Annotated in this window: 47 protein-coding genes and 2 pseudogenes; 12 read left to right on the plus strand and 37 right to left on the minus strand. The window is 66.2% G+C overall.

Annotated features, from left to right (window positions below; genetic code table 11):
* Positions 1–413 precede the first annotated feature (413 nt).
* Positions 414–659: a hypothetical protein gene (locus tag QMK34_RS20750; protein WP_326415808.1), complete on the minus strand. Its 246-nt coding sequence runs from the start codon at positions 657–659 to the stop codon at positions 414–416.
* A 129-nt stretch (positions 660–788) separates the two neighbouring features.
* Positions 789–1094 carry a tyrosine-type recombinase/integrase gene (locus QMK34_RS20755; protein WP_326415810.1) on the minus strand — a complete coding sequence of 102 codons (306 nt, stop codon included), beginning with the start codon at positions 1092–1094 and terminating at the stop codon, positions 789–791.
* A 226-nt stretch (positions 1095–1320) separates the two neighbouring features.
* On the opposite strand from QMK34_RS20755, the gene QMK34_RS20760 reads away from it, so the two are divergent.
* Both QMK34_RS20760 and QMK34_RS20765 read left to right on the plus strand, forming a co-directional pair.
* Positions 1321–1650 carry a transposase family protein gene (locus QMK34_RS20760; RefSeq protein WP_326415811.1) on the plus strand — a complete coding sequence of 110 codons (330 nt, stop codon included), beginning with the start codon at positions 1321–1323 and terminating at the stop codon, positions 1648–1650.
* A 15-nt stretch (positions 1651–1665) separates the two neighbouring features.
* Entirely contained in the window at positions 1666–2073 is a 408-nt protein-coding gene (locus tag QMK34_RS20765) for a transposase family protein (protein WP_326415883.1), read from the plus strand.
* A 64-nt stretch (positions 2074–2137) separates the two neighbouring features.
* On the opposite strand, the gene QMK34_RS20770 is transcribed toward QMK34_RS20765, so the two are convergent.
* Positions 2138–2608 (minus strand): GNAT family N-acetyltransferase, encoded by a 471-nt coding sequence (locus tag QMK34_RS20770; RefSeq protein ID WP_326415812.1) that lies wholly within the window; start codon positions 2606–2608, stop codon positions 2138–2140.
* A gap of 541 nt (positions 2609–3149) precedes the next feature.
* Here QMK34_RS20770 and QMK34_RS20775 point away from each other — a divergent pair.
* Positions 3150–4769, plus strand: a complete 1620-nt coding sequence (locus QMK34_RS20775; RefSeq protein ID WP_326415813.1) for an ABC-F family ATP-binding cassette domain-containing protein — start codon at positions 3150–3152, stop codon at positions 4767–4769.
* A 110-nt stretch (positions 4770–4879) separates the two neighbouring features.
* On the opposite strand, the gene QMK34_RS20780 is transcribed toward QMK34_RS20775, so the two are convergent.
* From QMK34_RS20780 to QMK34_RS20790, 3 genes are all read right to left on the minus strand, one after another.
* The gene (locus QMK34_RS20780) at positions 4880–5065 is read right to left on the minus strand and encodes a hypothetical protein (protein WP_326415814.1); all 186 of its coding nucleotides are present in this window, start codon (positions 5063–5065) and stop codon (positions 4880–4882) included.
* A gap of 165 nt (positions 5066–5230) precedes the next feature.
* Positions 5231–5365, minus strand: a complete 135-nt coding sequence (locus tag QMK34_RS20785; protein ID WP_326415815.1) for a hypothetical protein — start codon at positions 5363–5365, stop codon at positions 5231–5233.
* Positions 5366–5441: 76 nt separating this feature from the next.
* Positions 5442–5663, minus strand: coding sequence for a hypothetical protein (locus QMK34_RS20790; protein ID WP_326415816.1), 222 nt, complete (start codon positions 5661–5663; stop codon positions 5442–5444).
* Positions 5664–5785: 122 nt separating this feature from the next.
* Between QMK34_RS20790 and QMK34_RS20795 the strand changes: the two genes are divergently transcribed.
* Entirely contained in the window at positions 5786–6598 is an 813-nt protein-coding gene (locus tag QMK34_RS20795) for a hypothetical protein (RefSeq protein ID WP_326415817.1), read from the plus strand.
* A gap of 86 nt (positions 6599–6684) precedes the next feature.
* A complete protein-coding gene (locus QMK34_RS20800) occupies positions 6685–7023 on the plus strand; it encodes a DUF6247 family protein (RefSeq protein WP_326415818.1) in 339 nt (112 codons plus the stop codon).
* Here QMK34_RS20800 and QMK34_RS20805 read toward each other — a convergent pair.
* The 5 genes from QMK34_RS20805 to QMK34_RS20825 form a co-directional block, all read right to left on the minus strand.
* A complete protein-coding gene (locus QMK34_RS20805) occupies positions 7020–7289 on the minus strand; it encodes a hypothetical protein (RefSeq protein ID WP_326415819.1) in 270 nt (89 codons plus the stop codon). The genes QMK34_RS20800 and QMK34_RS20805 overlap by 4 nt on opposite strands.
* A gap of 1277 nt (positions 7290–8566) precedes the next feature.
* Entirely contained in the window at positions 8567–8938 is a 372-nt protein-coding gene (locus QMK34_RS20810; RefSeq protein WP_326415820.1) for a hypothetical protein, read from the minus strand.
* Positions 8939–9118: 180 nt separating this feature from the next.
* Positions 9119–10276, minus strand: a complete 1158-nt coding sequence (locus QMK34_RS20815; protein WP_326415821.1) for a methyltransferase domain-containing protein — start codon at positions 10274–10276, stop codon at positions 9119–9121.
* Positions 10277–10280: 4 nt separating this feature from the next.
* Positions 10281–11255, minus strand: a complete 975-nt coding sequence (locus tag QMK34_RS20820; protein ID WP_326415822.1) for a hypothetical protein — start codon at positions 11253–11255, stop codon at positions 10281–10283.
* Positions 11248–11517: a hypothetical protein gene (locus QMK34_RS20825; RefSeq protein WP_326415823.1), complete on the minus strand. Its 270-nt coding sequence runs from the start codon at positions 11515–11517 to the stop codon at positions 11248–11250. The genes QMK34_RS20820 and QMK34_RS20825 overlap by 8 nt, the downstream gene beginning before the upstream one ends.
* Positions 11518–11860: 343 nt before the next feature.
* Here QMK34_RS20825 and QMK34_RS20830 point away from each other — a divergent pair, with 343 nt between their 5' ends.
* Positions 11861–12667, plus strand: a complete 807-nt coding sequence (locus QMK34_RS20830) for a methyltransferase domain-containing protein (RefSeq protein ID WP_326415824.1) — start codon at positions 11861–11863, stop codon at positions 12665–12667.
* Positions 12668–12750: 83 nt separating this feature from the next.
* Here the strand turns inward: QMK34_RS20830 and QMK34_RS20835 are convergent, their stop codons facing one another.
* From QMK34_RS20835 to QMK34_RS20920, 19 genes and pseudogenes are all read right to left on the minus strand, one after another.
* Positions 12751–14544, minus strand: coding sequence for an IS481 family transposase (locus QMK34_RS20835; protein WP_326415826.1), 1794 nt, complete (start codon positions 14542–14544; stop codon positions 12751–12753).
* A 496-nt stretch (positions 14545–15040) separates the two neighbouring features.
* Positions 15041–16120: a nucleoside hydrolase gene (locus QMK34_RS20840; RefSeq protein ID WP_326415827.1), complete on the minus strand. Its 1080-nt coding sequence runs from the start codon at positions 16118–16120 to the stop codon at positions 15041–15043.
* A 301-nt stretch (positions 16121–16421) separates the two neighbouring features.
* Positions 16422–16559, minus strand: a pseudogene (locus tag QMK34_RS47885) (transposase); the annotation flags it as partial.
* Between the two features lie 44 nt (positions 16560–16603).
* Positions 16604–17947, minus strand: coding sequence for a methylaspartate mutase (locus QMK34_RS20845; protein WP_326415828.1), 1344 nt, complete (start codon positions 17945–17947; stop codon positions 16604–16606).
* A complete protein-coding gene (locus tag QMK34_RS20850) occupies positions 17944–18360 on the minus strand; it encodes a cobalamin B12-binding domain-containing protein (RefSeq protein WP_326415829.1) in 417 nt (138 codons plus the stop codon). Before QMK34_RS20850 ends, QMK34_RS20845 begins: the two co-directional genes overlap by 4 nt.
* 134 nt (positions 18361–18494) lie before the next feature.
* The gene (gene panD / locus QMK34_RS20855; protein ID WP_326415884.1) at positions 18495–18974 is read right to left on the minus strand and encodes an aspartate 1-decarboxylase; all 480 of its coding nucleotides are present in this window, start codon (positions 18972–18974) and stop codon (positions 18495–18497) included.
* Positions 18975–19005: 31 nt separating this feature from the next.
* A complete protein-coding gene (locus QMK34_RS20860) occupies positions 19006–20361 on the minus strand; it encodes a DUF6002 family protein (protein WP_326415830.1) in 1356 nt (451 codons plus the stop codon).
* A gap of 91 nt (positions 20362–20452) precedes the next feature.
* Entirely contained in the window at positions 20453–21349 is an 897-nt protein-coding gene (locus QMK34_RS20865; RefSeq protein ID WP_326415831.1) for an LLM class flavin-dependent oxidoreductase, read from the minus strand.
* A 100-nt stretch (positions 21350–21449) separates the two neighbouring features.
* A complete protein-coding gene (locus QMK34_RS20870; protein WP_326415832.1) occupies positions 21450–21668 on the minus strand; it encodes an MbtH family protein in 219 nt (72 codons plus the stop codon).
* Between the two features lie 41 nt (positions 21669–21709).
* The gene (locus QMK34_RS20875) at positions 21710–22984 is read right to left on the minus strand and encodes an MFS transporter (RefSeq protein WP_326415833.1); all 1275 of its coding nucleotides are present in this window, start codon (positions 22982–22984) and stop codon (positions 21710–21712) included.
* 18 nt (positions 22985–23002) lie between these two features.
* On the minus strand, positions 23003–30067 hold the full coding sequence (locus QMK34_RS20880; protein ID WP_326415835.1) for a non-ribosomal peptide synthetase: 7065 nt from the start codon (positions 30065–30067) through the stop codon (positions 23003–23005).
* Between the two features lie 37 nt (positions 30068–30104).
* Positions 30105–36566, minus strand: a complete 6462-nt coding sequence (locus QMK34_RS20885; RefSeq protein ID WP_326415836.1) for a non-ribosomal peptide synthetase — start codon at positions 36564–36566, stop codon at positions 30105–30107.
* A 27-nt stretch (positions 36567–36593) separates the two neighbouring features.
* The gene (locus QMK34_RS20890) at positions 36594–40214 is read right to left on the minus strand and encodes a non-ribosomal peptide synthetase (RefSeq protein WP_326415837.1); all 3621 of its coding nucleotides are present in this window, start codon (positions 40212–40214) and stop codon (positions 36594–36596) included.
* Positions 40211–41242, minus strand: a complete 1032-nt coding sequence (locus QMK34_RS20895; RefSeq protein ID WP_326415838.1) for a TauD/TfdA family dioxygenase — start codon at positions 41240–41242, stop codon at positions 40211–40213. Before QMK34_RS20895 ends, QMK34_RS20890 begins: the two co-directional genes overlap by 4 nt.
* A gap of 22 nt (positions 41243–41264) precedes the next feature.
* Complete coding sequence (locus QMK34_RS20900; protein WP_326415840.1) at positions 41265–42314, minus strand: amino acid--tRNA ligase-related protein; 1050 nt, start codon at positions 42312–42314, stop codon at positions 41265–41267.
* 25 nt (positions 42315–42339) lie between these two features.
* Positions 42340–43734: an FAD-binding oxidoreductase gene (locus tag QMK34_RS20905; RefSeq protein WP_326415842.1), complete on the minus strand. Its 1395-nt coding sequence runs from the start codon at positions 43732–43734 to the stop codon at positions 42340–42342.
* 504 nt (positions 43735–44238) lie between these two features.
* Positions 44239–44601 carry a hypothetical protein gene (locus QMK34_RS20910; RefSeq protein WP_326415844.1) on the minus strand — a complete coding sequence of 121 codons (363 nt, stop codon included), beginning with the start codon at positions 44599–44601 and terminating at the stop codon, positions 44239–44241.
* Between the two features lie 239 nt (positions 44602–44840).
* On the minus strand, positions 44841–45242 hold the full coding sequence (locus tag QMK34_RS20915) for a hypothetical protein (protein ID WP_326415845.1): 402 nt from the start codon (positions 45240–45242) through the stop codon (positions 44841–44843).
* 107 nt (positions 45243–45349) lie between these two features.
* Positions 45350–46516 carry a metal-dependent hydrolase family protein gene (locus QMK34_RS20920; protein WP_326415846.1) on the minus strand — a complete coding sequence of 389 codons (1167 nt, stop codon included), beginning with the start codon at positions 46514–46516 and terminating at the stop codon, positions 45350–45352.
* A 262-nt stretch (positions 46517–46778) separates the two neighbouring features.
* Here QMK34_RS20920 and QMK34_RS20925 point away from each other — a divergent pair, with 262 nt between their 5' ends.
* On the plus strand, positions 46779–48044 hold the full coding sequence (locus QMK34_RS20925) for a DUF6545 domain-containing protein (protein WP_326415847.1): 1266 nt from the start codon (positions 46779–46781) through the stop codon (positions 48042–48044).
* Between the two features lie 62 nt (positions 48045–48106).
* Positions 48107–48967 carry an alpha/beta hydrolase gene (locus QMK34_RS20930; RefSeq protein WP_326415885.1) on the plus strand — a complete coding sequence of 287 codons (861 nt, stop codon included), beginning with the start codon at positions 48107–48109 and terminating at the stop codon, positions 48965–48967.
* A 95-nt stretch (positions 48968–49062) separates the two neighbouring features.
* Here QMK34_RS20930 and QMK34_RS20935 read toward each other — a convergent pair whose 3' ends face one another.
* Positions 49063–49248, minus strand: a complete 186-nt coding sequence (locus QMK34_RS20935) for a hypothetical protein (RefSeq protein WP_326415848.1) — start codon at positions 49246–49248, stop codon at positions 49063–49065.
* Between the two features lie 98 nt (positions 49249–49346).
* On the opposite strand from QMK34_RS20935, the pseudogene QMK34_RS20940 reads away from it, so the two are divergent.
* A pseudogene (locus QMK34_RS20940) lies at positions 49347–51131 on the plus strand (IS481 family transposase); the annotation flags it as partial.
* A 210-nt stretch (positions 51132–51341) separates the two neighbouring features.
* Here the strand turns inward: QMK34_RS20940 and QMK34_RS20945 are convergent.
* From QMK34_RS20945 to QMK34_RS20970, 6 genes are all read right to left on the minus strand, one after another.
* Positions 51342–52493: a methyltransferase domain-containing protein gene (locus QMK34_RS20945; protein WP_326415849.1), complete on the minus strand. Its 1152-nt coding sequence runs from the start codon at positions 52491–52493 to the stop codon at positions 51342–51344.
* Positions 52490–53476 carry an MvdC/MvdD family ATP grasp protein gene (locus QMK34_RS20950; RefSeq protein ID WP_326415850.1) on the minus strand — a complete coding sequence of 329 codons (987 nt, stop codon included), beginning with the start codon at positions 53474–53476 and terminating at the stop codon, positions 52490–52492. Before QMK34_RS20950 ends, QMK34_RS20945 begins: the two co-directional genes overlap by 4 nt.
* Positions 53464–53775: a putative ATP-grasp-modified RiPP gene (tgmA, locus tag QMK34_RS20955; RefSeq protein ID WP_326415852.1), complete on the minus strand. Its 312-nt coding sequence runs from the start codon at positions 53773–53775 to the stop codon at positions 53464–53466. The genes QMK34_RS20950 and tgmA overlap by 13 nt, the downstream gene beginning before the upstream one ends.
* Positions 53776–54306: 531 nt before the next feature.
* Positions 54307–54555, minus strand: a complete 249-nt coding sequence (locus tag QMK34_RS20960; protein WP_326415853.1) for a hypothetical protein — start codon at positions 54553–54555, stop codon at positions 54307–54309.
* Between the two features lie 192 nt (positions 54556–54747).
* Positions 54748–54957, minus strand: a complete 210-nt coding sequence (locus tag QMK34_RS20965) for a DUF397 domain-containing protein (protein ID WP_326415854.1) — start codon at positions 54955–54957, stop codon at positions 54748–54750.
* Positions 54954–55808: a helix-turn-helix domain-containing protein gene (locus QMK34_RS20970; RefSeq protein WP_326415855.1), complete on the minus strand. Its 855-nt coding sequence runs from the start codon at positions 55806–55808 to the stop codon at positions 54954–54956. Before QMK34_RS20970 ends, QMK34_RS20965 begins: the two co-directional genes overlap by 4 nt.
* A 590-nt stretch (positions 55809–56398) precedes the next feature.
* On the opposite strand from QMK34_RS20970, the gene QMK34_RS20975 reads away from it, so the two are divergent.
* The 3 genes from QMK34_RS20975 to QMK34_RS20985 all read left to right on the plus strand — a co-directional run bounded on the left by QMK34_RS20975 (position 56399) and on the right by QMK34_RS20985 (position 57569).
* On the plus strand, positions 56399–56761 hold the full coding sequence (locus QMK34_RS20975; protein ID WP_326415856.1) for a hypothetical protein: 363 nt from the start codon (positions 56399–56401) through the stop codon (positions 56759–56761).
* Between the two features lie 225 nt (positions 56762–56986).
* Positions 56987–57211 carry a hypothetical protein gene (locus QMK34_RS20980; protein WP_326415857.1) on the plus strand — a complete coding sequence of 75 codons (225 nt, stop codon included), beginning with the start codon at positions 56987–56989 and terminating at the stop codon, positions 57209–57211.
* Positions 57204–57569 (plus strand): hypothetical protein, encoded by a 366-nt coding sequence (locus tag QMK34_RS20985; RefSeq protein WP_326415858.1) that lies wholly within the window; start codon positions 57204–57206, stop codon positions 57567–57569. The genes QMK34_RS20980 and QMK34_RS20985 overlap by 8 nt, the downstream gene beginning before the upstream one ends.
* The last annotated feature ends 102 nt before the right edge of the window (positions 57570–57671 follow it).

The raw sequence follows: 57671 nt of genomic DNA on the forward strand, positions 1-57671 counted from the left end.
CCGCCGCGGAGTCTGATCCGGCAGCAACGGTTCCAGCCGGGCCCACTCCTCCTCGGTTAAATCGTGTCGATCAAGCACAAAAACGGTCTATCGCATCCAAAGATCAAGATCCACGGGACACGCCCTAGTGGTCTGTCTGTGTTTTGATCTGGTTGAGGGTGTCTCGTCTTGGTCGTCGGCGTAATCCAGGAACCGCTGCAACTCGTGCCGAGTGAACGGGCGAGCCTCAGGATTGCCCTCGTAGTCGTTGAGATGAGCGATGGTGTTCCACTGGCACCGGGTGGGCACCTTGCCCGAACTCTTGCTCGCACGCGGCCCCCAGCCGTAGCGTCCGTCGCAGAGGTATTCACTGACCAGTCACAGATCCGTTTGGTAGCCCCGAATTGTCGACGGCACCAGGTGCTTCTCACCGGTCAGCGGCTGTGTCCACTCATCCACATGCGCCGGGCCCAGCCCCACGGATACTCGTTGGTGAACGCGACGAATCGGCGCACCAAACGCTCCCGCGGCACGATCGTGTCTTCCTGCAGACCTCGCGCTGTCTGCTGCGCCCGCCAGCCTTTCAGCATCGCCTCGACCATGGCGTCCTCGGGCCGCAACTGCACCACGCCGGAGACGAGCTCCAGGCGCGCAGCACCCGCGAGATCACCCCGTCCCATTCCTGCCTCCAGCCCCCGTCAATGCGACCGTTTGAGGCGAGGATCATGCATCTAACGGGATCATCTGGCAAGTCATGCAGGTCGATCGGCGTGTCGAGCCGACTTCCTGCTCACATTGCCGAGCCACGCTCAGCAGGCGACCTGCGACTTCTCGCCCGTTTGATGCAATTCCTGAGGGTTCGCGTAGCGCAAGGTCATGTCGAGACTGTGGTGACCGAGCAGCGCGGCGATGGCTTCCAAGCTCATCCCGCGGTTGATCGCTAGTGTGGCAAGGGTATGCCGCAATTGGTGCGGATGGATGTGGCTCAGGCCGGCCGCGGTCGCGGCTCGCGGGAGATCACCGGCGGAGGCACGGCCTCGGTCGCTACGGTCCCCTTCCATAATCGACAGGGACGAGGAGATGCTGTCGTCGCCAGTTGAAATCGAGACAATCACCCCGTCGAGCCTCAGGGCGTGTCGCAACTCACACCCATACCTGTTTCGACAATTCTTCGGCAATCGTGCGGCCGGTATCGATCACACGATGCGCCGCCTCGACCATGAGGCTTATTCACAGTGCATGAGATTGCGCGTCCCCGGCGTGTCGACATAAACAGCGGCCCGCTTGTTGAGAGAATTGGGTTACCACACTCAGCTCTCACGAAAAACAGACCGCCTAATCATGTATCATACCACTGGCCTTACCATCGAGCAGATCACCGACCTGTGCACACTGGTCGATATGGACACCGCGGGCACGCAGCGCAATTGGCCGCCAAGCCTGGGTCTGTTTAAGTCAGCGGTGATTGCGCTGACTTACATGCGGCGTAATCGGGTTCAGGTCAAACTGGCGGAAACGTACGAAGTATCTCAGTCCACCATCAGTCGTGCGGTCACCAGAATGACGCGGTTAATAGAAGGTGTGCTCAAGAAGTTCGTTCCGACAGCGGACGAACTGGACGATCAGACGCAGTACATCGTGGACGGAACCTTGCTGCAGTGCTGGTCATAGGCCGATCACCCGGGGCTGTACTCAGGAAAACACAAGACCACGGGAATGAACGTGCAGATCGCATGTACCCTCGACGGGCGACTCGCGTGGATCTCCGACCCCATCGAAGGACGCCGGCACGACACGTACTGCCTGAAGGAATCCGGGGTGCTTCTGACGCTGAGTCCCGAGAATTGGATGGGAGACAAGGGATACGTAGGCAATCACATGCTCACGCCGATCAAGAAACCGAAGCACCGAAAGCTCCTGGACTGGGAGAAGGAATTCAACACCCAGATCAACAAGATTCGCTACATCATCGAGCAGGTCATCGCCAACTTCAAAACTTGGAGGATCATGCACACCGACTACCGGCGACCCATTGAGACCTTCTCGGAAACCATTTCAGCGGCAATCGCCCTACACTTCTACGCAACCGCCTGAATAGCCCTCCATGTACTCGGCCGTGTACGACCGACAGAACAGGGCAGTATGATCCGCCGCTACATCAGCCGATCTTCTTGAGCATCTTCACCGAGGTCGTCTCGTAACCAAGCGACTCGTAAAGGCCGCGCGCGCCCTTGTTGAACCCGAAGACGCTGAGACCCAGAGTGTGAGCGCCATGGGCCCGGGCGTATTCCTCGCCAAGGACCATGGCCCTTCGCCCGAAGCCCTGACCACGCTTGTCGGCATCGATCACGATGTCCCAGATCCACCAGGCACCAGCGTTGCTGCTCGTATCTGGCCCGATCCAGAGATAGCCGACGCTTACCCCGGCATCATCGACCACGTCGAAGACCTCGTGCCCCGGCATCGGTGCACCGGACGGGAAGGAACGAGCTATGCTCTCGTCCGCATGCTGGCGAGCGTCCACAGACGTTTGCCCCAAAGCAACGAGGTCCTTGGCGTACTCGGCTCGACTGCGCTCAAGCCAGGCAGGGAAGCGTTGGGCGTCCAGGGGGCGGAGGGTTACAGGCACCTGCCCAGCCTCCCACACCGGAGCGGCAATACCCCTCAAGGGTCACGGCGCATCAACGCTCACGCTGGAGGAATTTCCGGCCAGCACGACGGGATGAAAACCAAACAGATGGCGCAGCCGGCTCAACTGCACCGCCGCAGCGCCGGTCGGCGAGAATGCTCAGGCTCCTCCTGTTCGACGGCGAGCGCCCGGTGGACGTCCATCCTGTCGACGCCCTGACCTGGACAGCACCAGACAAGTCCACGACCAGATCCCATCCCGAGTGAACCTTCACCTGGGCGATCACCCACTTGGATGGCACGACAACCCCAGTGCACGCGGAGACTCCGTATGCCGGTGGTACGTTCGGACAGTCATTGCTTCACCGCGCTTTGCTCCGCACACCGGCGATGTAGATGCGGCGAAAGCTAGTCGACGGTTCGGCGCCGGGGATGGGCTCGTACTGTAGCTGTCGTACCCGTTGTGACTCTGGTGTTGTGGCTACCCGCGCTGAGGGGACTGGGGTGCTGGGAACCGGCGCTTATCATGGTGGAGGCAGACAATGGGGCATCTTGAGGCTGCGCACGTTGAGTACTATCTGCCTGACGGGCGGGCGTTGCTCGGCGATCTTTCCTTCCGCGTCGGCGAGGGTGCGGTCGCGGCCTTGGTCGGGGCGAACGGAGTGGGCAAGACGACGCTGCTGCGCCTGCTATCGGGCGAACTGACCCCACACGGCGGAACGGTCACCCGTAGCGGCGGACTTGGCGTCATGCCGCAGTTTGTCGGGTCAGCCCGCGATAACAGCACCGTCCGCGACATGCTTATCGCCGTCGCCCAGCCTCGTGTGGCCGCTGCGGCGCGGGCGCTGGACACCGCCGAGCTAGCCATGATCGAGGCTGACACCGAGGCCGCTCAGATGGCCTACGCCCAGGCGCTTGCCGACTGGGGCGAGACGGGTGGCTACGAGGCGGAGACCTTGTGGGACATGTGCACCATGGCTGCAATGGGTATGCCCTACGACACCGCTAAGTGGCGTGAGGTACGGACCCTCTCCGGCGGCGAGCAGAAGCGGCTGGTGCTGGAGTCGCTGTTCCGCGGCGCCGAGGATGTTCTGTTGCTAGACGAGCCGGACAATTACCTGGACGTGCCTGGGAAGCGGTGGCTGGAGGGCAAGCTCGCCGAGACGGCCAAGACGGTGCTGTTCGTCAGTCACGACCGCGAGTTGCTCACCCAGGCCGCGCAGAAGATTGTCAGCGTCGAACCGAGCGTGGCCGGGGCGGACGCTTGGATACACGGAGGCGGCTTCGCTACCTTCCACTCTGCGCGGCAAGAACGCTTTGCTCGCTACGACGAACTACGTAGACGCTGGGACGAGAAGCACGTCCAGCTGCGCAAGCTCGTCGCCGACCTACGCCAGTACGCCGCCCGCAGCCCCGATATGGCCTCCCGCTATTCCGCGGCGCAGACACGGTTGCGCAAATTCGAGGAGGCTGGCCCACCGCCGGAGCCGCCACGGAAGCAGGAAATCACCATGCGCTTGAAAGGTGGCCGGACCGGGATGCGAGCCCTGACCTGCACCAACCTGGAGCTGACCGGTCTGATGAAGCCCTTCGACCTGGAGGTCTTCTACGGCCAGCGGGTAGCAGTCCTGGGTGCCAACGGCTCGGGCAAGTCTCACTTTCTGCGCCTGCTCGCGGGCGAGGACGTCGCCCACACCGGTAGCTGGAAGTTGGGCGCTCGGGTCGTACCTGGGCACTTCGCCCAGACCCACGCCCACCCTGAACTAATGGGCCGCACCTTACTGGACATTCTCTGGGCTGACCACGCTCGTGACCGGGGCAAGGCCATGTCGCTGTTACGCCGATACGAGATGGAACGTCAGGCTGAGCAGCCTTTCGACAAGCTTTCCGGCGGCCAGCAAGCGCGCCTTCAGATTCTTCTGCTCGAACTGGCGGGCACCACCGCTCTCCTCTTGGACGAGCCGACGGACAACCTGGATCTGGAGAGCGCCGAGGCGCTGCAAGAGGGCTTGGAGTCCTATGACGGCACTGTTCTGGCCGTCACCCATGACCGCTGGTTCACCCGCGCCTTCGCCCGGTACCTGGTCTTCGGCGCCGATGGCGTGGTCCGGGAAACCGCCAAGCCCGTCTGGGACGAGCGTCGGGTCGAGCGCACTCCTTGACCAGCCGCGGATCGCCGTGGAGCAGGAGTCCGGATCGCTTGAACAATGCGCCGGCCAAAGGCACCACCGGCAGGGTCGACGAGGCTCCGCACGCGGCACTCGCGGACTCGTCAGTCAGGCGGCGAGCAGGCTGACTCGGCCGCACCGCCCCGACGGGTGGCCCGCGAGCAGAGTGCGGCCACTGCGGCGAGCACCCCGGCCGCGGCGGTCACGAGCAGGGCGGTCTTGATCCCGGCCGCCGAAACTTGGCGACCGGCTTCCGCGGCGCACCGCGTGCTGCGCGTGCCATGCCGCACCTCCCTACACCCGGCGGTGGCCAGGACAGAGATCTGTCCGGTGTGGACGTGGGGCCACCGCTCGCCCAGCGTAAGACGGCTGGCACTCCTCTGCTGAGTCTCCACTGGCTAACGCCATGCCGGCCCTCGTCAAGGCTGGCGGGCGGCGGTGTTCCGGCAGAAGGGCTAGGTCCAGGCCGAGAGGAGCTGGAGCTGTTGGCGGACGAGCTGCTGTGCTGACAGCAACCCCCGCTGCTTCGGCTGAGCCTCGTCGCGTTCGTGGTCGCGTGGCGGCCGACCGTCGACGTAGATCGCGGCCATGATGAACGGGGTACGTGCTAAGCGGTCGTGCACCCGCCCCGGTGAACCCGCCGACCGAAAGGCGACTTCGTGACGGTCAGAAGTAGGTGACCTCGCCATCGAGATCGTTGATCACCTCGACCGGGAACGGGGTCTTCGCGAACAGCACCGCGGCCGACCCGGCGTGGGTTTCCACGAACACCCGGTGTGGCGGCAGCCGTGGTCGGTGTAGAGCACGGCCGGGATGCCGCAGATGTGCCAGCACCCGCACGCTGTGGAACCGCGCGACCTGATCCAGATCGAATACGTCGTTATACACTCCGCACACCAGTACCGCGAACACCAAGGACCAGCCTGAAGGCGACGACGCAGGGAGTCGCTTCCGGCCGGACTTACCAACGCACGTTGTGAATCCGATTAGCAACGGGTACATTGGTAATCATGTCGCCTTCCGAGCACAAAGACGTCACGTCGATCAACGATGCCGAGCGCGACCGCATCGCGCGCCAGCTGTCCAGGTACGTCCCCCGGATCACGGAGGAAGGATTTCCGGCTGCCCGGGTCACGCCCTACGAATTCGCCGGACACGTGCTCGCGGCGCTCTACCGACCGCGGGGCTCGATCCTCGCGGTTCCCGGCGTGCCCAGCGACGACGCCGTGCCAGACAAGGACGTCGTCGCGGCGCTTCGTCTGGTGCCGGACGCTCGGGAGCACCTCGACAAGATCGAACGCGAGCTCATCGAACACCTGAAAAACCAAGGCGTGACCTGGGACGCGCTCGGCGCCGAGCTCGACCGGTCCGCTAACGCCCAGCAACAGCGGTATCGCCGGGCAGGCGGCACGCGGACCTGGCCGACCCGGCGCCCCGCGGTTCCACGGCTGCTCGGCGAAACGGTGTCAGCCGACTGCCTGACCCCGAACGGTGCCGAGCGCCGTGCCGCCGCATTCGTCCCAGACCCGGATCCGGACACGCGCGAACCGCGGTGGATCCCCGGTGACCCCTTGTTGATCACGCAGGCGCGGCGTCTCCTGGCGATCTACCTCATGGCCGCGGCCGCCGTCGAGACGGACATGGCGACCGTCGATCACTGGGTGCGCAACGTCGGCCAGCTATCCACGGTCAAAAAGGCGCTACAGCAGCGGCCGGACGTCGTCCCTCGGGGCTGGCTCGCCGAGCTCGACACGATAGCCGAGCAGCCCCTGGCCACCACGCACGCCGTGCTCCGCATCCTCGAACGGGCACTTCTGTCCTGACCTTCGGGCTGGCGGCCGTGCACGGGTTCTCCATCGGTTGTCGCACGGTGGCGCGGATTGTCGGTCCGGCTCGGTACCCTGAGCGCATGGCCTCGCCCGCTGAGTCGACAGCGCGCGGCGCCCCGACAGTCCCCCCTGACGCGGACCCGGGGGCGATCCGGCGCGCGCTGTCCCCGCGACTGGCCGAAGAATTCGATGTCGAGTGGGCACACGCCCTCGACCAGGCCAAGGCCTCCATGAACCTCACCGGGATCTACCAGCTGCTGCTGAAATGGCGCGGCATCGCGGCCGCCGAGCAACGCGACCCCGGCGCACACTTCCGCCTGCTGGCCAAGGCCGAGCAGATCCTGCAGACCGGGCAGCACCCCGGCGCCGTCCCGGTGGAAGACCTGCACGCGCTCATCGGGGAGCGGCTGGGCCGCTAGGTGTACAGCATCGTCCCCGACGACAACGTACTCGCGCAGGTCGCCGCGCTTCCCATCGATGTCCTACCCGCGTTCGCCGAGCTGCTCGACGTCATCGCGCTCGTGCCCTGGAACGGCGGACCCCAGCGACCGGCGTAGGTGAACGAGCGCAACACGTTGCGGGCGTTGGTGTTCAGCGGCATCGCCGCGTCCGGATAGGCGGTGTAGTACGCCTGCGCCGAGGCGTAGGCGGTGTACCGGGGATCACCGGTTCCGGACGTCGGCATGCGCATGATCGTATGAGACAGGGCGTGCGCTGTTCGCGGTCCGGATGTGTGCGGGCCCGCGGCCGCGGCGGCTTTCCCGAACCAGCAGTGTCGTCAGTCATCAGCTCAGCCAAGCAGAGACCAGCACAGCGGCGAGCAGGGGGCGGTGAACCGCGGATAGGCGGAAATCGGCGACTTCCACGCCGTGGACAAGTACCACCGTTTAGACCGTGCGTCCGGGCCCGACCATCGCCGCATCGGCGGGCTGGTTTCACCAGCCACGACGGGGTTCCCAGCAGCCCGCCAGGTCTGCGGCGTGTCGTCGCGTGGGCTCAGCTGAGCGCGGGCGGTGGTCCGACCCAGGAATCGACGTCCCACGGCTCGAACCGGAAGAGTCGTCGGCGGTGGGGGGTGCTGCACCTGCAGACTCCCGCCGCCGACCACTCCCCCGTTGACCGCGACCGCGCCGCCCGCGCGCCGACGAGGAACCGCTCGGCTACATCGATCGCTGGCGCTTCACCGAGATGCCCGCCTCGTTCGCGGCCATCGAGCGTCCACCGCGCCACGTACTGAGCTGGGCCGGGCCTTGGCTCACCTCGCTACCCAGCCCGACACCAGTACCCCCCAGCGTTTGTGCAGTGGGCGAACGCGGAAGCAGCCGTCCATGGGCTGACTGGCGAGACGGTCCCACCCGACCCGCTCGGAAAGATAAGCACCGTGCGCTTCCGCAGATCCCTGGCCTGGCATACCGCCCGCCGTCCCAACGGCTTGGTTGCCCTGGCCATCCAGGACGGACACCTGCGCACCGCGATCTCCGGCTCGTCACCATTATCGCGCGGTCGCGGCGGAATCCACGAGCTCATTGACATCGAAACCATCCGAGCGGTCGCCGACACCGTCGCCGACGTTCATGACGACCTCCAAGCAGGTCGCGGCGTGTCAGGTCCTGCGGCCCGTCGCGCGATCAAGGCCGCCGCCACAGCGCCACGCTTCGCCAGCATGATCATGACTGCTACGACAGCCAGACGCTTTGCTGGTCAACGAGGACGCGATGATCTACGACAACCCGCATGCCCTGCTGCTCTGCCACTACAAGCGTGCTACCGCCGTCTGTCACCGCGCCGGCGTCAAGGACATCCCAAGCCTGGACCACTGCGTCCCCGGCTGCGCCAACATCGTCCGCACCGACCAGCATGCCGCCCAGCTCCGCGAACGCGCGAACGCCCTGGACAATGACGATCCTATGTCCCCCAACCGATCGGAGACCGGCTGCGCGCCAGCGCGGACCGGCTCCGCGGCTACGCCGAGACCCACGACCGGACCCGCGTCACAATTACCGAGGACGCCGGATGACGCCCGCTCTCGATGAACGTGACCGCATCCGCGCCGCTATGGACCGCATCTTGACCGGGGCACCGGAACGGTCCAATGGAGCGCGAACCGTTGTTGCCCTCGCGCTGGAGGCAGGAGTTCCGCGTAATGCACTGACCCAGCGACACACCGACCTGAAGGCGGAGTTCTACCAACGCGTCACCCAGCACGGCGGGGTGGCCGAGGTCGAGCAGCAACTGCGCACAACTATCGCCGCCTTGAAGAAGACAATCGCCGGCAAGAACGCCGAGCTGGCCCGGTTGCGGACAGACGTCCCGGCGCTCGTCCGTGTCGTCCAACAGCTCACGCTCAAAGCAACCAGCTCCGAACGCGCTCACGGACCCGGCCGCCACCGTTGTCCCCCTGGCCACCGGGCTGCGACCTCGGTGACTGCCACGCCCGGCACGAACGGATTCCTTGTCGCGCTCAGCGGCGCCCGGCACCAGCGGTTTCCAGCGCCGCAGCGTGGAGTTTCCTGCTCAGAGGCTGGTGCTCAGTGGCCAGCAGTGATCGCTGTCGGGGTCGTCGAGCCAGACGAACTGCTTGCCGGGGATGTTCAGCGCGGTCACACCGAGCCGGGTGGCGTCGGGCCGGTCGAGGGCGTCGAACGAGGCGACGGCGTGCTCGATGGTGTCCCACAGCCGGTAGGGACCGGACTGCCGGACCGCCCACGTACCCTCGGCCACAGGGGCCAGGTCGACCTCGGCGCGCGCGGGACCGCGTTCGACGGCCAGGACGCCGTGCTCGAGGCTGCCGGCCAGTCGCACGCCTGGGGCGTGCAACCAGAGGAACAGCGCCAGCTCCGGCCGATCCAGGAGCGTGGCAGGGGCGAGGGCGGTGGTGCCGTAGTGCGGCATCGCGGTGGTGGCCGTGGGTGGCTCCTGGCCGGGGCCGAATGGGCTGGTGACGTCGGCGCGCATCGGCATGAACAGCACGGGAAACGGGTCGATACGGCCGGTGACCTCGTCACCGGCGGTCTTGTCGAGCACGAGCAACGGCCCGGCGGCCCCGGCGTCGAGCGGGGCGACGATCCGGCCGCCGTCGGCGAGCTGATCGATCCACGCCGGTGGGATCGCGGTGATCGCGCAGGTGGCGATGATCCGGTCGAACACCATCTCACCCGGCCAGCCCTGGCTGCCATCGCCCGCGGCCAGGTGCGGGCTGTAGCCGGCAGCGGTGAGGTGTCCGTGGGCGGCGGCGACCAGTTCGGGGTCGAGGTCGAGGGAGTAGACGTTGTCCGCGCCGAGGCGCTGGGAGAGCAGGGCGGCGTTGTAGCCGGTGCCCGTGCCGATCTCCAGAACCCGGTGCCCGGGTTCGGCGGCCAGCCGTTCCAGCATCACTGCCATGACGGTGGGCTTGCTCGACGACGAGCTGGCGATCTCCCGTCCGGTCGGGTCGTCACCGGCGGGCCGGGTCTGAGTGGCCAGCGCCTCGTCGGTGTAGACAGCGTCCAGCCAGCCCGGATCACCGGCCTCCAGCGCCGCCGCGCCGTCGAGGATGCGCGGGACGAACAGGTGACGGGGCGTCGCGGCGAACGCGTCGCGCCAGGCCGGGTCCCGCAGGACACCTGCGGCGGCCAGCTCGTCGGCGAGGGCGGCCGCCCGAGATTCCCAGTTGGCGGTGTCCGGCAAGTCCACGGGTCTACTCCTTGGTCAGGGCGTCGGCGATCGCCGCGGCGATCGGCAAGTCGCATTCTTCGGCCAGCCAGCCCCAGGCGGCAACCGCGTTGGCTTCGAGGGCACACCACGACCCGTCCTGGCGGACGACGAAGTCGAACGCGCTGAACGCCAGCCCCGCCGCCTCCAGGTAATGGGCGATCCCCGCCCGAATATCGTCGGGGACGTCGATCACCTCGTAGGTCAGGGCGTCGTAGTCCGAACGCCAATCTATCTGCGACTTCTCGCTACCGGCATGGATCGCCACCGGAAACAGCCGGTCGCCGACCGCGGTGACCCGCACCTCGCACCGCTTCGGTTGCCACTGTTGGAACAGGTGCGCTGTCACCTCGACGCCATCCAGTGCATCGAGTTCCTCGTGGCCGAGGCGGCGGGTGTAGACGAGCGCCTCGCCACCGGACTCGTACACCACCGGCTCGGCGAGCGGCTTCACGATCAGCTCCCCGAACTCCTTCGCGAAACCCCGCACCGCGTCGGCATCGTTGGTGACCAGTGTCGGCGGGACGGCCAGCCCGGCCTGCTTCAGCACAGCCAGCTGCCGCGGCTTGTACGCGGCGTCGGCCAGCGCCGAAGGGTGCGAGAACCAGCGGACCGGCAGACTCGCCAGCACACCGCCGCGCCCGACCCTGGCCTGCGCCCGGCTGAACCGCAGCTCCGGGCCGGACAGCCCGCCCGGCATCACCGGCTCGGTCGGCTTGCCGTAGTAGACCGCGGTCACCTCGTGCAGCGGCACCTCGTTCTCAGCGGTGCGCAGGACACCCCGCCAGCCAGCGGCGTCCGGGGTCAACGCGGCGCCGACGGACATGGTGAGCGGGAAGTCACCGATGTTGACCGTGTTCCAGCGGACTCCACGGGTATCGAGCTCGCGCCCGACCGCGGCGGCCGCGTAGTCCTCTCGGATGCCCAGCAACAGGACCAGCGGATCTCGGTACTCAGTCATCTGGGGTGGTGTAGGAGTCGTCGACGAGCTTGCCGTCCTCGTTGCAGTTGCGCGCGTGGAACGTGTCGTGGGCCGTGGTGCGGTGCTTGGCCTCCGGCACCACCGTGATCCGGCGTGCCCGCACGCTGCGCAGGATGAACGGCCGGACGATGCTGGGATTCTCCTCGCTGAGCGGCCGGGTGCCGACGTTGACCGGGAACCGCCCAGCCGTCGGCATCAGCGGGTCACCGGCTTCCCCGGCTGCGATGTCGAACAGGGGCATGCTGATCTCGACCTCCTGGTTGGTTGTGCGGTGGCGGGTCCTGTCCCCTGTCAACCCTGCTGGGGCCCTAACGGCCGGGGCAAGATCCGACCGAGCGAACTTGCCGGTCGCGACGGCGCGGACGCGGCTACGGCTCGCTCTCGGCGGGCACTCCGTGGCGCTCGGCCGCAGATCCCGGTGGGTGAACCGCCCATGAAGCGTGAGGCCCCGGGAGCCTTGCAGGTTGGCGGGAGGTACTCGGCGCCGAGCTCGTGACCTGGTGTGGGTCACGGCTTGCGTGCGACCACGCCACCCTGCACCATCCCCCTGGGAGCACCAGCGACCAGCTGGCTACCGTTCCTGCATGGGAGAAACACGCCCCAGCTCGGCGTTCCAAACCGACAACATAGACCCGACCAAGACCGCTGAACTCGTCGCGATGCTCGATCTGTACGCGAAGAACACCGGAGTTCAACGTCTGCGCGAGTGGGCACACAGCGGCCTGCTCGCGGGGCCCGGCGAGCGGGCCGTTGATATCGGAGCAGGCACCGGTTCGGAGACTCACGTACTGGCGACGGCCGTTCGGCCCGGAGGTGAAGCGATCGGCGTCGAGCCCAACGACGGCCTGCGCGACGTCGCCACGCGGCGCTCTGGCGCGGCCCGATTCGTCCACGGTGATGCGCTAGCGCTGCCGTTCGATGACGGCAGCGCCGACGTCGTGTGGTGCGAACGCGTCTTCCAGTACCTCGCCGAGCCGGATCAAGCGGCGACGGAAATCGCCCGCATCCTGCGCCCGGGTGGCCGGGTCGCACTGTTGGACACTGACTGGGGCACCGCGATCCTGCATCCCGGTGAAACCGCGGTGGCGGAGGCAGTGACTCGCTCGCCCCTGGCTGCTGCGGCGAATCCGCGCGCAGGTCGGAAGCTGAGCGGCCAGCTCGCCGCGGCCGGCCTACAGATCGACGACGTCGGCTCGCAGGCAATCATTCACGACCACGCGACCTTAAACTGGCCGTTCGTGACGATGCTCGCCGAGGTCGCCGTACGCGAGGGCCGGGTCAGCAGCAGCCAGCGGGACCGGTTTCTTGCTGATCTCCGAACCGGCGCAGAAGAGCAGACGTTGCACATGTCCGTGACGACGTTCGCAGTCCTCGCTCACCAGCCACACTAACGGCTCCGGTCAGGCATTGACGTGTGTGGTCTCGCAAGATCCTTGACAGTTTGTCGTCTCAGCATGCTTGACCTCAGTTGCGCTTATCGGCGTCGTGCGTAGGGCTTCATGCGGGCAATCGGGCGGTTCGGGTCTCGTGGGTGCAGGGAGAGCTCCTGCTCGCCGTGGAGAACTCGGAAGTGGGTGTCTTCGACGACGACGGTGACGATCTTGCCTGCGTGGGTGGCGCCGACGCGGAGGCGTTGCCGGGCGACCATCACGATCCCGTCCTTGGGAACGCGTCGTTCGGCTTGCGGTGCCTGCTGCGGCGGGGCCGGTGGCAGCGGGCTGGTGGCCTGGCGTGCACCGGTAAGGGCGAGCCGTTTCTCCAGCGTGATCGGGTAGGGCAAGGTCTTGACCAGGCTGTTGTTCGCGATCACGTGCATCAGGTGACCGTCCAGCCGGACTGACACGCGCTGTCCGGCGAGGCTGGTGCCGATCGGGAACTGTTCGCTTTTGAAGTTGATGACTCCATCTCGGCCGATGACGCGGTCCACCTCGATCGCGGTGTTCTCGGGCAGCCGGGTCCGGCCTGTGCTGGTGCGCGGTAGCGCGGGTGCGGCAGGTGCGGGCCCGGCTGGCCGGCCGCCCTTCATCAGCAGGTAGCGCAGATGTTCTTCGTGCAGGCGGGAGCTGACGGTCTTGATGTGGTGCCCGTCGAGGCTGACGTGGATGCTGCGGTCGTCCGCCCAGATCATGACGGTGCGGCCCGAGTAGGCCGGGCCTAGCCAAAGTTCCTGGCCTCCGGCGATGGCGAAGTGACCGCTTGGCGGGACTCGGAACTCGGCTTCGACCGCGGCGGGCGCCCCGGTGGCCGGCGGGTCCTGGATCAGCGCTGCAGCCACGTAGAATTCGGTGTCGGTGGCGGTGGCGGCGTTCGCGGGCTCGAGCGCCATCGAAGGGACGGTGAGCGGCTTCGGTTTGCTTGGCCTGAACAGGCTTGCCGGCGTGGCCATGTCGAGCGACTGGTGCGGTCGGCTGTGGTTGTACTCGTGCACCCACGCGGAAATCGCATCCTGGGCGGCATCGAGGCTCTCGAACGACTCGACATCGTCGAGCAGTTCTTCGCGCAGAGTCTTGTGGAATCTTTCGATCTTGCCTGTGGTGGTGGGCGATCGGCGTTTGGTCAGCCGTTGGCTGATGCCGTTCTCGCGGCAGATCCGTTCGAACAACACCTCGGCCGGGTAGGGGCGGGTGAAACGCCCTGTGAACTGTTTCCCGTTGTCTGTCAGCACTTCTGAGGGGACGCCGTAGCGACGCATCGCCGCGACGAACGCTTCGACAACGGCCCTTCCGGTCGGGATCACGACGACCGCGGCGATCACAATGTAGCGGGAGTGGTCGTCGATGCCGGTGACCATCTTGCACTCGCGTCCATCGGCGAGGAACACGCCGCCGACGAGGTCCATCTGCCACAGTTGCATGGGCGCTTCTCGTTGCCACCGCTTGTATTTACGCTTGTGTTCCTGGTCTTGGGGCGCGATCAGACCGTTGCGGGACAGGACGCGGTGCACGGCCGCGCGTGAGGGAACACGCTCGACCTGGCGCCGCCCGAGCTCGTAGCGTATTCGCCGCGCGCCCCAGCGTGGGTGCTGGCGGCGCACCTCACAGATCAATGCTTCCAGCTCGGGTTCCACCCGGTGCGGTGTCCGATGGGGTCGGCGAGAACCTTCCTGGAGGCCGGCCACGCCGTGTTCGGTGTATCGGCCTCTCCACGTGTAGATCGTCTGCCGGGACACCCCGTAGCGCGCTGCCACCTCGCTCACCGGCGCCCCATCGGCAACCTCCAGCACCGCCCGGTAGCGCTGCTCGGCCTTCCACGCGTCGTTCTCGCCCACTCGTTCCCCGTCTCGTACCTGAGGAACGAACAAGATCAACTAATGGCTGGGTTGTCAACCATCCTGCGAGAACGAAACGTCAAGGATCTTGCGAGACCACACACATCAGCATCCAGCGGTAGGACTGATTGAGGTCGCTCTCGTGCCGGCGCAGGATCTCTGCGGGTGCCGACGTAGCTTGGGTCGTTGTGCATGCCTCCGGCGTTTGCCGTTGAACGACGGGGACCACCCGGCCCGCACGAACGCGCGGGCTTGGTCGAACACCATCGACCCCCCACGGTCCGGATGCCGGCAATGACGCTGTCGCCTGCCGCACACGAGCCGATGGAGCCTGCTCAGGCTGATCACGGCCCGGCCTCTCGTTCCAGTACAAGGAGTCAGTTGACCGTTCGCCCTTGATCCACGCCGTGGTTTCGATGCGGAAGCGACGAGTGCAGCAGGTGCGCTGAGAGGCAGGCTCCTATTCGCGGGCTTGTCGGTAGCCGGGACGAGCACCTCACCGACCGTTGAGCGCGTTGAGAAAGATTCGCTCAAACAACCCCTGGTCTGCGGCCAGCGCGACCAGCGTGCAGGCTCCCGACGGCGATAGTTCGGTACGACCGGACTGGACTCCTCCACGAACGACAGTGATCTGCCGGCTCTGGAAGTGGGCTATTCCCGTGTTGTTTCGCAGCGCCGAAAGTGCCGCGAGCGCGTCCCACCAGGAGTAGTAGCCGGCCGTGATGTTCTTGGTCATCGCCGGCTGGGTCATGATCCGATACACCAGCCGCGCGGTCACCGTTTGCTGATCGGCGCCCAGTTTGTCGATGAAGGAAGGCGTGATGGGAACGTCGTTGGTCGCGTCGAGCGGCACGAGGTGCGTGACTCCCGAAGGCATGGCGTGAAACACCATCTTCGCCGAGGTGGGATCAAGCCACATGTTGAATTCCTGCGAGTTGTCGAACCCGTCCAGTGCCCTCCCGAAAAGGTTGCCCCGCACCGAGATCGCGCCGCCCATCACGTACAGGCCCCGGATCCGGTCAGCCAGCCTGTTCCTGCCCGTGCGTCCAGCGTCGCGCAGGGCGGTGGCGAGGTTACTCAGCGGCCCGGTGGCCAGCACCGTGACCTTGGCCGGGGTTGCCGCGATCGTCCGGGTGATCAGCTGAGCCGCGCTCGACGAGGACGGGACCGTCGGCGGCACCGATCCGTCACCCAAGGCGGCCGTCAGTATTGTTTCGATGTGCTGAACCGTGGACGCCGGAGCCGGATGCACGATCGTGTTCGATCCGTCGGCCACCGGTACGTTCGGCAGTCCGCATTCGTTCAGCACACTGTGGGCGTGCTGGAGCGCCCTTCCCGGCTTGCCCATGCCGTTGTTGTCCACGGTGACCGCCAGCAAATCGACCAGGCCCCGCTTGTGCTCCTCACAGAGGTAGGCCAGCGTGGCCGAGTCATCGAAATCCATGTCCGAGTCGTAAACAACCGGATTCGGGTGCGCCGGCGCGGCGTTGCCCTGTCCGAACGCGGGAGCGACCGCTGATCCGGTGGTGATGAGGACTGCCACCAGCACTGTCCTGACGTTCGCAACATTCTTCATCAGACTCACCATTGTCGATATTTCGTGTACAACGAGGACAGCCCCATCGGCGGTGGAGGCCAGCTGCCGCCTACTTCCCCGATCCCGGTTGTGGTGCGGCTCCGCACCCTGTCAGTACCGCCCCCCAGGAGCAGTACTGTCTGCAACAACCGTCGCTGTCCTCCACCGCATGTCCTCTGCTCCCCTGCTGACATTGCCCACCAGACTGTGCCATCACTGGGCGTGTTTCAGCGAAAGTTGAAACAAAACATCGCCGTACTCCCCCGCGGCGGCGGCCCCGTAGCGCTTTCCGTGAAGCGACGTCCGCGGCGCGCAACCAGTTGGCCAGACACGACTCGGAGATCCCGAAATCCGTCGCGACCTGCTTCAACGTGGCCTCGTCGCGACGGACCACGGCCACGACATCGTCACGAAACTCACGGGGTAGGGGCTTGGGCACGGTGACATCCTTCCAGGCGAGGCCGCAGCCTCACAGGTGAGTTGTCAACCAAACCCTGGGCAGACCCCCCATCGCTGGCCCGGCTGCTCCAGCGCTCGTTCGTCGAAGCTTCGCGAGACGTGGCTCAATGCGTCGAGCAGACTTGCGGAGGTCAGCTCGCCGTCGTAGTTGACCTCAGCCAAACCGCGCAGAGGCATGGCCCCGATATCGCTCCAGCTCAATCGTCCAGAGGGGGCCACGTAGCTGCGGGCCCGGCCCGCATTGTCGGCATGAAGGCAGAAAGGTAGGTCCAGTAGCCCTTGCGCGAACGCCTGAACGAGCGCCTGGCCGACGTCCTGGGAAAGCCGCAGTGTAGCCGTGACTAGAGCCTTGGCCTCTGCGTACGTTTGGCTGTCGACCGGACCGTGTGTGGTGAGGGGGGCGTGTTGCCTTCGCTCGTCGTCCGCTGCCGCGCTCGCGCGCTCCAGCGCCGCAACGTTCTCGTCAATGGTGGGCAGGCGCACGGCCTCCGCAACGGTCTTCACCACGAGCCTGGCGGCTCCGGTCCGGATGGCGAGCCGAGCGGCCGCCTCGCCCAGCAACATGCTCCCTGCGGGCGTTTTCGGATACACCCCCATGTACTCATAGACCACGACGTGCCAGCCAGTGGAGCCGAGCAGTTCCCCCGCGAGCCGCCGAAGTGCCGCCACGGCCTCCTCGTCCTGCCCCGGGTGGGTCTGCTGCGCATAGCTCAGGGAGACGCTGTGCACCCCGTGCTGGCGAAAGAACAGTGCCTCGATGACGCTGAGGGCGACCAGCAGACTCGGCGGGCAGAGCTGCCCCATCATGCAGCCGCCGAACGATTCCAGATGGGGTTCGATCCCGACAGTGCGCAAGTCGGAAATGAGGGCGCAACTCTCCTCCCAGTTTCGCACCGACTCTCGCAGCGGGATCGAGCCGTACGGCAGGCAGTAAGAAACCGGGCCACCCTCGCTCGCGGCTAGACCCGCGTGCGCCAGTGCAGCGAAGATCCGCTGGGGCGCTGCGGACCCGTGCCGCACCTGGATTGGAAAGTCGGAGGCTTGTACACCATCGAGCAGGCAACGCGTCGTGTCCGCTGCGAACGTGGTGATGGGGTATCCGTTGAGCGGCGTCCCGTCGGCCAGACCGGCTCGCACGGCCGCGTGCTGGTTGGTGCGGGTGTAGCTATCCAGTGTGATCGTGCCCACGGTGGTCGCTGCCGCATACCGGGTCGCAATCAACCCAGCCCGCATTGCCGACGGATCGCTGAATCCCATTCGGGGCTGGACTACCAACTGTCCACGCGCTTGTGCCTTCTGGACGAACGAGCCGAAGCTGTCATCGGATCCGGCTCGATCGGCCAGCTCGCGGCCTGCTTGCTCGTTCACCTACGCAGTTCCCCCCGGGGCGCGGGCAGCGTGTCGAGGAAGGCACGAAAGACGGCGATGTCATCGCCATCATGGAACACGGCATCGAACCCCGCAGCCGCCAGCAGCCGCGCGCTTTCTCCGCCGTCCGGGCCGGTCACTCCGAGCTTGCCACCAATCACGGCTGGGGTTGACGTCAGTTCGGGCACGCTCCTGATCAGCGAGACTGCACGGATGCCGTCCTGAACTCCATGCCCGTTTACGCTGCTCATCACGATCAGATCCGGACGCAGCGCACGGCATCCGTCAACCAGCGCCTGATCCGGCACGCAAGAGCCGAAGTTGATCACGCGGTTTCCGAGCTCCTCCAGGAGTAGCTGTAGGTAGATCAGGTTCCAGGTGTGCGAGTCCGAGGCAGTGCTGGTGACGACCACGCGCAGACCCGGCGATATAGAGCCATCCGGGGCAGGCGCTCTCGCGGAATCCGCAGCGGCCCCGCCGGAACGCCAGGCTCGGGAGCCCGAGACCACGCCACTCGCAACGCTGGTGCCTGTTCGCTTCGAGGGATTCACCTGCGGCCGCCCTCGCACTGAGCTCGCGCAATGGGTTCGTGACCAGCCGGCTGCGGGTGCGTGTTTGCTGCCAAATTTCCCGGGCGTAGGCCATGACCGCCAGGCGCGTGAGCGAGCCGCTGGTCCGCATCGACCACCTGATTGCGTTCGTCCACAAAGATCACTCGAGGCCGGAGGTCCTTTGCCTGTTCGTCGAGTACTGCGGCGTAAGCTATGATGATGACCAGGTCGCCGCTATGCACCAAACGGGCCGCCGCGCCGTTCACGCCGATCACGCCCGAGCCGCGTGGGCCTTCGATCACGTACGTTTCCAGACGGTTTCCGTTGTTGATGTCGACTACGTGCACGAGTTCACCGGGCAGCAGGTCGGCCGCGTCCATGAGGTCGAGGTCGATGGTGAGCGAGCCGACGTAGTTCAGATCGCACTGGGTCACAGTGGCACGGTGGATCTTGGACCTCAGCATGTTCCGGAAGATCACGGTTCCCGCTTCCTCTTCGTTGTCGGGGTCATGCGGATGCCGCCGCCCAGATCAGCGTGGCGACGTCAGCGGCGGTTCGCACCCTGGTAATGTGCTCATCGCGGAGCGGTGGAACCAGGTCGTCTGTGTAGTACCCCGAAGCGTGCACGACTACGTCGGTGTGCTGGGCCACGAGACCCCGTTCCCTGGCGACCAGCACCCCGGTCAGCACCTTGACCAACGACCATTCGCGGATCCGCTCCGGGTTCGGGTCGATGGCTATACCGGCGTTCATCGCCAGGCCTCGCACCGTCTCGAATCGTTCGAGGCATTCCCGCTTCGAAACGACGACGCCACCCCCACCGTGCTGAGCGACGATCCGATTGATCTGTATAGAGGTCGCCGGCGCCTTGGTGTAAAATGTGGCGTCGATTGTTTCAGCGGGATCGTCCGTCGTGGCGGGAAATTCGGGCAGGCTTTCCTGCCGCCAATATCCCGTTGTCGGGTCGTACTCGTATTCCGGGACCTTCGTCCCCAGCAGGCTGGTGACCATGTCGGGCGTGGCCAGTTGCTGCACCAGGAACAGGCCGGCGTGCCGGGCGGGCGCGGTCAAGCCGCCCGCGCCATCGGCCAGCACTCGCACACCGAGCTGGTAACCGAGAAGGCCGTACGCGCTGGACACGGCGTGGGCGTGCAGCCGAGGTCCGGAGTCCGCGCCGATCGGCAGCAACTCGGCTTCGGCGAAGGCCCGCGCCGAGTCGGCGATGCGGTAGTTGTCCAAGTCCAGCGTGTACCAGATACGGAACCCCTTGGTATCCAGAAGGTTCTGCGACTCGGACGCTGCCACGCTCGCGCACAGCTCCTTTACGTCGGCCGGGTCGCGGACTTCTGCGACGGCCACCGGATTGGCCGAGTGCAGGCTCGTGTCGTCCGTCAGCGGGCAGGCGCGCAGTTTCGCTCGCGACTGTTCGGGGACGACCATCGCCATACGCAGTTGCTGCGGGGTTGTGAGACCGGTCGCGTAGGCGCGGGCGATCGCGTCACGAAGGGCGGTGCCCTTGTTGCCCGAAGTGGGAGTGAGGACCAGCACCCGCTCCCCTGTCCGCCGGATGTGGCTGATCGCGCGGGAAACCATCAGCAGCGAGGCCATCGTCTTGGTCGTCCGGGCACCCGGATTGCGCATCAGGTCGAGCAGGTACGTGCGCTGATCGATCTGCTCGAGCCCGATGTCGGTGACCGCAGTAAGTTCCGGGAACGTTTCGGCCGGTTCCAGCGGGATCGCGAGGTCGTCACTGCGCATGGCGAGCACAGCGCGAGCCGCGGCCCGGATGTGTTCGTGGTACCTGGCGAGCGCGTTGTGCACGACGCCGCTCGCACTGCTGGTCGGCAAACCGGGGGGCAACATTCTTAAATCGACTCCCTCAACAGGCGAAACCAGGCCTGAGCAGTCAGCCCAACGAGGACAGCAACTTGACGGGGCGACGTTGCTCAGTTCGTCATGCTGATTCTGATGCGACGGGTGGACAGTTGAATGCCTCTGAAGCGGCCAATACCGAACTCTCGAAGGCCGCCTCGGTTCCGGCGAAGACGCCTTCCGGTCGCGGGTAGTTCACGACCACGTCCGTGAAACCGAGTTCGCGGCACCGGCCGACGATGTCGACGAAACGATTCTCCGACGAATACGGCTCGGTCACTATTCGACTCACGTTCACCAGCCGGTCGACTTCGCCCGGATCACGTCCGTGGTGTTGGCAAGCGTCGATCAAACCGCGGAGTTGCTTCTCGAGTAATTGCCAGCTCTCGCGTTCCGGCTGAGTCCCGGGCGTATGTGTTCCGCCGATGGTGACCCAGGTATCAGCATACCGGGCGGCAACTGACAACGCCAGTGGACCGGCAGCGGCCACGGCGAGGGGAACACGGGGAAATTGCACGCAGCCGGGCACCATGTGCGCGTCGACGGTGGTGAAGTGCCGCCCGGTGTAGGTCGTCCTCCGGTTTCTCAACAGCAGATCGGAAAGCTCTACGAACTCGGCGAAACGGCCGGCGCGCTCGCGTCCGTACAGTTCCGCACCGCCGAGCACGAGAGTGTCCGGCCCAGGCGCGCCCGCACCGACGCCGAGAACGAACCGGCCGCCGGACAACTCGTCGATGGTCATGACGTGTTTGGCGAGGACGGCCGGGTGGCGGAAGTTCGGCGTCGACACCATGGTGCCCAGCCTCATCCGGCTAGTGCTGCCGGCGACCGCGCTCAGGGTGGCCACGGCGTCGTACCAGGGCCCGTCCCGCAGGGTCCGCCACGAGTGGTGGTCAAAGGTCCAGCCGTGATCGAGGCCCAGTTGCTCGAGACCGATCCAGATGCGTCTGGTCTCCGGCCACGGGTACTCGGGGAGCACGACGGCTCCCAGCCGCACTCGAGTCGTCATGTCCGCCCAATGGGTGCGTTGTGGGTTGCGCCGGGTTCGCGGCTGCGGCCAGCGTTGTGGTCCGTCTTCGTCAGCGGGGAGGGGCGCCCATCTTTTCGACGAGACTCCGCGGCCTCATATCCGTCCAATGGCTTTCGATGTGGTCGAGGCAGGTTTGCCGATCAGTCTCCGGGAGCTCGACGGACCAACCGCCGGGGATCTCGGCGAAGCTGGGCCACAGCGAGTACTGCTGTTCGTGGTTCACCAGTACGAGGAATCGACCATCAGGATCATCGAAAGGATTGATCATATCTCCCTTTCCGTTGACCAGCTGTCCGCAAATGCGGCGGACTATCCGGATTCGCCCGCCCGCACGACGGATTCGTCCATGGCATCGGCCAGCGCGCGGTTGTTCAGTCTAGGGTAGAAAACCAGCACGACCAGGAGGAGGAAAACCCCTCCGGCCACGTACGAGATCTGGACACCGAACGCGTGGGCGAGAACGCCAGCGAGGGCCGCGCCGATCGGACCCCCGATCATCACCACCATTCTACTCGACGAGAGCACCCTTCCCAAGAGGCGGCGGGGCACGATCTGCTGGCGGAGTGTACTGACCACGACGTTCTGCGCAGTCACCAGCGCACCGGTCGCCATCATCATGAGTGCTGCAACCCACGGATTGGCAACGAGTCCCAGCACCAGAACGGCCACACCTACGCCGGCCTTTCCCGAGAGCAATACCGTGCCGGGGCCGAATCGCTTGCTGACGGCCGAGGACGCCAGCCCGCCGACCGTTGCCCCCACTGCGGTGGCGGTCAGCAATAAGCCGAACCCGACGTCCGGAAGTCCGAGAACCTGCTTGGCCAGCAGCGCCAGCATCGCGAACTGTGCCGAGGCGACCACGTTGCTGAGGCAGGTCATCATGGCCAGTGCCTTGAGGGCGCGGTTCCCGAGCAGCCATCGGATACCCTCGGCGATTTCCGCCCGCGCGCTCTTGCGTGGAGCGTCGGACGTCGCCTCGGCCGTGGCGTCTGGGCGGATCGACCTGATCAGCACACCGCTGGCCGCGAAGGACAGGGCGTTGCCCGCGAACGGCAGGACGTGCCACACGGCGAACAACGCGGAGCCCAGCGGTGGCCCCGCGAAGTCCTCACCGTTGGTTTCGGCTGCGGCGATCCGCCCGTTCGCCGCCGACAGGTGCCGTGGATCCCGTGACACGAAGTCGGGAACGGCCGACTGGGCAGCGAGGTCGAAGAAGACCTGCCCGACGCCCAAGCCGAATGCGGTGAGCGCCAGCCACGCTAGGTTCACCGACGAAGTCAGGATCAGGACCACCAGAACGATCAGGATCCCGAACCGGCCGACGTCCGCCCACACCATCACCCGCCGGCGGTCCAGTCGATCTACCACCACACCGGCGTACAGCGAAACCAGCACCCAGGGAATCTCGACAGCCACCACGACAAGGCTCAGCGCCAGCGGGCTGCTGGTGATCTGGAGGACCAGCAGGGGCAATGCGGCCGCGTGCATGCCGGTGCCGGTGGCCGACACGAGCGTGGCACCGAAGAGCCGGTGGAAGCTACCGCCCAGTCTCACCTTGGCGTTGTCCTGTTCCTTTGCGCGCACTCTCAAGACTTCCTTTGATTAGGCGTCGGAAATGGGGTATTGCGGTGTTGGTTCCGGCTTCAGCAGCCGCGCGAACACGTCGGACACGATTTTCCCGATGCTCTGCACGGGTTCGGCGTTCATCATCTCGGCGTGCGCGCAGTCGATCGAGTAAGTCTCGACGCCGCCCTGTGCGAGTGAGGCCCAGCACGTCCGCGGCCCGTCCTCGACGCGCCGGGATTCGGCCGCCTCGACGCTGACGATCCTTCCCCGGAACTTCCGTGAGTCATGGGTGTCGAGGAGCCGAATGCAGTGCCTGGTCAGTTCCGACAGTTCAGCCACGTCGTCGTCGGACAGATCGGCCGGCGCATCGCTGGCGGCACCACGGATCGACTGCTCGATCAGCAGGAGCAGATCTTCCGGCACCTCGTCCGAAGTCTGCCCGTTCCCGCGCTCGGCGGGGGAAGCGTCGAACAGCATAAGGACCGGTACGTCCTCGCCGAGATCCTCAAGCGCCGCGGCCATCTCCTGCGCGACGATCCCGCCGAAGGACCATCCGGCCAGCAGGTACGGTCCGTGCGGCTGGATCTCCCGGATTTGCGCGAGGTAGTCCCGGGCGATTTCGCCGAGCGAGCCGGGGCGGTCCGCGCGTCCGAGGTACCCGCTCGACTGCAGCCCGTAGACTGGGTGCTTCCTGGGAACGTACGGCAGAAGACCCGAATAGCACCAGCTCAGTCCGCCGGCCGGGTGGACGAAGAACACCGGGGTGCGGTCTCCCGCTGTCCTCAGCGGCAGCACCGTGTCGAGCGAATCAGGCTGGGCAGCATCGAGCCGTACCGCCAGGTCGGCGACGGTGGGCGCTTCGAACAGTGTTCTGACCGCCACGTCGACACCCAGCTTCGAGCGGATCCGGCTCACCAGGCGAATAGCGAGCAAAGAATGCCCACCCAGTTCGAAGAACTCGTCATCGATCCCGATGCGGCTCACGTCCAGGACTTCGGCGAACAACTCGCACAGAACCTTCTCGCGCGCGTTCCGCGAACTTCGCGAAGGGCCCGAAACACCGAAATCTGGAGCGGGCAACGCCGACCGATCCAGCTTTCCGTTCGAGGTCAGCGGCAACGCGTCCAACACCACCACCGTGGCGGGCACCATATATTCGGGCAGTATCTCGCGGGCGAAACGACGCACATCGACCGGATCGGCAGCACCCACCACATACGCGATCAAGTGTTTGCTGCCGGGGCGATCTTCGCGGGCAACCACCGCAACGTGGGCGACGCCCGGACATCGCGCCAACGCCGACTCGACCTCACCCTCCTCGATCCGGAAACCCCGGATCTTCACCTGCCGATCGGCACGGCCCACATATTCCAGCTCAGAGGCTCGGTTCCACCGTACCAAATCCCCGGTCCGGTACAACCGCCCGCCGCCGAACGGATTCGCCACGAAGCGGGCTGCCGTCAATCCGCTTCGGTTCCAGTATCCCTGCGCCACCCCTAAGCCACCGAGGTACAATTCCCCCACGACGCCAACCGGAACTAGCTTGAGCAGTTCATCCAGCACGTAGAATTCCGCCGACGGCAGCGGGCCACCGATCGGGCTCACCCCGCCGGTCGTGTCGGCCGCAGTCAACTCCCGGAACGACGCGTGCACGGTACCTTCGGTGATTCCGTACATGTTGATCAACCGGGGCCCGGTCGGCCACGCCGCCACCCGTCGCGGGTCCAGAGCCTCACCACCGAACACCACGTACTCCAGACTCGGCACCGCGCCCTCCGCTGCGGCGGCGAACGCGTCGAACGCCGACGGTGTCTGGCTCAGCACCGTGACCTGCTCCGAGACCATCAGGTCACGGAACTCCCGCGGAGAACGCACGATCTCGTCCGGCACCACTACCAGCCTGCCACCGTTCATCAACGCACCCCACATCTCCCACACCGAGAAGTCGAACGCGAAGGAGTGGAACAGCGTCCAGACGTGCTGACCGCCGTCGGCGGCCGCCAGCTCGATCCGGTCACGCACTCCGTCCAGCATCGCGACGACGTTGGCGTGCGTAACCGCCACGCCCTTCGGCGTTCCCGTGGTCCCCGACGTGTAGACCAGGTAAGCCACGCTCCGCACATCCGGATACGGCAACGCCACCGTAGCCGCGGTGTCTGCGACGTCCACCAGAGCAGCGCCGTACACCGAGTCCGACGCCGCCACCCGCGCCAGCGTTTCCCCCGTTCCGACTACCGCTGAGACCTGCGCATCGGCCAGGACGAAGGCCACCCGCTCATCCGGGTACGACGGATCCACCGGCACGTACGCTGCACCAGCGCGCACCACGGCCAGGATAGCGATCACGGCGTCTACGCCGCGCGGTAGCACCAACCCCACCCGGCTACCCGCCGACACACCGCAGCCCCTCAATACCGAGGCCAGGCTTCCTGAAGCCCCAGCCAGCTCAGCGTAAGTCAACGCCACATCGCCACACGAGACGGCCGTAGCGTCGGGAGTCCGCCCGACCTGAGCGGAGAACAATTCCGGCAGGGCCGCTTCCGGCAGCACGCTCTGCGTGTCGCTCCCTGCCTCCAGCAACCGATGCCGTTCGGCCGGGCCGACGACGTCGACGTCCTGCACATGAACATCGGGGTCGGCGAGGACTGCTTCGAACACTCGTCCGAGTCGGCTCAGAAGCCCTTCGGCCGTCGGCCGGTCGAACAGCGCGGTCCGGTATTCCACCTCCACTTCGAGACCGGCGCTTGCTCCTGCTGCATCGAAACGTTCGGTCAGAGAGAACGTCAGATCGAATTTTGACTGGATCGCAGCGGAATCGGCGGTCAGGGCTTCGGTCCGCAGCCCCGCGAGCTCCCAGTCCGCGTGGGCGTTGTTCTGCAGGATCACCATGACCTGGAACAGCGGGGTGACGCCCCGGGCCCGGCTCGGGTTAAGTGCTTCGACCACTGCTTCGAACGGAACGTCCTGGTACGCGTGAGCAGCGAGGTCCGTCTCCCGAACCCGACCGACCAGCTCCGAGAAACCCGGATTTCCTGAGACATCCGTGCGCAGCACTACGGTGTTGATGAAGAATCCGACCATCTTGTCGAGAGCGTCGTCGGTTCGACCGGCGATCGGGCTCCCCAGAGGAATGTCCGTACCAGCACCGAGGCGGGACAGCAGCACCGCCACGGCAGCCTGCAACACCATGAAAAGCGTGGCGTTGTTCCTCCGGGCAATCCCAGCCAGGCCGCGGGAAACAGCCCATGGGAACTCGACCGAAACCAACGCCCCTGCGGGCTCCGCCGCCGCACCCGGATGGTCGAAGGGCAGTTCGAGCCGTGCAGGCAGGCCCGAAAGCTGCTCCCGCCAATAAACCAGCTGTCTGACTAAGACACTGTCCGGGTCATGCTCGTCGCCCAGCAGTTGGCGCTGCCACAGTGCGTAGTCGACGTACTGGACCGGAAGGACCGGGAACTTCGGCTCCGCCCCTTCCCGCCCGGCCTCGTACGCAGTGTCCAGGTCCCGCAGCAACGGGCCCATCGACCACCCGTCGCACGCGATGTGGTGCACCACCAGCACCAAGACGAACTCGTCGGAGGCCAGCTCGAAGAGACACGCTCGCAGGGGAAGCTCGGCGGAAAGATCGAACTCCCGCCACGTCATGGCCGCCAGTGCACCGCTCAGCTCGGCTTCGGTGGTTTCGACCACCGGCACATCGAGCTGTACGACTTCGGCGGGAATGACGTTCTGCCACGCTGTCCCGTCCTGCTCCGGGAAAACGGTCCGCAGGCTCTCGTGCCGGACGACGACCTCCCTAAGCGCGGCCGCGAGCGCCGGAGTGTCGACCGCGCCGGACAGCCGCACCGCGAACGGGAGGTGGTACACAGCACTTTCGTTCATCTTGCTCAAGAACCACAGCCGCTGCTGTGCGAAGGACAACGGGGGACGCTCGGGCCGCTCCGCCACCGTCAGGGGAGTCCGGACGGCTGCGCCTTCGTCCAATCGCCGCGCTAAGGCTGCGACGGTGGGCGCTTCGAACACGGTTCGGACCGCCACTTCGACGCCCAGCACCGAGCGGATCCGGCTCACCAGGCGGGTCGCCAGCAGCGAATGCCCGCCGATCTCGAAGAAGTTGTCGTCAGCACCCACGCCGCCCGCGTCCAGGACCTCGGCGAACAACCCGCACAGGATCTCCTCCCGCGCGTCGCGGGGCCGTCGGGACAGCCCGGCACTGGTGGGATCGGGAGCCGGCAACGCACGCCGATCCAGCTTTCCGTTCCGGGTCAGCGGCAGCTCGTCCAGCGTGACGACCGCGGCAGGCACCATGTGCTGCGGCAGGCTCCTGGCCACGAACCGGCGCAGCTCGACCGGGTCGGCGTCGCCCACGACGTAGGCGACCAGGCGCTTGCCGCCGGACCGGTCGTCCTGGGCGACGACTTTCGCCTGGACCACGCCCGGGTGCCGCGCGAGCGAAGCCTCGACCTCGCCCGGCTCGATCCGCATGCCCCGGATCTTCAGCTGGTCGTCGGTGCGGCCGACGAACCGCAATTGGCCATCGGCACCCCACCGGACCAGATCGCCGGTCCGGTACATCACGTCACCGGCAACGCCGAACGGGTCGGCGACGAACCGCATCGCGGTCAGGCCCGGCCGGTTCAGGTACCCTCGCCCGACGTTGGCCCCCCCGATGTACAACTCGCCGACGGCTCCGGCCGGGGCCAGGCAGAGCCGCGTGTCCAGAACGTACGCGCGCGAGTTGTCGATCGACCGGCCGATCGGCACCGAGGCGAGTGGTTCGCCGGCCGGATCCAGGAGGAACTGCGTGGCCGCATGCGTCTCTGAGGGGCCGTACTCGTTGCGCAGCTGCCGGCCGGGCCGCGACCGCCAAACGCTGTCCACCGACCGGGACAGCCTGAACTCCTCACCCGCCTGGACGATGTTCGCCAGTGCGGACAGTCCCAGGCCTGCACCGACCGCAGCTCCACAGACGGCGTCGATGACCGGAGCCGGCGCGTTGAGCTCGCTGATTTCGTGGCGGTCGAGCCACTGGGCGAACGACGTCATGTCGCGGCGGGTGTCGTTGTCCGGGATCACCAGGCAACCCCCGCGCTCCAGCGTGGAAAGGATCTCGAGGACGGACACGTCGAAGCTGATCATCGTGAACATCGCGGTGCGCAGAGCCGGGCCGGCCGGCGCCCCGGTACCGCGCCAGATCAGGAGGTTGACCAGCGCACCGCAGGTCATCACGACACCCTTGGGCGTCCCGGTGGAACCCGAGGTGTAGATCACGTAGGCCGGGTGCCCGGCAAGCCGGGGTGCCACCCGTTCCGCGTCCGCCGGGATCCTCCCGGTGCCCGACGCCGTCGCGGCCCCGTCCAGCAGCAGACGCGGGCAGGCCGTCGCGGGCAGGTCGTCCGCCGCGCCGGTCGTGGTCAGCACGATCGCGGGCGCGGCGTCGGCGAGCATGGTCGCGATCCGTTCGGCCGGATAGGCCGGATCTATCGGCAGGTACGCCGCACCGGCCTTGAGAACTGCCAGCAACGCGGCCACCAACTCCGCCGACCGGTCCGCCAGCACCGCGACGATCCGTTCCGGCCCGATCCCCCGCCGGATCAGCTCGTGCGCGATCCGGTTGGCCCGCTCGTTCAGTTCCGCGTAACTCAGCAGAACACCGTCGCCCGCCACGGCCGGCGCGTCCGGATCCCGGCGCACCTGCGCCTCGACGAGGTCCGCCACCGGCACGTCCGCGTGCGGGCGCGCCGTGTCGTTCCACTCCACCAGCAAGCGGTGCCGTTCCGCCGGATCGACCACGTCGATCGCCCGGATCCGGACGTCGGGATCCGCTGCCACCGCCGTCAGGGTCCGCGTGAGCCCGTTCGCCATAGTCGTGATCGTGCCGCGGTCGAACCGGCCGGCCCGGTACGTGATCGTGCCGAGGATCCGGCCCGACTCTCCGTCCGCGGTTCGCTCCGCGTTGAGGCAGATGTTCACGTCGAACGTTGTGGTCCTGCGCTCCAGCGGGACTTCGTGCAGCTCGATCCCGCCCATGGTGATGGTCGGCCGGTATTCTGAGCCGAACCGGAAGAAGACCTCGAACAGCGGGGTGCCGTCGTGCAGGCGGACCGGGTTGACGGCCTCGACGACCTTTTCGAACGGCACCTCCTGGTTCGCGAACGCGGACACGTCGACCTCGCGGACCTGGTTGAGCAGGCCGGCGAAGGTGAGGTCGCCCGACGTGTCGGTGCGGAGCACCAGGGTGTTCGTGAAGTAGCCGACCAGATCGTGCAGCGCCTCGTCCGACCGGCCGGAGACGACGGTGCCGAGCGACAGGTCGGTGCGCCCGCCCAGCCGGGTCACGAGTGCCGCGACGGCGGCGTGGGTGATCATGAACATCGTGGTGCCGGTGCGCGATGCCAGTTCGAGCAGATCTCGGTGCACGGCCGATCCGATCTCGAAGGCGACTTCACCGGCGGTGTTGCCCGGCGCCCGGCGATCCAGCGGCAGGCCGGCTTCACGCGGGGCGTCGGCCAGCACGGAACGCCAGTGGTCCAGCTGCTTCGCCAGGACGCTGCCCGGTTCTCCACCGTCGCCCAGCAGTTCGCGCTGCCACAACGTGTAGTCGGCGTACTGCACGGCCAGCTCCGGCCAGGACGGGACCTCACCCGCTGCGCGGGCCGCGTAGGCGGTGCCGAGGTCGCGCCAGAACACGTCCTCGGACCAGCCGTCGAAGGCGATGTGGTGTGCCACCAGGACGAGTACGCCCTCGTCACGGCGGGTCCGGACCAGCTGGGCCCGCAGCGGTAGCTCCGTCGCCAGGTCGAACGGGCGCCCCAGGACCGCACGCACGATCGGATCGGCCACCGGGGCGTCCACGGACGTCAGCAACGGGCCTAGGTCCGCGGCGGGCACCACGTGCTGGCCCGGTTCCCCGTTCACCACGGGGAAGAGGGTGCGCAGGCTTTCGTGCCGGACGACCACGTCGTGCAGAGCCGAGGCGAGCGCCGGTTCGTCGAGCGGGGCGGAGAACCGCCACACCATCGGGACGTGGTACGCGGTGTCCTTCGGGTCCAGCTGGTGGAGGAACCAGAGTCCCCGTTGGGCGAACGAAAGCGGGATCACGACCGTGCTCCTTCGGCTGCGGCGGAATTCCGGGTGGTCACAGGAGCTGCCCTTCACGAGTGCGGCGCCGCAGCACCGGCCGGGACAGGTGGGCCTCGAAGTTCACGGACGTAGTCAGTCCGGCCACGGTGGGGTGGTCGAACAGGTCGCGAACCGACACTTCGACGTTCAGCACCGCCCGGATCCGGGCCAGCAACCGGGCGGCGAGCAGTGAGTGTCCGCCGAGGTCGAAGAAGCTGTCGTCGATGCCGACCTCGGGCAGCGTCAGGATCTCCGCGTAGAGTTCACACAGCTGTCGTTCCCGGGGAGTACGCGGCGCCCGCCCGGTGCCGGTGACGACGGACGCCGGTGCGGGCAAGGCCTTCCGGTCCAGTTTCCCGTTGGGGGTCAACGGCATCGCGTCGATCTCCACGAAGGACGAAGGCACCAGGTAACGGGCCAGGTCGCGCGCGGCGGCGGCCTGGAGGACGTTCCCGTCGACCGGTGTCCGGCCGTCACCGACGATGTAGGCGACCAGGTTCTGGTCCGCCGGCCGGTCCTCACGCACGACCACGATCGCCTGCCGCACGCCGGGTACGGTTTCCAGCACGCGGGCGATCTCGGCGGGTTCGATCCGGAACCCGCGGATCTTCACCTGGTCGTCGGCCCGGCCGGCGAACTCCAGTTCCCCGTCGGCGTTCCACCGCACGAGATCACCCGTGTGGTACATCCGCGCACCGGGGTCCCCGAACGGATTAGCCACGAACCGTTCGGCAGTCAACGCAGGTCGGCGGGCGTAACCCCGCGCCACGCCCGCACCGGCCACGTACAGCTCGCCGACGCTCCCCGCCGGTACGGTCCGCAGGTACGCGTCCAGCACGTATACCTCGGTGTTGACGAGCGGCTTCCCGATGGACGCCCGACCGGTCGCAACCGGGTCGAGCGCGGCGACGGACACGTCGTCGGAGCATTCCGCGGGTCCGTAGACGTTCATCAGTGCCACGCCGGGAACGTGCTTGTACCAGCGGGTGATCAGCTCCGGCGGCAGCTCCTCGCCGTGCACCAGCAGCAACCGCAGGCCCTCCAGGCTTTCAAGACAGTCCGGTGCGTTCTCGACGAGATCGAGCACGGCGCGCAACAAGGACGGCACGATCTGCAGCACCGTGATCCGTTCCTCACGGCAACATCGCAGCAGGGCGGCCGGGTCACGCGCGGTGTCGTCGTCCATGGCGTGCACGCGTCCACCGACGGCGAGCATGGTCAGTGTCTGCCAGATGGACACGTCGAACGTCAGGGGCGCGTTGAACGCCATGACGTCGTTCTCGTCCAACTCGTACAGGTCGATCACCGCGTGCAGGTGGTTCGCCAACCCGCGGTGAGGTACCAGCACACCCTTGGGGCGTCCGGTCGAACCCGAGGTGAACACCGCGTAGGCGACGAGATTCTGATCCACCTGCCGGGAGAACACCGGCCCGGTGAGCGCGAGATCGACCACGTGGACGTCGTGCCCGGTCGCGGCCGCGATCTCCTCCGCACGGGCACGCAGATCCGACGACGCGAGCAGGACGCGCACCCGTCCGTCCGCGAGCATCCGGGCCACGCGGGACACCGGGGTGGTGTTGTCCACGGGCATGTAACCCGCTCCCGCTCCCAGCACCCCCAGGACGGCCGACACATACCAGGTGCTGCGTTGCGAGAGCACCGCCACCAGATCGTCGGGCTCGACTCCCGCGGCGGCCAGCGAACGGGCAATGCCAGCCGCGTCCCGATCCAGTTCGGCGTAGGTGAGGCCGCCGAGCGGCGAGGAGACCGCGAGGGCCTCCGGCCTCTGGGTGGCTGACAGAGCGACGGTCGCGGGCAGGTTGAGCGGTCGTTCTTCGCGACGAGGCCCGTTCCACGCCACGAGCTGCTGGTGGCGCTCGTTCTCGGTGAGGACCTCGATGCGACGCAGCGGGAGGTCCGGCTCGGCGACGACCGTCCGGCACACGGTCACCAGCCGGGTGGCCAGCGCCTCGATGGTCCGCCGGTCGAACAGGTCGGTGGCGTACTCCAGAACGAGGTTGATCCCAGCTGATTCGCCCTGGTCGTCGCGGCGGACCGAGAAATCGACGGCGAGGTCGAACTTCGCCGTACCCGTCGCGTCGGGCCGGTTGGTGATCGTCGCATCACCGAGGCGGAGCGCCTCGGTGTCCGACTCGTAGCCGTCGTCGAGCGCGATGAGGATCTGGAAAAGAGCATGGTAGGCGAGTGAACGCTCGGGGTTGAGGCGTTCGACGAGCTGCTCGAACGGCACGTCCTGATGGGCGAAGGCAGCCAGGTCGGTAGCCCGGACCCGGGCGAGCAGCTCGCGGAAGGTCGGATCGCCCGCCGTGTCGGTCCGCAGCACCAGCGTGTTGACGAAGAACCCGATGACGTCGTCGAGGGCCTCGTCGTCGCGGCCGGCCACGACCGTGCCCAACGGCAGGTCCTCACCAGCACCGATAGCGGTGAGAACCACCGCGAACGCCGCGTGCAGGACCATAAATAGCGTGGCATCCTCGGATTTCGCCAGCCGGTCGAGACCACCGTGCAAGCTCGGGTCGATCGCGAACTCGACGATCTCGCCGTCGTGGCTGGCCACCGGCGGGTACGGCCGGTCAGTGGGCATGTCCAGCCGCTGGGGCGCGCCGGCGAGGGTCTCGCGCCAGAACGCGAACTGCACGTTGCGGAGACTGTCCGGGTCCTTCTCTGACCCGAGCAACTCCTGGTGCCAGAGGCCGTAGTCGGCATACTGCACCGGAAGGGGCGACCACAGGGGAACGGTTCCGCGGACACGGGCCTCGTAGGCCCGCGACAGATCGTCGGCCAGCGGACGCATCGACCATCCATCCGCGGCGATGTGGTGCAACACCACGACCAGCGTGCCCTGATCTGCCCCGGTGGCGAGGAGTTCCGCGCGGATGGGGACGTCCTTGGTGAGGTCGAAGGTGCGGCCCACCACCTCCCGGACGGCCGGTTCCACGGCATTCGACGCTACCTCGGTTACGGTCAGCGGCGTGGCAATGTCGCTGACGGGGATGATCAGCTGCTCGGGCTCCCCGCCGGCCTCAGGGAACACGGTGCGCAGGCTTTCGTGCCGCACGACCACGTCCGTGCACGCTTCCGCGAGCGCGCGCAGGTCGAGTTGACCGGTGATGTGCCAGACGAGCGGGACGTTGTAGGTCGCTCCGGTCTGCTCGTACCGGTCGATGTACCAAAGTCTCTGCTGCGCGTAGGAAAGCGGAAGGCGGTCGGGGCGGTCAGCCGCGCGCACGGACGGCCGCGCCGTCGCCTGTTCGTCTGCCGCCATCGCGGCAGCGAGTCCGGCGACAGTCGGGTGGTTGAAGATGTCCCGAGTGGACACTTCTACCCGGATGACCGCTCGAATCCGGCTGATCAGCCTGGTGGCGAGCAAGGAGTGGCCACCGAGGTCGAAGAAGCTCTCGTCGACGCCGACGGCGGCGACCCCAAGGACCTCGGCGAACAACTCGGCCAGCCGGCCTTCCTCCGGGGTACGCGGCGAGCGGCCGTGCCTGTCTGCCGCGAACTCGGGCGCAGGCAGAGCGTGGCGATCCAGCTTTCCGTTGGGCGTAAGCGGAACCGCGTCAATCCGGACGAATGCGGACGGCACCATGTAGTTCGGCAGGGCGGCTGCCACGGTATCCCGCAGAGCAACAACGTCGACATCCGCGTCCTCGAGGACGTAGTAGGCGACCAGGCGCTTGTCGCCAGGCCGGTCCTCGCGTGCCACCACCACCGCCTGGTCGACGCCCGGGACAGCGCCGACGATCCGTTCGATCTCGGCCGGTTCGATGCGGTACCCACGAATCTTCACCTGGTTGTCGGCCCGGCCGAGAAACTCCAGTTCACCGTCGGGCGTCCATCGGACCAGATCCCCCGTCCGGTACATGCGCTCGCCGGTGGGGCCGAACGGGTTCGCCACGAACCGTTCGGACGTCAGTCCCGGCCGCGCCGCGTACCCCCGCGCCAGCCCGGGGCCCGCGACGTACAACTCGCCCGGGACTCCTTGCGACACAAGCCGCAGCCGACTGTCGAGTACGAGCGTGCGAGTGTTGGCGATCGGCTGGCCGATCGAGGCCGCGCCCCGGACAGCTCGCTCAGGGGCGATCCAGGCGATGGACACGTCGTCGCCGCATTCGGCCGGACCGTACATGTTCAGCAACGGAACATTCGGAACGTGCTGGTACCAACGGGTGATGAGCTCCGGCGGCAGTTCCTCGCCGTGCGCCATCATTAACCGCATGCTGCGCAGGTGCGCAAGATGCTCAGGCGCATCCTCCACGAGGTCGAGCACAGCACGCAACAGCGACGGCACGATCTGCAGGATGGTGATGCCTTGGTCACCGCAGCAGCGCAGCAGCGCAGCCGGGTCACGAGCGGTGTCGTCGTCCATCGCGTGCACGCGCCCGCCGGCGGTAAGCATAGTCAGGGCCTGCCAGACCGAGGTGTCGAAGGTCAGCGGCGCGTTGAACGCCAGGACATCACGTTCGTCCTGGCCGAGGAGCTCGGTCACGACGTGCAGGTGGTTCGCCAGCCCACGACGAGGTACCACGACACATTTCGGGCGTCCTGTTGAGCCGGACGTGAACACGGCGTACGACGCCGAGGCAGGGAGTCCCCGGGCCGGTAACGGACGGTTCTCGTCGCCAACGCCGACCACCGTCACCTGGTGGGAAACGACCCTGACGATCTCGTCGGCACGCTCACGGAGCGCAGGTTCGACCAGGAGGTGCCTTACCTTGCCGTCCGTGAGCATCGCCGCGGCTCGGTGCACGGGCGTGCCGGCGTCGATCGGCATGAAACCAGCGTCCGCACCGAGGACCCCCAGGATTGCCGAGATGTACCAGCCGCTGCGTTCCGAGAGGACCGCCACCAGGTCGTCCGTGCCGGCACCCGCACGGTTCAGCGCGTGTGTGACGCGGGTGCTCTCCGCGGCGAGTTCCGGGTAGCGGAGGGTCTCGTCCGCCCAGGACACAGCAACCGCCGACGGGTCCTCGCGGCCGCGCTCGCGCACCAAGGCGACAAGGTCCAGCGGCTGTTCCGCACGCGACGGTCCGGTCCACTCCACCAGCTGCCTGTGTCGTTCGGCCGGCGACAACGCGGTCAGTGCCGAGACCGGCCGCGCGGGGTTTTCCGTGGCCGCGGCCAGGACAGCGCTCAGCTTGTCCGCTAGCCGGTGGATGGTGGCCTCGTCGAACAGATCGGTGGAGTACTCCAGGACCGCCCGGATCCCCGCGGGATTCCCGGCGTCGTCCTGAGTCTCGATGAATTGCACCGCCAGGTCGAACTTGGCCGCGGCCACTGGCTGGGGCAACATCCGCACGCGCACCCCCGGCAAGCACAACTGGTCCGCCGCGGAGCCATCGTCGAGCGCGAAGAACACCTGGAACAGCGGGTGGTACGCGGGCGAGCGCTCCGGGTTGAGCGCCTCCACTACCCGGTCGAACGGTAGGTCTTGGTGCGAGTAGGCGTCTAGGGCGACGTCGCGGATCCGGTCGAGCAACGCGGTGAATGCCGGGTCGCCGGACAGGTCGGTCCGTAGCACCAGGGTGTCGACGAAGAACCCGACCAGGTCTTCCAGCTGTTCCTCGGTGCGGCCGGCGAACGCGGTGCCGAGCGGGATGTCCTCGCCGGCTCCGTACGCCGAGAGTGTCACGGCCAGCGCCGCGTGCAGGATCATGAACAAGGTGCAGCCCTCGGACCGGGCGAGTGCACATGCCCGCCGATGCAGATCCACCGGGATTGCCACATCAATGGCCTTACCGCGGTAGGTAAACGTGGCAGGGCGTGGGCGGTCCGCCGGCAGCGACAGCTGTTCGGGCGCCCCGTGCAGGGTCCGCTTCCAGAACTCGACCTGCTCGGTGGCGAGCGCGCTGGGTTTCCCGTCCTCCTCGAGCAAGGTTCGCTGCCACAGGGCGTAGTCCACGTATTGCACGGGCAGCGGATCCCATCCCGGGGCGACGCCCTGCACGCGGGCCGCGTACGCCTTGCTGAGATCGCGCGCGAATCGTTCGAGCGACCACCCGTCACACACGATCTGGTGCACGACGGCCAGAAGCGTCCGTTCGTCGGGACCGTTGACCATGAGATGCGCGCGGATCGGCGGTTCCGCGTGCAGGTTGAACTCCTGACCGACGAGGTCGTCGACCCGTCCCGGCACCGAGTCGGCCTGAACCCGTTCGGTCATCAGCAGCGATCCGAGAGAGTCCGGGTCCAGTACTCGCTGTTCCGGTTCGCCGTCGGTTTCGGGGAAAATGGTGCGCAAGCTCTCGTGACGTGCGATGACGTCCCGCAGTGCAGATTCCAGGGCGCTCTCGTCCACGGGTCCCGTCAACTGCCACAGGTACGGCACGTTGTAGGCGGAACCGACGTCGCCGTAGCACTGGAGGAACCACAGCCGCCGCTGCGCGAACGAGAGCGGGACACGCTCCGGCCGCGGAGCCGGGACGAGCTCGGGTCGCGCGGTGTACTCGGCCGTCAAGGTGCACCAACCTTCTGGGAGAGAGGCTTACTGGGCGTTGAGGGTCTGGGTGATCACGGATGCCAGCTCCGAGACCGCCGGCGGCCGCATGATGCTGTGGTGGTCCGCGGTTACCGACGCGAACCGCAGGTCCGGACCGATCAATGAGCCCCAACCCCACGTGCGGTCCGTGTCGGCGGGGGTGCCGTCCGCCTCGGCCCGCACGAGCAGCACCGGGTAGTCGGCGCCCTGGGCGACGCCCCCGGCGGCGTACTCCTCCCACGCTCTGGAGTTCGCCGCGTAGACGTCGAAGATCGTCTTCACTTCGTCCTCGGTCGTGCCCTCCGGCAGGTGGCCGCCGGTCTGCATCGCCTTGAGCGTGAGTTCGTACATGGTCGGTACCTCGGCGGGCATCGACGGCAGCTCAGGCTCGAAATGCCACGCGAACTTGCTGGCGAGCTTCGACTCGGTCAGCTGGTGCGCCTCCTGGAGCGCGTCGTCAGAGATGTCGTCGAACCCCGGAGCCGGGCAGTCGATCAGGACGAGCAACGCCACGTGGTGCCCGGCGCGCCGTAGCGCGTCCGCGGTGCCGCGCGCGACCTGCCCGCCGAAACACCAGCCGACCAGTACCGGCGGGCCGTAGCCACCGGCGGCGATGGCTGCGGCGTAGTCCTCGGTCATGACGGCGAAGTCGTCGTGCGGTGGCATGCCGTGCAGGCCGATCGCCTCCACGCCCACCACCTGGTGCTCCGCCGGCAGCATTCGCGCGAGATCCCAGTAGCCGAGCGTTGTTCCGCCGCCGGGGTGGAAGCAGAACACCGGTGAGGTGGCGGGTCCCTGTCGCAGTGGCACGAGGTTCGAGTCGTGGAACTTCCCGCCGCGGATCAGGTCCGCCGTGGCGGCGACGGTCCGGGCCCGCATGATCGACGCCATGGGCAGGTTGCTGCCGAACGCTCGATTGACCCGCGCGATCAGCTTGATCGCGTGCAGGGAGTTGCCGCCGAGGGCGAAGAAGTCGTCATCACGGGAAATGTCACCGATGCCGACGACCTCTTCCCAGATGACCAGCAGTCGCTGTTCGATGGAGTCGGTCGGTCGCGTCGGCCGGGTGCGCTGCGGTTCGACCGGGGTGAGTGCCTTCCGGTCGAGCTTGCCGTTGCTGGTGAGCGGAAGCTTCTCCACTACCTGCCACCTGGTCGGCACCCATGCGGGCGGCAGCTCGCGCCGCAGCCGCTCCTCCAGGTCCGCGGTCGTGGCGTCGCCGTCGAGGACCACGTACGCGTCGAGGTGACTGATTAGCCCGCTCTCGTCCTCTCGGGCGATCACGGTTGCCGCTACCACCCCGTGCAGATGCCGCACGGACCCCTGGATCTCGCCGAGACTGATCCGATGCCCACGCAGTTTGACCTGGTCGTCGAGCCGGCCGAGAACTTCGACCCCGGCACCGGGCACGAGCCGGCCGAGGTCACCGAGCCGGTATCGCCTGCCGGAGAAGCCGCCGGTCTGGCCGCTCAGGTAGCCGAGTCCCACGTGGGGTCCGCTGATCAGGACCTCACCAGGACACCACGGCGGCAGGAGTGCGCCCGCGCTGTCGACGACGGTGACGGAGTTACCGCCGAAACCCGTCCCGACCGGAACGGACCTCAGCCGTTCGTCACGAGCGGTGCCAACCAGATGACACACCGCGCCGATGGTCGTTTCGGTCGCTCCGTAGTGGTTGTACACGCGGAGGTCCGGTGCCAGCGCCTGCAGCCGGTCGGCGAGCGACGGTGGGAGGAACTCACCGCCCAGGACGAGGACTCCCCGCGGCAGGATCGCGGCCGGGTCGTCCGCCGCGGCGAGCAAGGCGGTCAGGTGCGACGGCACGAGTTTCATCAGGTCGGCCGGGTGCCGGCGCAGCCGTTCCGCGAGCGCGGCCGGATCGGTGGCCACGTCGACATCGATCAGGTGGACACAGCCACCCTTAGCCAGCACTGGGAAGATGGCCGTGTACGCCAGGTCCGCGGCCAACGTAGACATCGCGACGGACCGCGTGCCGCTGTCGATGCGGAACACCTCACTGCTCGCGGCGACGTAGTGCGCGAGTTGCTCGTGGCCGATGACCACGCCCTTGGAAGTCCCGGAAGTTCCTGAGGTGTAGATGACGTAGGCCACGCCCGTTCTCGTCTTGGACTCCGGCTGCGGGCAGGTGTCCAAGATCGAAAGATCGTGCTGAACGATCACCGAGGCTGCGACGTCGCGGACGACGGTGTCCATCCGGGCCTGCGGCCAGGCCGGGTCGAGCGGGACGAAGGCGGCTTCCGCCAGCCAGATCCCCACCATCGCCACGACAGTCGCCACCGCCGACTCGGCCATCACCGGCACCAACGCACCAGGGCGAACACCGTGCTCCCGCAGCACGTCGGCGAGCGAAGCGGCCCGGTCGACCAGCTCCCGGTACGTCACGACGGCCGCGCCGCCGACGACCGCGGGCGCGTCCGGCTGCTCGTCTGCACGCGCGAGGATGCCGCGCAGAACCGTTTCCGGCTGGCTGACCGGCTCCGGTACCTGCTTCGGTTGTGGCGCCAGGCGAAGGACGCCGATCTGCCGCGCCGGCTCGGTCACCGCATCGGCCAAGAAATGACCGAACGCCTCGGTGAGCGAACCGAGATCCTCGGCGTTCGCACCCTTCGCCGCCACTGCGACCAGCATGCCCTCGGGGCCCGACAGGCAGTCCACGTGCAGGTGGGCCAGGACGTCCGGCGGCTCGGCCAGGCCGTTCTTCCGGTACCGGAACGCGAAAGCAGTGGCCCGCTGGGCGACCTCAACCGGATCGAACTCGTACTCGGCGGCTGTCGCGTCCGTCAGCGCCGCGTCCGCCGCCTTCACGGCGTCGGCGAACGACGTCTGCTGGCCGAGTTCGAACGACAGCGGCACGGGCCGTTCGAGCGGGCCGACGAGATTCCCGAGGCCAGGCGCGGAACGTCCGTCCGTGACGACCACCGCGTGATGTTCCTCGGTGCGCGTGTAGCGCACGTAGACGCTTTCCCACGCCGCGAGCACCACGGCGGCCTCGTCCACCGCCAGTTTTTCAGCGATCTCCTGGACCCGTTGGACCGTCGTGGCGGGGATGGTCGACGACAACTCCGAGGCGCTGCCGGCGGCCGTCACGAACGGGAGGTACGACCGCGTCGTCGCCGCCGCTGGTACCGCGTCGACCACCTGTTCTTGTAGCCAGACAGCCACATCCGCGTACTGGAGCACCTCGCCTGGCGCGTCCAGCGCACCCGTCAGCGTGCCAACGAGCAGTTCCCAGGACGCCGGATCCGTGCTCAGCCGGGGCAGTTCCACGACGAGGTCGGTGCCGTCGGCGGTGGGGAGGAGCTCGACCGAAACCGCGCCAGCGCGCACGATGGCGCCACCCTCGGAAAGCGGTTCGACCGCGACGCCGTCCGGTTCGTCGACCACCTGGACTGGCACACTTAACCCGGCCACGTCGACGTACCGGGTGCGCAGTACCTCATGCGCCGCCACCATCGCCGACAACCGGCCGGCGATGTCGTCGACGCTGATCGTTCCGTCCGTCCGGACGCGCCGGGACACTCGGTCGACTCCGCCGTGCCGGCGGTACAGGGCCTGTTGTTGCGGGGACAGCTGGTAACTGGTCGCTTCCGGCTCGAGCGCGGTCATCGCGTGGTTCCGGTGCGTCCGTCGTGCTCGTCGGTCATGGCTACCAGGACTCGGCGCGGTCCCTCGTACGAGTCTCTTCCGTGCGAGACGAGCATGTTGTCGATCAGCAGGACGTCGCCGCGTTCCCACGGCTCCCGGACGGTCTCGGCCTCAAGCGCCGCGCGCACTTCGTCCAAAGTGGAGTCTTCGATCGGTTCGCCGTCGCCGTAGGAGGCCTGCCGGGGAAGCTGGCCGGGATCGAGGTCGAGCAACGAGGCCCGGACGTCCGCGGGCAGCGCCGAGGTGTGGAAGAGGTGCGCCTGGTTGAACCAGAGATCGGCACCGGTGGTCGGGTGCTCGACCACCGCCTGGCACTTCTGGGACGTCCACAATCGGTCAGTCCCCTGCCAGGCGAAGTCGATCTCCCAAGCCCTGCAGAATTCTTCGACCTCGTTCGGGTCTTCGGTCTCGAACGCCTGCTGCCAGGTGACGCCCAGCCCGCTGCCGTAGTTGCGCACGTATCGGACGCCCCTGGCCGCGAACGACTCGAACAACGCCGAGTCCAGGCGTTTGCTGATCCTGCGGTTGTCGGCCAGCGGGGTCGCGCCCCCAACCGGTGCCGCGGTCTCGCAGTAGAACCACAGGTACCTGGGCCAGACCCTGGCGTAGGCCATTTCGTTGTGCTGCGGGATGGTCTGGTCCGCTGGGTAATCGGTCGACGTGTAGACACCCTCCACAGTGGGCCTGCGGTGCGTCGAACCGTTGGTGTAGCTGAGCAGAGCCGGCGACCACGCCCTGACGACCGCCTGGAAGTCCGCGGGTTCCCGGATCGGGAACCCGCGGAACAGCACGGCTCCGCGCTCGTTCAGGATCTCCTGGACCCGTGGCTTGTTGTCCCGCATCCACGCGGCCAGGTCAACCGTCGGCACGATGGGGCGGGCAACGGACGGGACACCGCGGTCAGCGAGTTCGACCGTCACCAGGTCCCTGGTGGAGACGGCCAGACGCCGCCGCGCGGCCGGTGAGTTCAGCGGTGATGGGGTGGTCATGTCGCTCCTTCGGGTCGGCTGGTCACGGGCGGGTGACGGACGCCGGCCACGACTTCAGTTCGTCCGTGCGCGAGATCAACGGCATGTCCCGGATATCGTCGTGCTTGAGCACCCACATCAGGAACCGGTCGACGCCCATCCCGAATCCGGACGTCAGCATCGGGAATTCCTCCTTCATGCGGACGTACCAGGCATATTCCTGCTCGTTGACCCCGTGCAGCGCGATGGACTTCCGCAGTTCCTCCGCGCTGGTGTGGCGTTCTCCCGAACCCACGACCTCCCCCATGCCGAAGTACAGGTCGGCGCTCTTGGCCGTCGTCCCGGTCTCGTCACCGAACGCCTGGTAAAACGGCACGGCAAGACTCTCGAAGTGATGCACCCAGACGAATTCGCTGACGCGTTGCATCAGCAGTCGCTCGCCTTTCCGGGTGAGCGTGCGCCACTCGCCCTCGTCCCGGATGGTTCCGTCGACGTCGGCCACGGTGCGAACGGCCTCGTCAAACGTCAGCTCGGCGAACTTCCCCTTCGTCTCGACCATCCGGATGAGATGGGAAACATCACCACGCGCGTCCGCCAGCCGGTCGCCGACGCCGTCGAGAATCGCCCCCGCCAGCGCCTGGACGTAGCCAGTCACGTAGTCAATCAGGGCATTCATGTCGCCGGGGATCTCGGCCTCGCTGTGCGTGTACTGGCCGAGATGCGTCTCGTCCGGGTTCTCACCCCGGAACGACGGCATGATCGTGTAGCAACCACCCGGCGCGACTCGGCAGCCGTACTCAAGGGCGAACTGCATGGAGTCGGCGAGATAGGTGTTCACGCCGCTCACGGTCACCGGCACGGGCTCGGAGTCGCTCCCCAACGCCGTCGGACACGTCACGGTGCGGGTAGTCACGGGCAGGAAAAGGTTCTTCACACCGCGAGAGCTCGCGTACCGCTGGGTGGTCACGTGGATGATGTCGTGCAGGTCGCCGACCAATCGGTACCAGGGTGATCCAAGGGATCGAGCCAACGCCGTCAGATCGTTGCTACCCCAGTTGGCGGGCGGCTCGACAGTAGTCACAGTGGGGTTCACGCGTCTGCCTTTCTGGTGCCGTGGGCTAGGGCCTCGTCACGACCGGAGGGATGTTCTGGTTGTGCGGCAGGACGTTCTCGGGGTCGTACAGCGACTTGGTCGCCGCCAGCCGGCGATAGCGACTATCGCCGTAGAGGTCCATGGTGCTCTGGTGTCGCGTGTCCTGGACGTAGTTCACGTACGCGCCACCGTGCTGCCACAAGGCAAGGCTGTCGACCGTCTGCCGCGACCATCGCGCGTGCGTCGCGTCCTCGCCGACGTTCGTCCACTGCGCCGATGCCGTGACGATGTAAGGCGCGTCCCGGTTGGGGAACGCCGATTCGACATCGAGAACATCCGCGATCGCTCCGCGAAGGAACTCGAAATCGATGCTCGACAACGGTGACGTGATCGCGTGGCCCGCGTCGACGAGTGCGGCCGCCGCAGCGCTCGTGACGTCGCCGAGGTAGCAGGATTTGGTGAAGTACCGGTTTCCCGCTGGCTCGCTGTGGTCGCCCAACGCCTGCAAGGCGGCGTAGGACAACACCTGGTCCAGTCGCCCGTCCGGCGGCACCGACCGGAACAGCGGCGCGATCGCGTCGGGACCGTCGGGCTCCGGCCCGAACCAACCGGCGGTGAGGAAGAGAGCCGGCTTGCCTCGCAGTCGTTCCGGTATCCACTCGTGGTGGCCCGCGGTCTTCACTGCGCCGACCGTGTGCAGGTCCAGTTGCTGTTGCTCAGCGAACGCGGCATAAGCAAGCAGCGCTTCCTCTGTCGTGGCAAGTGCGTACACGCCTGTCTGGTGGACAACCGGAGCGACGTTGCGCAGCCGAAGCGTGAACCTCGTGACGACGCCGAAGTTTCCGCCGCCGCCGCGAAGCGCCCAGAACAGGTCCTCATGGTCGGCCAGCGACGCCTCGACGATCGAGCCGTCCGTAAGGACGACCTCGGCCGTAACGAGGTGGTCGCAGGTCAGCCCCCACTTGCGGGCAAGCCAGCCGTATCCGCCGCCGAGGGCCAGTCCACCCAGGCCCGTGTGGGACACCACGCCTGCCGGGCACGCCAGTCCGTGCGTCGTCGTCGCCGCGTCGAGATCACGGAGCAAGGCTCCACCCCCGGCCATCACCACCATGGCCACGGGATCGACGTCAACCGAGTTCATGAGCGTGAGATCGACCATGACAGCGTCGTCGGCGACAGCAGATCCGGCGACGTTGTGCCCACCGCCGCGTACCGAGACCGCGAGCCCTTCGGAACGTGCCCACCGCAGGACCCCGCTGACCTCGTCGGCGTTCACGCACCGAGCGATCACTGCCGGGCGACGATCGTGCACGCCGTTCCAGACACGTCGCTGCATGTCGTACTGTTCGTCACCCGGCCAGACGGCACGGTCACCCAGCAGCGAGCGCGGGCTGATCGACTTCAATAGAGGTTCGCGCATACCGGACCCATTTCAAGTAGCGACACCACAGGCGCAGAACAGCACAGATTTAGATCACTTTCTGCGCACACATGCGGGCGTGCGCAGAAAGTGATCTAAATTTCGTATTTGAAGCCAAAGTGCCTAACATATGCGCCGCAGGCATTCATCTCACAGATGGCGGGCCGGGCACGTACGACCTCGCGCTCCGATCATTTGCTCGCGAGCCATGCGATCTCTTCTCGCAATGCAAAGAGCTCAACATTCGCCAAGGCAAGCCTATGGGTATTTTCCCCACGGAGCCAATACCGTTGGACACGCAAAGCCGCCTCCCCTTGGATGCTTTCCCGACAAGCTACCGCCCATCGAGCTGCGATCATGAGCGTAGCAGCCAACTTCGCCGACCGTCAAGCAGATTGGACACTTCACTAGACGGCGTCACGAAGCAGAAGCCATCCGACTGACACCTGAGGAGACTGCGAAATATCGACGTTTCAGCGAAGACGAAATGGGCGACTCCCCCGCTTAGATGTCAACTCCGCTGAACATATTTGTCGCCCGCCGCTCGAAGTCGCTTACCGATTTAAGAAGAATCCGGTTGACCTGCTTCAGGACCTGCGTCGCAAAGGTTTCCGCCAACTGTTCTTGAGCATCGGTGAATGGATTGTGCATAGCGTGGCCAAGCGATGCCGCGAGACTTCCCTCCACGGTACCCTTGTGTTGGCCGAATCCTCGCCGAAGGACATGATTGTGTCGCGCCAGCATGTGGCAGATTTCATGCAGAACAATGTGATCGCGGTGGTAACCGGTCGCCTCGGCCCGGAAGATGATGTGATCGCGTTTGCCGTCGAAGTACCACAGTCCAAGCGGGAGTGCCGACAGAGTCATGGGATGGAGCATAAGCTCCCGTTGCCGCTGTGCGGCCAATCGGTCGCACAGCTCCCGGATACTCCACGGAGAAGGTAGCGGCGGAAGCTGCCCGACCAAGGCAGCGGCCGCCTCGTGCCCTCGGTTCGAGGACTCCAGGTTTCGCATCCACCCTCCCTCGGGACACTTCCTGCTCGACATCATCCTTACCAGCCCCTCGCGACATGGAAACCCGGAAGGTGTCGAATCCCCTGATCGGACTACCGTTCGTGGGGCTTCGCCTGGGCGGTCACGATCTCGATCGCCTGCTTGATCGCTTCCACCTGATCGGCATCGAAGGTCGCAAACCTGGCAGCCAGCGCCCGTACAGAGTCCGGATCCTGCTCGGCAAGCCGAGCAGGCGGGTAAAAGTACGAGGGGTGCTTGTCGAAGAATCGAGCCAGCAGATTGCTGGTCCTCTGCATCAAGTTCTCCGCCTCGCCTGTCAGGATGTTGTGGATGTGCCCATGCGAGATGGTTTCGCCATCGTTCGCCGCTCGGATGTCGGCAGCGATCCTCCGCACGCCGGGCACACGCCCATCGCCATACTTCTCGACCAGCAGGTTCCGCACCGTGCCTGCGAGCCAACCAGCGGTCGAACTCTCCGAGTTGACGGTGCTCATCGCTCCTACCTCCAGTGACACCCTACCAGGAACATCCACCATCCACTGCATTGGACAGGCGGAGCGACCTTCCGCTCGTTCGCCGGACGGCCCGCTGAACCCTTCCGTCAGCGCACGCGCTGCCCGGCGCGGACCACCGCACGCACTCCAAGGATGGCGCGGATATCGTGCAGCGGGTTGCCGGAGACCGCAATCAGGTCCGCGTCGTACCCGGGCGCAATACGCCCCTTGCAGTGCCCCACACCGCACACCTCGGCAGCCACCGACGTGGCTGCCCTAAGGACCTGGAGGCCGGTGAGGCCGCGATCGGCGGCGTAGACGAGGTCTGCAGGGAGCACGTCGTGCGGTCTGGCCGGATTGATGCCGGCGTCAGTGCACAGAGCGACGCGCACGCCGGCCTTCATCAGCTCACCAGCATGGGGTACGACGCAATCGAGGATCTCCTGAATCCACGGCTCCGGTGCGCCCTGAGGACGTGCAAGGGTGATGCCTGCCCGGATTCCCTGATCAGCCATGGCTTCAACCAGCGCAGAGTCCAAGACGGCACCCCGGCTCGTGTAGAACGTGCAGTGCTCGATGCCGTCGACGCCGGCCTCGACCAAAGCGGCAATACCACTGGTGGCGTGCGCGTGGGCAGTCACCGGCAACCCGTGCGCATGTGCGCTTCGCACGAGGGCCGCCATCGTTTCCAAGTCGTAACTGGGCCGGGCCGGGTCCGACCCCTGGGTGGTAAAGCCACCGGTCGCCATCACCTTCACCCAGTCGACGCCCCTGCGAGCTCGCTCCGCTACTGCCGCGATGACTTGATCGAGGCTGTCCGCCACCCCGCCGAGAAACCAACCGTGGCCATTGCTCGGAGTTATCGGCGGCCCGCTGACCAGCAGCTCAGGCCCCACTGCGCGTCCGCGCCGGTAGTCCTCCCGCAGGCTCAACAGGTCGAAGCCGCGACTACCGAGATCGCGTAGCGTAGTTATCCCAGCCGACAAGGCTTGGTCGGCATGCAGGCGTGCCCGCGCAAGCAAGCGTTCGCTGTCCTCGGAAAGGAGGTGCTCGGGATTGCCCCGTGGTTCCCACGACAAGTGGGTGTGGGCGTCCACCAGTCCGGGTAGCAGCGTCAAATCCCCCAAGTCCAGCAGGTCTGCGTGCTCCGGGGGCAACACACCAGAGCAGTCGACGTCGATGACGCTGCCGTTCTCACTCAGGACCAGCACCGGCCCGGCTAAGTATTTTTGCCCGTCGAACAACCCAGCCGCACGGATGGCGAGCGGGCGCACAAGGTCCTCCTCGACAATTCTGATCGTTCAGCCTCTCGCACTCGAAGACGAGGCTGCTCCCCGACTGCACCCACTCGCCGGCCGATCTCGACCACCCCGGACACTGGTCCATCCGAGGGACTCCTCCCGGTGGATTTTCTCCTCAAGACTCGACTTATGGCCAACTGTTTGAGATTATCTCGAACGAGAGTCGGCCACAAGCCAGGAAGGAAGCACGGGAGATGTCAGTCCAGTTCGAATATTCGCGATTCAGTGCTGATTGATGCTACAGGACACAGCCCGGCAAGCAATCATTGTCATCGTCCTGACAACACTGGCCATACGCTTCCCCTATCTGATTCGCAATCGCATGCAGCGACCCCTGTTTCTGATCCTTGTAGTGTTCGCGACAAGTTCGATCATCATCCAATATTGGTTCGCGGCAAAAGTCAACCATTTGACCGGGGTTGTGAAATTCAGCAACCTGCTTCAGGGGCTTTGGGGCCTGGTTGATATCACAGCAACCTTGTACTTCGCCGTTCGCATAACCGGTTTTCAGCCGAGGTGGCGATACAGCAGGGCCGCGTGGATAACCTGGGCACTGGTCACAGCTGCGGGCATGTCAACTTGCTTCGCGCTTACACCACCAGCGATGCGCTTCTCCTCTTCAGCCCAACTGAGCCCGTTCACCACTTATGCCCTTATTGCCGCCGCATACATGGTCGGCACCGCGCTGACCGCCTCATGGCTACTGTGGCGAAACTTGGCTGACGTCGAGGGAAAAGTCCTGCGCACAGCTCTAACGATGGTCATGATCGGCGATGCCATCATGATCCCCTTCATGGCCATCCGCACAGCGGAGCGCATGACGCCCATAGCGCCGGCACTGTCCCAGATCGCAGTGGTGTTGAGCACAGCTCGGTTCGTTCTCTTACCACTGGGTTGTGTCCTCGTGGCAGTGGAACCCCTCCATAAGGCGATCCTCTACCATTACCGGCAAATTCGACTCTACTCGTTCTGGCGATGGCTGCGCAACGCAACTCCAGAACTGGCGCTCACATCGACGAAATCTCGTTGGCGCGACATATTTGGCGCTGACAGTTCATGGGAACTCCTGCACCGGCGCGTAATCGAAGTACGAGACAGCATATTCTACTTGTATGACACACAAGCCTTCAGCGGCCTGCTCACGCAGGCAGACGACTACGCCAAAACCATCCCGCACGCCAAACACCCTGAGCTGGTCACCACGGCTTGCTGGCTCAAGGTCGCCCACCGTGCGGCACTGATGAACGCACCCAAAACGCACGAGGTGAACGGAAGTGAGTGGCTGCCCCGCGCGGCGGCGGCCGATTCGACCATACACTGGGAGACACGCTACTTCCTGGCGCTCTATCGCATGACCCGGTCTCAGGCGGTCCGGACATTTGCCGACAAGATCGCGCCTTCGGCGAATACCCGCCTTACTCCCTCGGAGCGCACCGGATCGAGCAGGCCTCAGAGACCGAGAGCAAGGGGGTCCGCATCGCGGTATGATCAGGTGCCGTGATGCACTCGCCACCGATAACGTCCTTGAGCCTGGATATTTCGATCGGTATCGGTTCCGCCTACATGCGAGGCGAGCTGTGCAAACCTCCGCAACCCCGGGGGGTGCAAGTCCTCGTGCACGGAGCAGGTTTCACCAGCAGATACTGGTCCATGACACCGGCGGAACAGTACTCCTACACGAACCGCGCATGGCAGGCGAACTGGGCAACGTTGAGCATCGACCGTCCCGGCCATGGCAGTTCGACACGCCTGTTCTCCGAGCAACCGACAGCGCCTGTTGTCGTCGATGCCCTGGTGACATTGTTGCATGACCTCAAACGAGGCAAATACGGACCGCTCGACCAGGTTGTGCTCGTCGGCCACAGCGCCGGGACCGCCCTTGCCCTCTACGCATGCCGACGCCACCCAGAAATCGCCGCCGACCTGTCCGGGATAGCGCTCACCGGCATGGTGCACGCACCCGACCTTGCCGATGTGGCCGTGCCACCCGGCGCCGTCCATGCAGCGAACCGCGAAGCTCGATTCGCCGACCTCGATGACGGCTGGATCACCACGGTACCCGGTCGGCGAGGGGACTTGTGGTGGTCTCCAGCAAGCCCAGCAGACCTCTTGCGCCAAGATGAGAACACAAAGGGGATCTGGTCACGCGCGGAACTGGCTGACGCACGCGAGATGTGGACGACCCCGATGACCGTTTCGGTCCCGCCGATACTGGTGATCTCCGGGCAACAGGACAACTCGTTCTGCCCTGCAAGTGCGCAGGCCGGGCGATGCCGAGACAACCTGAACCTGTCAGAGCACGAAGCACGGTTTTTCTTACGAGGCACCAGACTGACAACTCACCTTGTCCCCAGCTGGGGACATGTCCTCTCGCCGTCCGACGAAGCTTCGCGTTATATCCTCGCGTGGCTCGGACGCCTGTAAAGCGGCTCGTCAACCTTCTCGCTGTTCTTCCATCCTGTCGAAGGCAGACTTCAGAACAGTGCCGACTGGCTCCGAGCACGAGTCACCGGAGCCCGTCACAGCATCCTGCTTCGACGAACTTCGAAGCCGATCAGCAAGCCCATGTGTTGCGAGTCCAGAAGAACCTCCGGATCACGCTGCCCAGCGGCATGGTGCTGTCGGTCGAACAGGCTGTGAAGACACTGCTCAAACGCAAGCGAAAGTGGGAAATCCGCTCTGTCGGCAAGGGTGTCAGCGCTCATGAAATTACCCAGGTCTGAGGGGTTTTGTGAAGTCTCAGGACTTCTTGGACAGTTCGTACTCGGCACATCCTTGACAGTCGGCGCTCGTTGATCACGTTGTGACGGACGATCAACCTGATGCGCCCAAAGGGTCTTGGCTGGCAGAGCATCGTTTACGGGCTGTGCAGGAGGTTCGTGACGGGGCGCGAGTGGCTGAGGTCGCTGCTCGGTACGGAGCGTCGAGGCAGTCGATCTACGGATGGAAGGCCCGCTACGAGCGGGACCGGGCCGCGGGCCTGCAGGAGAGGTCTCGACGGCCACGGACCAGCCCGAATCGACTACCAGCCGACACTGAAGCGTTGGTGTGCGAGTTGCGGCGCACCCATCCCCAGCGGGGTGCCCGGCGCCTGGTGTTCGAACTGGGACGTCGCGGGATCGAGCAGGTGCCCTCACAAGCGACGGTGCACCGAGCCTTGACCCGCAACGGGCTGGTGGACCACCAGGAACAGGACCGCAAGCGCAAGTACCGGCGCTGGCAACGCGCCGCTCCGATGCACCTGTGGCAGCTGGACCTGGTCGGCGGCATCTACCTATCCGACGGACGCGAATGCAAGATGGTCACCGGCATTGATGACCATTCCCGCTTCGTAGTGATCGCCACCGTTGTCGCCGTACCCAACGGCAGATCCGTCTGCACGGCGTTCACCGCCGCGATGCGCAACTACGGCGTCCCATCAGAAGTGTTGACAGACAACGGAAAACAGTTCACCGGCCGATTCACCAAACCCCGCCCGGCCGAGGTGATGTTCGAGAAGGTGTGCCGGGAGAACGGCATCACCGCCCGGCTGACCAAACCCCGATCACCTACCACTACAGGGAAAATTGAACGCTGGCACAAAACTTTGCGCCGCGAGCTGCTCGACCAATTCGGACAGTTCGCGGACATGCCTGCAGCCCAGGCAGCGATCGATTCCTGGGTCTACGCCTACAACCACAGCAGGCCGCACCAGTCGCTCGCGATGGCCACCCCGGCAAGTCTCTTTCGCCCGACACGGACCGAAACGATCGCTGGGCCTACCCCGCGGGCGCGGGGATCACAGCACGACGCCGCGGATCAGACCGCGACAACCGCCGGGTCCACAGCGCCGGCTTCGACGGTGATCGTTGCGGTGAGCGCGAACGCGGTCGAGTTCGACAGCGTCATCGCCCACAGTGGCCTGCTCAGCGTTCTACCCCGCATACAGCGCATCAAAATGAAGGCCGCCCATGCCGGACGGCTCGCTCACGTCTGGGCAGACGAGCACACCATCCACCTCCTGATGGACGGTCAGCTGGTGAAGTCCGTCGCATCCAACCTCACCGCCACCGACCTGCACGAGCTGCAACTCCGCGGCGCGAACCCCGCCGGAGCACCACCGGCAGCCTCAACCGTCAGCAACAACCTTCTACCGGCCGGCGCGGCGATCGAGATCGACCGTGCCGTTGACAGCAGCGGCAACGTCAAACTCGGTCTCACCAAACTCGCCCTCGGCACTCAATTGGCCCGCAAGCGGGTCACGCTGCGCCTGGACGGCCACCTGATCCACGTCATCTGTGACGGCGCGCTCGCCAAGACCCTGCCCTCGACCATCACCGCGCAGCAACGCACCCGATTGCGCGGAGCCCGCGTGGCTGCCGACCCTGTCCCGCCGCCACCCGCGGGACCCATCCGGGTGGAACGCCGCGTCCCCAAAGACGGGGTGGTGATGGTGACCCGCCAGCAGATCCGCATCGGCCGCACCCACGCTGGCAAGACCGTCACGATCATCGTTGAGGACACCCACCTTCGGGTGCTGCTCAACGGCGAGGAATTGAGCTTGCACGCTCGCACAGAAACCTCACATCACACCCGGCGGCGTGGTCCTGACCAGATACGAGACGAGGCGCTGAGCGCGATTCCCCCGCGCGGTCGGGGAAGTGCCGCGGGTAGCGATGAGTGAGATACAGCACCAGCGAGTCGGCAACACCACACGAACGGCCCACGGCAGCAGCACCTACGCGCCAGTCTCACCGCGATGTCGCATACGACATCCGTACGACATCGATCGTGAGATTACGACATCAGTCGTGAGACCCTACAGAACCCATCTGGTGCTCGACGACGGTTCGTCGAGCCAGACGGTGTGCTCGTCGGCGTCCACGGTGAGTCCGAAGCGACTCCACCCTGGTTGTCCCAATGCGTTCCACCTCGCGTGGGCGTCTTCCACCATCGTCCACAGCCGCCGGGGACCGGCTTCGAGGACTTGCCGACCGCCGGCGTCGTCAACGGCGAGGGCGATCTGCGCCCAGGAACCGTCTGGGGTGGCCAGCCACGTGGACGTCGGCGGCTGGTCTGCGGGGGTGGAGGTGTAGCCGTATTCGATGTGGCTGCCGAGCGTCATGGCGGCGAGGAACCACGGAACGAGGGCTGTCCATGGGGTTGCGGTGGGCAGCGTGGTCGTGCGTGCGGTGGCGTCGGCAGGGTCGCGGACGGGGCGGAAGTGCGGGTCTCGGCGGCCGGCGTGGGATCGGGCATTCATGAACGAGGCGTACACCGGGTCGAAGCGGCCTTCGGCGGTGTGGACGCCGATCTTGGTGAGCCGGACGAGACTGCCCGCGCTGCGGGAAATCTTCAAGTCTGCGAGCAGAATCCCATGTGTGGTGGCCTGGTCGATCCACGCCGTGGGAATGCGTGACACGGCGCAGGTGGCGATCGTGCGGTCGAACTGGCCGAGTGCGGGTGCCCCGCAGGTGCCGTCCGCGGTGAGCAGCGTCGGGTGGTGACCCAGCTCGGCGAGCCGGGAGCGGGCCTGGTCGACCAGGTCGGGTTCGACATCGACGGACACCACGCTGGTGTCGTCGCCTAGCCGTTCGGTGAGCAGGGCGGCGTTGTAGCCGGTGCCGGTACCGATCTCCAGGACTCGCTGGCCGGGGTGGACTTCGAGGGATTCCAGCATCCGCAGCATCAGTCCGGGCTGGGTACTCGACGACAGCGGCTGCGGTCCGGTGTAGGCAGTGACCAGTGTTGTGTCGGAGTAGACCGTGGGGAGGTTCTCCGGTGCGCTGGAGTCGTGCTCGGCTGCGGTGCCGTCTGGCTGGCGGGTGAGGTAGCGCGGAACGAGCACGTGTCGCGGTACGCGGGTCACTGCGGCGTGCCAGGCAGCGGAGCGGATCCGGCCGGTGTCGCGCAGGTCGTCGGCCAGGGATCGGGCATAGGTGCGCCAGGTGGCATCGGTGATGATGGTCAACGACTGCTCCGCTCGGTGAGGAGGTCGGCGATGGCGGCTGTGATCGGTGCTCCGGTTCGGGCTTCGAATCCACCGTAAATGCCGGCGGTGTTGGCCTCGAGGAAGCACGGGCCGTCCTGGTCGACGGCGAAGTCTGCGGCGAGGTACGTCATCCCGAGGTTCTCGGCGTAGCGCAGGAGGCTCTTCTCCAACTCGGGTGGTGTCCAGATCCAGTCGAGGGTCAACGCGTTGATGTTGGCTCGCCAGTCGATCGAGGCGGCCGGGTCGTCGGTGCGGATCGCGATGGTGAACACCTGCTCACCGACCACGATGACACGCCAATCCTCGTGTTTGCTGACCCGGGCCTGCAGCTGTGTCGCGGTAGCGGCTACCGGCGCGAAGGTGTCCGGGTTCAGGTCGCGCAGGGGACGTGTATGGGCCACACGCGCCTGGTCGTCGCTGTGGACGATGTTGGCGCCGAGTGACTTGGTGACAGCCGCGTCCGGGCCGAGGTCGGCTGCGAACGAGGCTGCGGCGGCGGGCACGTTCGTGATGAGCGTCGAGGGGATCCGCAGTCCGCAGCGGCGTGCGATCGACAACTGCAGTGGCTTGTACTGCGCGTCGGCGGAGCGGTTGGGATGGTTCGCCCAGACCGCGTCGAGGGTGGCCAGGACACCGCCGAGCCCGAAGCGCGCCTCGGCGTCCGCGTAGGCCCGGTGCGCAGGGGCGAGGGTGCCCGGGAAGTCGAACTGGCTGCTGCGGCGGTACCAGATACCGCGGATGTCACTCAGCTCGACGCGGCGATGCTCGGTGGCGAGGTAACCTTCCCACCGGCCGGTGCCGTCGACCCGGGCGTCGACGGCCAGCCGCTGCGGGAACTGTCCCAAGTCCACCCTGAACACAGCGGTGCCCCGTGCGGTCAGTTCGGTGACAATCGGGTCGGCGGTGAGGTCGCTGTCCCGAACGAACAGCGCGACCGTCCGTGAGCGCGTCAGCCTTCCCACCCCCAGACTTCCTCGGTGTGCCCATGTTCCTCTGATGAGTCCTCGGACCCAACCGACGTCCACTCTCGTTCCATGGTCTCGGTCAGGGGCCGATGCTCGGCGTCCACGGTGACCTGCAGATATGGTGAGTAGGTCGCGGTACGCGGCGCCCGGACAAGGCGGGGAAGCGGCACGGTTCGGGCCAGGGCGAACGGCACGACCTGATCGCTGGGCGACACCGTTGCTCGTGTGCCTGGCACCGCCGTTGTCAGCGGTGCGCTGGCGAGCGGGTTGCTGTCGCACAGGTTTTCTGCGGTCATTCTCATCCTGGCAGCGTGTCGAATCCTATCCGCGCAGACAAGGCCACCAGCTGACCTTCACCTGACTGCACCTCGCAACGCACCTGGAGTGGCCTTATATGGCTGGCCGGTGAGCTCAGTGGGAATGAGGGTCTGCTACCGCGATTGTCCCGGGGTGGCCAGCCCAGGTGCCTTGGTCCTGGGCGGTGCGTTGCTCCACGTGCTCCGGCGTCATCGGGAGAGGCTCGCCGTCAATGACGGTGAGGAACTCCCACCGGTGTCGAAGGCCGGACTGCCCACATGCTTCGCCTGCGGTTTTGTCGTGGAACGGCACCATGGCGACCGTGCCATCCCCGGCGTGACGGAGTAGGACGTAGTGATTCGCTCGTTCGACGCCCTGCCATTGGTCGTAGTCGGTCACGCTCGCCCCGCCTCCATCGCATCCCTCATGTTTGCCCAGACAAGGTACGGGATCTCGGGCTTCGCGGCGGCCTGGGCCAGAATCCCTAACGTGCCCAGACTGACGGCCTCGTAAGCAGCGCAGAAGTCTGCCTACTCGGGCCGGTTCAACCACGACTCTGGGAGAATGCCGTTGACTTCGTAGCGGTAGGTGGGGACAGGTGGTGCCTTGTCCTCAGTGTCCAGCATCAGGCCGTTGATCACGAACCTGTAGTCCTCCGGATCGGCGGATCGGCGGGCCTCATCATCCTGCTTCGCCAAGTGGTCAACTAGCTCGGCCCGCGCTTCGGCCTTCGCTCCGGCTTCGGTGATCGCCTCGGCGACGACTCGAAGCATGGGCACGTGCCCGCCCTGCGGGTACACGACTACGAATTAGCGGGGTGGCTGCATGGGAGCATGGCATGAATCGACTCCTGCTCACGCGCGCGACGCGCAGACGATGTCATCAGAGGTACCCTTTCGACTGACTGAGGGGCGGGCCCCTGGTGCGTGATCTGCACCAGGAGCCCGTCTACCGCCGAAAATAGTGCGAGGTCAGCCGACCTCGTCTGTTTCGACCAACCGAACCAGGTTCGCCCATCCGGTCCCCGTCACAGGGAACATGCCGCCGCTCGGGTCCTTGCTGTCCCGGACGAATGCGTGGCCGCCAGCGAACGCGATTTCGACACAGTTGGTCTTGTTGGGGTCCTCGCCGGAGTAGCTCGACTTCCTCCAGCTCAGAGAGTGCACATCTATGTTCTTCATCGTTGCTCTAACGCCCTTACTTGTTGGTGAAGAAATTCCGCCGTCTCGTCAGTTGACGAAGCGGCGCGTACGGCGCGGTCAAACTTCTCGGTGAACCGCTGTACGTCGTGCTCATCTTCCACGAAGGCTGCTCCCGCTGGGTACTCGAAGTACGCCGCCGAGGGCTCTGTCGCTTCCTCGTAGTCGATGATGTGGAGGCCGCCGCTCGTGACCCCATAAGCGCCGGCCGCGGCTTTCACCACCTGAATTGTGACGTTTTGTTGGCCCATCAGGTCGAGGATGTGGAGTAACTGCTGACGCTGGACGGCGGGTCCGCCGACGAGCCGCGTGACGACGATCTCGTCAATCACCGCGTGAAGCTTCAAGGGCCTGGGCTCGCTGCGGTCGAGGCGTTGCTGACGACCGAGGCGAATGGTGCTGGCCGCCATTGATCGGGAACCAGGGTCGTGGAGCTGGTCTCCGAGCGCCAGTGTGTACGGCTCGATCTGGGCCAGACCGGGCATGACTGACGGCTCGACAAGTCGAATGCCCGCCGCCACGCGCTCTTCGTTGACGAGACGGCGAAACGCCGGATGAGTGTCCCGCGCCAGACGTACCGGCTTGGGCTCATTCTTGGTCGCCTCATACCTGCGCCTGGCCTCTGCCAACTCCGCCTTGCCGCCGCCGTAGAGCTTCACCAGGGTCGTGATGGTTGCCCAGATCACGCGCAGGTCGCCGCGTTCGTACCTGCTCACGGTGCTGTGACTCTGGTCGAGGCACTCACCAACCTGGATCGCCGACAGTCCGGAGGCGATACGCAACTCGCGGAGGAACGCGCCGAGGGCACGCGTTGCGCGTGTGGAAGCAGCCATGCGGGCAGCATAGCGCCCAACCAAAGAGACGCACACGCGCACTATTGGAGTATTGCAAGACGCTTGTGCGTCGGTTTAACCTCGAAGTATTGGATCGATGACAGTCAGTCGTTGGCGCGGTTTCGGTGAACCGTTGGCGACGTCGTCGGCCAGCCGAAGGCGGGCAGGGAACTCGACCCCTGCCCGCCTGGGGGGCGGCATCGATCCCAGGCACTGAGGAGACGGCGGATGAGGAAGACGCTCGGGCAGGCAATTGCGGACGGAGATGCCGTCGTCGGCGTTGTCGCCGTGCTGCTGGTGGTCGCCGCTATCGGAGCCGCGCAGGTCTGGTGGCACCAAGAGGAGCGGGAGGGCACCCTGACCAGGGCTCTCGTGGCGAAACTCGGGGTGATCCTCTGGTGGCGGCGGCCTGGCCGACACGCCGCCGATGCGCTGACGGCAGAGCCGGACGCCGCGGTCCCTCCGGTTGCCCCGCTCCCGATCCGCAGGTGCACCCGTCGACATGTTCGCGGTTTCCACAGAGCGCGCTCCAGCGCTCCTCAGACCCTCGGGCGCTGCGCGAGTTCCCCCACGCCAGCGCAGCGTCCGGGGTGCCACTCGGCGAGCGCATCGTCATGACGGGGTTCCCGAGTTGGCTGACTCCCTGCGAGCTTAAGGCGCTCAAGCTTGCGACCAAGCGCGGCTATGACTTCGACTTCGGCGACGAGCCGGAAACGGTCACCGTGGTTACGTGCCGGTTCTGCCGACCGGGCTACGAGGACAACGTCTTCTTGGCGCGGGAGACGCCACCCAGTGAGTCGCATGCTGCCCGCTACCCGCTTGGCGAAGGCATCTGGGGTCGCGAGCATTTTGGAGGCGGTATGCCGCCTACTCGAAAGCATGTCAAGGGCTCCATAGAGACAGTCGTCCTCGCGGTGCTCGCGTGGGACGCAGAGGAAGGCAATGAGCCGTGAAATCCACACTAGCTACGACGAGCTGCGAAAGCTGGCTGACGAGTTCCGCGAAGCCCGTGCCGGGGTACGAGCAGATTCGACACTTCGCAAGGGTCGGCGCAAGGCGCGTTGGGCGGCTGGTCGTCGCGGCATGCGGCGAATACTGCTGGACAAAAGGCGATGAGCCCAGTGGAGCGGCTGGGGATCCCGCAGGCCAGGCACTCTGTTCGCGATGTCGAAACGCTTATGAGCGACGACTTCCCGGTGTCGGACGACGAGAGGCAGACCGACGTGCCGGGGTTCGACGAGATGGCGCAGCGCTGCCGGGCGGCACACCGGGGCGATCCCGTGACCACGGAAGCGATGCTGGAGGCGATGTACACGGCCCTGACCGAGGGACAGGCCGAGGTGTCAGCCTGGGCGGGTCCCAACGTGCTTCTCGTGCAGGTTCGCTGGCCGGACGATGAGTAACGCCCCGCCACTGGTGGTGATCAACCAGGCAGAGGCCGCGGAGCGAATTCTGAACGGAGAGGTCTGTACCTATCCGTGGGAGTGGACTGAGGGCCTGCTGTCCACCTGGATTCGCTGGCTCACCGACGAGTGCACCCGTCTCGGAATCGCGGTGACGGTGGAGGACATCCCGGACGAGGAGATGTCCATCGCGTACCGGGCGGGCACGCTGCCCATGCCGCCGACGATCCGCCGTCAGATCGCCCTGGTACGGCACTGGCGGAATGACCGCGAGCGTGAACGGATTGCCGGGTACCTGCCGGACCTGCCGACGGATCGACTGGATCCGCCCCCCGCGCTCGTCGGAGTTGCGCCATGAGCGTCATCCTGCGGTGGCTGCGAATTTTAGCCATCAGGATTCCCCTCGTCGATTGACGTCGTCGAGGGGATAGCTGGTCGACCCCTTCCCCCGACAAGTCGA

Origin of the sequence: Amycolatopsis sp. H20-H5 (assembly GCF_035828755.1) — a bacterium.
Lineage (GTDB): Bacteria > Actinomycetota > Actinomycetes > Mycobacteriales > Pseudonocardiaceae > Amycolatopsis.

Coding starts and splice junctions, on each gene's coding strand:
- tgmA (WP_326415852.1), bottom strand. CDS start 53,775: ATGACCGCAGAAAACCTGTGCGACAGCAACCCGCTCGCCAGCGCACCG.
- QMK34_RS20985 (WP_326415858.1), top strand. CDS start 57,204: ATGAGTAACGCCCCGCCACTGGTGGTGATCAACCAGGCAGAGGCCGCG.
- QMK34_RS20915 (WP_326415845.1), bottom strand. CDS start 45,242: ATGAGCACCGTCAACTCGGAGAGTTCGACCGCTGGTTGGCTCGCAGGC.
- QMK34_RS20840 (WP_326415827.1), bottom strand. CDS start 16,120: ATGAAGAATGTTGCGAACGTCAGGACAGTGCTGGTGGCAGTCCTCATC.
- QMK34_RS20750 (WP_326415808.1), bottom strand. CDS start 659: ATGGGACGGGGTGATCTCGCGGGTGCTGCGCGCCTGGAGCTCGTCTCC.
- QMK34_RS20930 (WP_326415885.1), top strand. CDS start 48,107: ATGCGAGGCGAGCTGTGCAAACCTCCGCAACCCCGGGGGGTGCAAGTC.
- QMK34_RS20970 (WP_326415855.1), bottom strand. CDS start 55,808: ATGGCTGCTTCCACACGCGCAACGCGTGCCCTCGGCGCGTTCCTCCGC.
- QMK34_RS20820 (WP_326415822.1), bottom strand. CDS start 11,255: ATGACTGAGTACCGAGATCCGCTGGTCCTGTTGCTGGGCATCCGAGAG.
- QMK34_RS20905 (WP_326415842.1), bottom strand. CDS start 43,734: ATGCGCGAACCTCTATTGAAGTCGATCAGCCCGCGCTCGCTGCTGGGT.
- QMK34_RS20870 (WP_326415832.1), bottom strand. CDS start 21,668: ATGATCAATCCTTTCGATGATCCTGATGGTCGATTCCTCGTACTGGTG.
- QMK34_RS20760 (WP_326415811.1), top strand. CDS start 1,321: ATGTATCATACCACTGGCCTTACCATCGAGCAGATCACCGACCTGTGC.
- QMK34_RS20830 (WP_326415824.1), top strand. CDS start 11,861: ATGGGAGAAACACGCCCCAGCTCGGCGTTCCAAACCGACAACATAGAC.
- QMK34_RS20860 (WP_326415830.1), bottom strand. CDS start 20,361: ATGTTGCCCCCCGGTTTGCCGACCAGCAGTGCGAGCGGCGTCGTGCAC.
- QMK34_RS20775 (WP_326415813.1), top strand. CDS start 3,150: ATGGGGCATCTTGAGGCTGCGCACGTTGAGTACTATCTGCCTGACGGG.
- QMK34_RS20910 (WP_326415844.1), bottom strand. CDS start 44,601: ATGACTCTGTCGGCACTCCCGCTTGGACTGTGGTACTTCGACGGCAAA.
- QMK34_RS20825 (WP_326415823.1), bottom strand. CDS start 11,517: ATGCCCCTGTTCGACATCGCAGCCGGGGAAGCCGGTGACCCGCTGATG.
- QMK34_RS20800 (WP_326415818.1), top strand. CDS start 6,685: ATGGCCTCGCCCGCTGAGTCGACAGCGCGCGGCGCCCCGACAGTCCCC.
- QMK34_RS20795 (WP_326415817.1), top strand. CDS start 5,786: ATGTCGCCTTCCGAGCACAAAGACGTCACGTCGATCAACGATGCCGAG.
- QMK34_RS20965 (WP_326415854.1), bottom strand. CDS start 54,957: ATGAAGAACATAGATGTGCACTCTCTGAGCTGGAGGAAGTCGAGCTAC.
- QMK34_RS20895 (WP_326415838.1), bottom strand. CDS start 41,242: ATGACCACCCCATCACCGCTGAACTCACCGGCCGCGCGGCGGCGTCTG.
- QMK34_RS20925 (WP_326415847.1), top strand. CDS start 46,779: ATGCTACAGGACACAGCCCGGCAAGCAATCATTGTCATCGTCCTGACA.
- QMK34_RS20805 (WP_326415819.1), bottom strand. CDS start 7,289: ATGCCGACGTCCGGAACCGGTGATCCCCGGTACACCGCCTACGCCTCG.
- QMK34_RS20980 (WP_326415857.1), top strand. CDS start 56,987: ATGAGCGACGACTTCCCGGTGTCGGACGACGAGAGGCAGACCGACGTG.
- QMK34_RS20785 (WP_326415815.1), bottom strand. CDS start 5,365: ATGGCCGCGATCTACGTCGACGGTCGGCCGCCACGCGACCACGAACGC.
- QMK34_RS20890 (WP_326415837.1), bottom strand. CDS start 40,214: ATGACCGCGCTCGAGCCGGAAGCGACCAGTTACCAGCTGTCCCCGCAA.
- QMK34_RS20935 (WP_326415848.1), bottom strand. CDS start 49,248: ATGAGCGCTGACACCCTTGCCGACAGAGCGGATTTCCCACTTTCGCTT.